The following is a 57,671-nucleotide window of genomic DNA, read 5'->3' on the forward strand; positions in this document are numbered from 1 at the left end:
CAGATGATTGCTTTATATTGTTAAAGAACGTTGCGACGTTGTCGCTAGGGATGCGTATAATACATCCTTAAATTTTCGAGTCAACACTTAATTTTAAACTTTCTTTTTAGACCGTTTTAAACCGAAGTTTTACTTAACTCTCTGTCACTTTGTTCAGCGCTTTTCATTGCTGCCCGCCGTGTCAGTGGATGCGCATTATAGGGATGCGAAGAATTAACGCAAGCACTTTTTGGAGGTTTTTTTGATTATTTTCGAATTAGTACAATAACCATACAAATAAAGGGCTACAGAGGGGTTTTAGCTCAAAAAGCAGTCATTTTTGTGAGGATAAAATGGCATAGAAAAAGCGACATACATTAAATTAGCTATGTCGCTTTTTATTTTTATAAGGCGGATTAGTTAGTAGAAATTTCCCAAACAGCGATTGAACCCGAAATTTCATTACCAACAACTAGCAATGCTTCATTCGTTGCACTTTGTTCTGCAGGTATAAATGTCATACCTTCAGGAGCAAGATCACCTGTTATATCTGCATCAGCTTCTAGGCCACGATTAAAAAAGTAATCTTGGAATGTCACATTGTATGGATTAGTAATATCAAACACCATAATGCCACCCATACGCTCTAACCCGATAAATGCAAATGTACGTTCGCCAATCGTACCCAGTGCTAACGCTTCTGGTTCTGCACCTTTGTCATCAGAGCGACTATCACCGTCATTTTCATCTTCGTTATTATTGAATGCTGCTCCGTGAACTGATGCAGTAATACGTGAGATTTGATCGCCCGAGTCAAAAACCACCATGCCGTTACTATCCCAAATAGTAAAAGAGCGGGCTCCATATGCATAGAGTGATTCATATTCGCCATTATTATCTTCATCACCTTTAACAGTGGTCACTTTTAAACGGCCAATATCACTGTTGTCATTGTTCAGGTAATCAAAATTGCTTGCCAGTGTTAAGTCTTTAGCTCTGGTTTCATCTATATATGATAAACAACCATCATCTTCATCATAATCTAGACCACCCTTTGCTAAACAATCAGCTTCGTCGGTTGTATCAAAGAAGTATTCTCGTGCATCACCTTCGTTCGCTGTGACAATAAAGTTAGCACCTTTCCAGGTGAAGCTTGAAATCGTATCTGGTTGATACATGCCATAGAGACCAGGGTACGATTTAAAGTTAACACCACCGTCTTTATCTGATGCATCAAAAAGTAAATTAGACCAATCTTTAAATCCTAAGCCTTTGAGCTCTAGGCTATTATCTTCAAGATTGACGATAGCAAGGGCGTTATTTTCTTGTAGTGACACGTAGGCAAACTTATTGTCTTTTGAAATGCTAATGTATTCAGGTTCTAAATCCATTGCTACGGTCGTATTAATCAAGTTACCGTTGATTGTTCGACCTGTTGGGTTAGCAAATACAATCCCAAGTTCTTCAAGCTCTGCTTGTTTGTCGTTATAAGCCGAAAAAGTAATGCTAATAGCAGTATCTGCAATTACACCATCATTAATATTAATAATGCTGATAGAGCCTTCAGGGTCAATACTGTAGTCACCATTAGGTTCGCCTTCATTTGCAACCAATACTTTATTGCCATCATGGCTAAAAGTAACCATGTCGGGCAGGGCGCCTACAGTGACATTTTTAATAAACTGAGGCTCGTCGCCACTAATATCATAAAATGCGATTAAACCTGCATCACCGGTATTACTAGCTGCCATTGCAACGGCTAAAAGTTCATTATTAGCATCAATCGCGATACTGTTCGCATCACCCACACTGTGCTCATTAAGTGCAAGGGTAATCTCTGAGGTTAAATTAGTGCCGTTTATAACCCCTTCGTTATCTTTAACTAAAGCTGCACGGTCAAAGCTATCGGCTTTCATGATATTAACGACCGCAGAATCACCGGAACTATTGATAGCAAATATTCGTTGTTTAGATGCTTGGTAAGCAACAATTTCCGCAGCACCTTCAGGGCTTTCTGCGTTCAGCACTGCACGGCCGATAAGATTTATAGTTAAAGCAGCGTTTGCATCTGTACCATTTGCTCCGTCATTTCCGTTTGTACCATCGGTGCCATTTACTCCATCAGTTCCATTTTGACCTGCAGGACCTTGCTCACCTTGTAGGCCGTCTTTGCCGTCGTCACCGTCTAATGAGCAGCCAGAAAGAATGGTTAAAAGTGATAGCGCAATAATTGATCTTTTTAACATTATTATTTTTCCTTGGAATTGTATTAGGGCAATTACAACACGCAGGCATTACAACTATATGGCACTTTTATGAGAACAAAATTTAGCCATAAAAAAAGCGAGTATAAACTCGCTTTTTATTTATAAATTAGTAGGGTAGCTCATTACTTTTTAGTTGGGCGCTTCCAACCAGTAAGGTTACGTTGTTTACCACGAGCAACTGCAAGCTGTTCGTCTTCAACTGTATTAGTAATAACCGAACCTGCGCCAACTGTTGCCATTGCACCAATATTCACAGGGGCTACCAGTGATGAGTTAGAACCGATAAAGGCGTTATCACCAATAATGGTTTTTGATTTATTTACGCCATCATAGTTACAAGTAATAGTCCCTGCGCCAATATTAACTTTTTCGCCAACTTCAGTGTCGCCTAAGTAGGTTAGGTGGTTTGCTTTTGAGCCTTTGCCTAAGCGAGTCTTTTTCATCTCAACGAAGTTACCAATGTGCGAGTCTTCTTCCATAATCGCACCAGGGCGAAGGCGGGCATATGGGCCTAAAGTGCATTTAGCAGCAACACTGGCTTCTTCAACAAGTGAGTTAGCTTTAATAACAACGTTATCGCCGATAGTACAATCTTTAAGTACGCAATTTGGGCCAATTTGTACGTTATTACCAAGCGTTACTTTACCTTCGAAAATAACATTAACGTCGATCAGTACGTCTTCGCCAGTCGTTACTTCACCACGTACATCAATACGAGCAGGATCAGCAAGTGTTGCGCCGTTTAGCATTAGCTCTTCTGCTTGCCATGCTTGGTATGCACGTTCAAGTGCTGAAAGTTGTACGCGATTATTAGCACCTTCAACTTCCATCGGATGCTCAGGCTGTGCAGAAGTAATTTCAACCCCTTCACTGTGTGCCATAGCTACAATATCAGTTAAGTAATATTCACCTTGGGCGTTGTTGTTAGATAGGTTACCTAACCAACGTTTAAGTAGCGCACCATTCGCAGCCATAATACCGGTATTGATTTCTTTAATTGCAAGTTGCTCTGGTGAAGCATCTTTTTGTTCGATAATACCTACTAGCTTGCCATTTTCACGGATCATTCGGCCATAACCTGATGGGTCATCTAAGGTAACCGTTAACACCGCTAAACCTTTTTCTGGAGTTGCAGCAAGTAGCTTTTCTAAGGTCGCGCGTTTTGTTAGTGGCACATCACCATAGAGAATTAATACGGTGTCATCATCGGCAATGTGTTCTTTAGCAACAGCGACAGCATGACCCGTACCGAGTTGTTCTTCTTGTAATACCCAGTTTACTTGGTTGTGCGATAGGGCTTCTTGAAGCTGCTCACGGCCATGACCGTAAACAAGATTTGTTTCACGAGCACCAAGGGCAGTGGCATTATCGATAACGTGCTGAACCATAGGTTTGCCAGCAACTTTGTGTAATACCTTAGGTAGAGCAGAGCGCATGCGGGTGCCTTTACCCGCAGCAAGAATAACGGTAGTCAGAGACATTAAAACAATATCCTTCTTTCTTTGTTTTAGGTGTGCAATATTTTGTGAGTTCTGGGAAACATACAAAGTTGTGTAAGTCACATCATGTGTAAATACGCAATCCTAATGTGTTGGACTGAACCTTGAATGAAACAGCTATTCACTATTAATTTACACTATTGTAGCGAGCTTTGATGAAGGATATAAGTATAAATATAAAGTAGGGTGCTAAACGGTGAATTTTAGGCACAAAAAAGCCCACGTTGAGTGGGCTTTTCGAAAACCGAGTAGGCTTACTTTTTACGTAATTGTTGAATTACGCGAAGTTGAGCGATTGCTTCAGCAAGTTGCACTGCAGCTTGTTGATAATCTAACTCAGCAGTTGACGTATTCGCCATTTGCTCTTCAGCATCACGTTTAGCTTTTTCAGCCGCTTGCTCGTCTAGGTCTTCACCACGTACTGCAGTATCTGCAAGAATCGTGATGCGATCCGGTTGAACTTCTAGCGTGCCGCCAGCAATATACATCACGTCTTCGTGACCAAATTGCTTAACTAAACGTACCATACCAGGTTTTAGGGCAGTTAATAATGGAGCGTGACCATAGTTAACACCAAGGTCACCTTCACTACCACTCACTTGAATCGATTCAACCAGACCAGAGAACAAGCTCTCTTCTGCGCTTACTACGTCAAGATGTACAGTCATAGCCGCCATACTACCCTCCTAATTACATGCTTTTGGCTTTTTCTTGAGCTTCTTCAATAGAGCCAACCATGTAGAACGCTTGCTCTGGCATATCATCAAACTCACCGTTTAAGATACCTTTGAAGCCAGCAATTGTGTCTTTAAGTGACACGTATTTACCAGGCGCGCCTGTGAATACCTCAGCAACGAAGAACGGCTGAGATAGGAAACGCTGGATTTTACGTGCACGAGATACAACTTGCTTATCTTCGTCAGAAAGCTCGTCCATACCTAGGATTGCGATGATGTCTTTAAGTTCTTTATAACGTTGAAGAACTGTTTGAACGCCACGCGCTGTATCGTAGTGCTCTTGACCGATTACTAGTGGGTCAAGTTGACGTGAAGATGAATCAAGTGGGTCTACCGCAGGGTAGATACCAAGTGAAGCGATATCACGAGAAAGTACTACTGTTGCATCTAAGTGAGCAAACGTTGTTGCTGGAGATGGGTCAGTTAAGTCATCCGCAGGTACGTATACCGCTTGGATTGAAGTGATTGAACCCGTCTTAGTAGATGCGATACGCTCTTGAAGTACACCCATTTCTTCAGCAAGAGTTGGTTGGTAACCTACTGCTGAAGGCATACGACCTAGAAGTGCTGATACCTCTGTACCCGCTAGAGTATAACGGTAGATGTTATCAACGAAGAAAAGTACGTCACGACCTTCGTCACGGAACTTCTCTGCCATAGTAAGACCTGTTAACGCTACGCGTAAACGGTTACCCGGTGGCTCATTCATTTGACCGTATACTAGAGATACTTTATCTAGTACGTTTGAGTCGTTCATCTCATGGTAGAAGTCATTACCCTCACGAGTACGCTCACCAACACCTGCGAATACTGAGTAACCGCTGTGCTCGATTGCGATGTTACGGATAAGTTCCATCATGTTTACGGTTTTACCAACACCGGCACCACCGAATAGACCAACTTTACCACCTTTAGCGAATGGACATACAAGGTCGATTACCTTGATACCAGTCTCTAAAAGTTCTACTGAACTTGATTGTTCTTCATAAGAAGGTGCTGCACGGTGAATAGACATACGCTCTTCTTCACCAATTGGACCAGCTTCATCAATAGGGTTACCTAATACGTCCATGATACGACCTAGTGTCTTCGTACCTACTGGAACGTGGATTGGCTGACCTGTACCTTCTACTGCAGTACCACGACGTAAACCGTCAGTAGTACCAAGTGCGATACCACGTACCACACCGCCACCTAGCTGTTGTTGAACTTCTAAAGTTAAACCAGCTAAGTCGCCATCTGTTACTTTTAGTGCGTCATATACGGCTGGCACGTTGTCTTGTGGAAATTCGATATCCACAACGGCGCCGATAATTTGGACGACCTTACCTAAACTCATGTCTATTCCTCTCATTAAACTTTGCCGAAGCGTTAAACTGCTGCCGAACCGCCAACAATCTCACTAATTTCTTGTGTGATTGCAGCTTGACGAGCCTTGTTATAAACAAGCTGTAACTCATCCATAAGGTCGCCTGCGTTATCAGTTGCAGCTTTCATTGCAACCATACGGGCAGCCTGTTCAGAGGCAGCGTTCTCAACTACACCTTGGTATACTTGAGACTCAATAAAGCGTACTAACAGAGCTTCTAAAATCGCTTCTGGGTTTGGCTCATATAAGTAATCCCAAGAATGTTGAGATACTTCTTCTTCAGCTTTTGGCAAAGGGAGTAACTGATCGATTGTTGGCTCTTGCTTCATAGTATTAACGAACTTGTTAAATACTACGTATAAGCGGTCAATTTTACCTTCAGAGTATGCATCTAGCATTGTCTTTACAGGACCAATAACGTCTTGTAGTGAAGGTGTATCTCCTAAGTTCGCTTTTTTAGCGACTAACTTACCGCCAAAACGTTGGAAAAAGCCAGCTGCTTTGCTACCTAAAGTAGTAAATTCAGCTTCAACGCCTTTTTCTTTCCACGCTTTAACATCTAGGGCAACTTTTTTGAACTCGTTTGAGTTCAAGCCACCACATAGACCACGGTCAGTAGAGATAACAATATAACCAACTCGTTTTACTTCACGCTCTTCTAAGAAAGGGTGAGTAAAATCAAGATTTGCTTGAGCAACACGACCAATCACTTGGCGTAAGTTTTCAGCGTATGGACGGCTTGACGCCACACGTTCCTGCGCTTTTTTCATTTTAGACGCAGCAACCATTTCCATTGCGCTGGTGATCTTTTGAGTATTCTTGATACTCCCGATCTTGCTTTTAATCTCTTTTCCGCTGGCCATGACTCTCTCTCCGAATCAGGTGGGCTTTAGTTGCCTAAAGCTCACCATTCATAACTAAATTACCAAGTTTGCGTCGACTTGAACTTCTCTAGAAGTTCTTTAAGTTGAGCTTCAATCTCAGCGTTGTAGTTACCAGTTTCATTGATTTGAGCCATTAGCTCTGCGTATGTGCTGTTTGCGTAAGAAATTAGGCCAGCTTCGAAATCCATGATTTTCGCGATTTCGATGTCTTTTAGGTAGCCTTTTTCAGCAGCAAATAGCGACAGAGACATTTCAGCAACAGACATTGGTGCGTACTGTTTCTGCTTCATTAGCTCTGTTACGCGCTCACCATGCTCTAATTGAGCACGTGTTGCATCGTCAAGGTCAGACGCGAACTGCGAGAACGCAGCTAATTCACGGTACTGAGCTAACGCTAGACGGATACCACCACCTAGTTTCTTAACGATTTTAGTTTGCGCTGCACCACCAACACGAGATACCGAGATACCAGCGTTAACAGCTGGACGGATACCTGAGTTGAATAAGTCAGTTTCTAAGAAGATCTGACCATCGGTGATAGAGATAACGTTTGTCGGTACGAACGCAGAAACGTCGCCGCCTTGAGTTTCAATGATTGGCAATGCCGTCAATGAACCTGTTTTACCTTTCACTTCACCATTAGTGAACTTCTCAACGTAATCAGCGTTTACACGTGATGCACGCTCTAGAAGACGTGAGTGAAGGTAGAATACGTCACCTGGGTATGCTTCACGGCCTGGTGGACGCTTAAGTAGTAATGAGATTTGACGGTAAGCAACAGCTTGCTTAGATAAATCATCATATACGATTAGCGCGTCTTCACCACGGTCACGGAAGTATTCACCCATAGTACAACCAGAGAATGGTGCTAGGTACTGAAGTGCCGCAGATTCAGAAGCAGATGCAACAACAACAATCGTGTTTTCTAATGCACCGTGCTCTTCTAACTTACGTACTACGTTAGCGATAGTAGATGCTTTTTGACCAACTGCAACGTACACACACTTAACGCCTGTACCTTTTTGGTTGATGATAGCATCGATTGCTAATGCAGTTTTACCAGTTTGGCGGTCACCGATCACAAGCTCACGTTGACCACGACCTACTGGGATCATCGCATCGATAGATTTATAACCAGTTTGTACTGGCTCATCTACTGATTGACGTTCGATAACGCCTGGTGCGATTTTCTCAACAGGTTCAAAACCGTCGTTATCTAAAGCGCCTTTACCGTCGATAGGTGCACCTAGTGTGTTAACAACACGACCAAGTAGACCACGACCAACAGGAACCTCTAGGATACGACCAGTTGATTTAACTTTTACGCCTTCTTTAAGGTCAGCGTAAGGACCCATTACTACAGCACCTACTGAGTCACGCTCAAGGTTTAGTGCGATAGCATAACGGTTGCCAGGAAGCTCGATCATCTCACCTTGCATACAGTCAGCAAGACCGTGGATGCGGATGATACCGTCAGTAACAGATACGATAGTACCTTCGTTACGAGCTTCACTTACAACTTCGAACTGCTCAATACGTTGTTTGATCAGATCTGAAATTTCAGTGGAATTAAGTTGCATGCTCTTTTTCCCAATTACGATTGTAGTGATGTAGCTAAGCGGGCTAATTTGCCACGTACTGAGCCGTCGATTACAGTGTCACCCGCCTTAATGATAAGACCGCCAACAACTGTAGTATCTTCACTACAATTCAGCTTAACTTTGCGTGCGAAACGTTTTTCAAGTGCCGCTACCAATGTTGCTTGCTGCTCAGCAGCAAGCGGTGTTGCAGAAATCACGTCAACGTCGATTTCTTTGTCGTAGTCCGCTTTAAATTCAGCGAATAACTCAGCAACAGCAGGCAGTGCAACTAAACGTCCATTTTCAGCCATCACCTTGATTAGGTTCTGACCTTGTTCGTTGAGCTGCTCTGCACAGATCTTGATAAACAGATCTGCTTGTTCAGTAGCAGTAGGCAATCCAGCTAGCGCGGCAGCGGCTTGCTCGTTGCTGGCAACGTGGCCAGCAAAGAACAGCATGTCGTTCCAACTTTCAACAGTGCCTTTTTCAACGGCAAGTTCAAAAGCCGCTTTAGCGTATGGGCGAGCGATAGTAGCCAATTCAGACATGCTCATACCCTCCTAATTACAGCTCAGCGACAAGTTTTTCAACGATGTCACTGTGTGCGGCTTGATTGATTTCGCGCTCTAAAATCTTCTCAGCACCAACCACTGCCAGCGTCGCTACTTGTTTACGTAGTTCTTCTGTTACACGGTTACGCTCTGCTTCGATTTCAGAGTGCCCTTGAGCAATAATTTTTTCACGCTCTTGTTGACCACGAACAGTTTCTTCGTCAACGATTAGCGTGGCACGCTTTTTAGCTTGTTCAATGATATCAGCCGCTTGAGCTTTTGCCTCTTTAAGCTGCTCAGCAGCTTTCTTTTGCGCAAGTTCTAAGTCTTTTTCGGCTCTATCAGAGGCAGCTAAACCATCTTCGATTTTCTTCTGGCGAGCTTCAATTGCACCATTTAGTGGTGGCCATACGTATTTCATACAGAAAAGTACGAAAACCGTAAATGCAATTAATTCACCGATAAGAGTGGCTGTTAAGTTCACGACCGCTCCTCCTTAAAATAGTAAGCTGTTCAAAAAATAATATTAAAGTACGAACAACAATACCATTGCGATACCAACACCGATCATAGCTACGGCATCGATTAGACCAGCAAGGATGAACATCTTAACTTGTAATGAAGGTGCAAGTTCAGGTTGACGAGCACAAGCTTCTAGGAATTTACCACCCATGTTACCGAAGCCGATAGCAGTACCGATTGCACCGAAGCCGATAAGTAGAGCGACAGCGATGTACTTAAGACCAATCATTAGTTCCATTTTTTTCTCCAAAGTTTCAATTGTAAATTAAAGTTAAAATTTAAAAGTGTAAAAAATTAGTGATTATCTGAGCTTGCCATGCTTAGGTATACGATTGTAAGCATCATGAATACGAATGCTTGCAGTACGATTACTAAGATGTGGAATACAGCCCAAATAAAGTGCAACGGTAGTTGCATTAAACCAACTGCGCCGATCAAGATGAAAATCAACTCACCAGCATATAAGTTACCGAATAAACGCAGTGCTAACGAGAACGGCTTAGCAACTAAAGCGATTGTTTCTAGTAATAAGTTACATGGGATTAAGAACACCATCGCTAGCTTGTTATTAGAGCTAAACGGGTGAAGCGTTAATTCAGCTAAGAATCCGCCAATCCCTTTGATTTTGATTGCGTAACCGATCATCAGAATGAATACACCAATAGCAAGTGCAGCAGTCATGTTGATGTCTGTGGTAGGTACAATCTTCATGTAAACGTCGTGAGAATCCATACCAAATGCTTGCTCGCCAACGAAGCCAGCGAATGCAGGTAGGAAATCAACCGGAATCAAGTCCATTAAGTTCATTAAGAACACCCAAACGAAAATCGTTAGAGCTAATGGAGCGATTAATGCGCTTTTACCGTGGTATGTATCACGTACGTTGTCGCCAACGAACTCAACGATCATTTCAATGAAACACTGAAATTTACCAGGTACACCGGTATTTGCTTTCTTAGCGGCACTACGGAAGATCCATAAAAATACAAGACCTAGACCGATTGACCATGCGAGGGTATCTATATTCCATGTCCAGAAACCACTGTCTGCACACGCTTTGTTGAAGGCAAGACCAGCGTCGGTCGAGCACATCTTAGCGTTAGTTAAGTGGTGCTGAATATGGCTTGATAGAGTTACTTCTTCTGCAGCCATGTTATATCCCAAAAGTTAATGATTAAAAAAAACGGGCGCAAACAATCCGCTAAATAACACCAATACATAAACACAGAAAAACGGTAATAAAACGACCGTGTAAGACTTCAGTATCAGTGCAAACAAAACGATTGTTAGCATAAATTTTAATCCGTTGCCGCGCTTTAGCGAGGCATACACTTGATTTACTCGACTTGCACCCATATAACGGAATGCATAGACAGCAAATACAAAATTAGGGAGTAGTGCAACAGCTCCGCCAGCAAGCGCTGACTGGCCGGCATTGACTCCCCAACCTATAAAAACAATTACTGCAGCGATTAATGCTACGATACCCTGAAGACAAATTAATTTAAATGCGGCAAGCCTATACGGCCTTGCTAACCTATTAGTCACGTTTTGTTAACCTTTAGAACGTTAAATTGTCAGGGTATGAAAACTGGCGAAATTATACTGATTCCTACCAGTTTTGCAACTTGAGTCGACCCTTTGTAGTGCAAAAACACCACAAATGTCTCTTTTTGGACATGTTATTAATTAATGACGGGAATAGTCTTAATTTATACGGCTTAAAATGCCATCCAACTCATCAAGAGTTGTATAAGAGATAACCAGTTTGCCTTTGCCTTTTTTATTGTAGTTTATTTCTACTTTGGCGCCTAAATTTTCAGCAAGTTTTTGTTCTAACTGTTTGACATCCGGATCTTTTTCTTGCGCTTCTTTTTTCGGAGCTGGTTCTAAGATAGAGCGAACTAATTTCTCAGTTTCACGAACAGTCAACGCTTTAGCAACCGCTAATCTAGCAGCATCTGACTGCGCTTCGCCTTCAAGTGCCAATAAACAACGTGCATGACCCATTTCGATGTCGCCATGCTCTAACAAGATTTTAACATCTTCGTTAAGGTTATTTAGACGTAGTAAATTAGTCACAGTCGTACGCGATTTACCAACTGCTTCGGCGACTTGTTGATGAGTGAGTTCAAATTCGTTAAGTAAACGATTTAATGCTATCGCTTCTTCCATCGCGTTTAGGTCTTCACGTTGGATATTTTCAATCAATGCGATAGCAACGGCTGCTTCATCTGGTACATCTTTGATGATACATGGAACAGCATCTAATTTTGCAAGTTGAGCAGCACGCCAACGACGCTCACCAGCAATAATTTCATATTTGTCTGCACCAATTTGGCGCACAACAATTGGCTGAATGATACCTTGAGCACGAATTGAGCTGGCTAACTCTTCTAGCGCTTCTTCAGACATGTCTTTACGCGGTTGATATTTACCCGATTGTAAAAACTCAATCGCTAATTTTTGCAGCTCACCTTTGCTTTGCTCTGCAACTACTTCAGAGACTTGCTCTGGTGTTGCTGTCGCTTGTTGCTGATTATTTGCACTTGGGGCAGGTTTTGATGAACTTAATAAAGCGTCGAGTCCTCGGCCTAAACCGCGTTTTTTAGCAGACATGTTATTTTTTTACCTCGAAGTTAGGCTACTGCTGAAGATGTTTTCTCTTTTCTACGTAACATTTCGCCGGCTAGGGCTAAGTAAGCTTTAGCACCACTTGATGCACGGTCATAATACATGGCAGGGGCACCAAAACTCGGCGCTTCTGCTAAACGGACATTACGTGGGATAACGGTACGATATACTTTATCGCCAAAATGTTGTTTTAATTGTTCTGATACATCATTTGCAAGGCGATTGCGCGGATCATACATGGTGCGCAAAATCCCTTCAATTGTTAACGCTGGATTTACTAGCTTAGATAGCTGCGTAATGGTATCCATTAATGCCGTTAAACCTTCAAGGGCATAATACTCACATTGCATCGGAACTAAAATCGAATCTGCGGCAGCCATGGCATTAACAGTAAGCATGTTAAGTGAAGGCGGGCAGTCGATAAAAATGAAATCGTATTGATCTTGAATTTGTTCAAGCGCATTACGTAAACGCACTTCACGAGCAAACAATTCCATTAGTTTAACTTCAGCGGCAGTCACATCGCCATTAGCAGCAATTAAGTGATACTCACCTGAGGTTTCTTTATTGATCACTTCATCGATTGGTGTTTCTTCAATCAATAAATCGTAAATAGTCGCAACATCACCGTATTTATCGACACCACTACCCATGGTAGCGTTTCCTTGCGGATCAAGATCGATTAATAACACTTTACGCTTCGTCGCGGCCATCGATGCCGCGAGATTCACAGCGGTGGTTGTTTTACCAACACCACCTTTTTGGTTTGCTAATGCGATGACTTTTGCCACAGTGCTCTGATCCCTAGTCTTTAGATAGAATGATTAGATGTCTTTGCGCATCTAACTCAGGTACTTCCAAGCTGATTTTTTCATCAAACTTAATACCTTTCGGTAATGAGTCTAGTTCTTCGCTCGGAAATACGCCTTTTAAGGCGATAAATTTACCTGAATGATCAATCAAGTGCGCACACCAGTCAACCATATCTTGTAAAGAGGCGAATGCACGACTTAATACACCATCTAATTTAACACTTGGTTGATATTCTTCAACTCTAGACTGCACTGGGGTTACATTTTCAAGGCCAAGTGCATGTTTTACCTGCATCAAAAAGCGCACGCGTTTACCTAAACTATCTAACAATACAAATTGTGTATCAGGTAAAGCGATGGCTAATACGATACCCGGTAAACCAGGACCGGTACCTACATCAATGTAATGTTTGCCTTTAAGGTGTGGTGCAACAACTAAGCTATCCATAATATGCTTAACCATCATTTCTTCAGGTAAACGAACAGAGGTTAAGTTATACGCTTTGTTCCACTTGTCTAATAATTCAACATATTGCACAAGTTGTTGTTGCTGTTTTTCTGTTAGCGCAATATCAGTTTGCGCTAACAGCGAAGTTAATTGTTGTTGTAACACTGTATTCCTCACCAACTACGCAGTCTTGCGCAGTAAGCCTTGCTTTTTCAGATAGACTAATAATAGCGAAATAGCAGCAGGGGTGATACCTGAAATACGTGACGCTTGGCCAATTGTATCTGGACGACTATCTGTAAGCTTTGCGATAACCTCATTTGATAAGCCAGAAACAGTTGAATAATCAAAGTCTTTTGGTAATACAGTTTGTTCATGACGTAGCTGCTTATTGATCTCATCTTGCTGACGAGCAATATAGCCTGCGTACTTAGTATGGATCTCAACTTGCTCAAGTGCAGCTTGGTTATCAAACTCAGAACCTAAACCATCGATTGCCATTAAGTCGTTATAACGAATTTCAGGGCGGCGGATCAGATCTTCAAGGCTCGCTTCACGAGTCAGTGGTGTTTTTAATAACGCATTTACTTGATCAACAGCAACGTGATCTTTGTGGATCCATGTTTCTTTTAAACGTTGCGTTTCTTTTTCGATGATTTCCATTTTTTCGTTAAATGCAGCCCAACGAGCATCGTCAACTAAGCCAAGTTCACGGCCTTTTTCAGTTAAACGAATGTCGGCATTATCTTCACGAAGTAATAAACGGTATTCAGCACGGCTAGTAAACATACGGTATGGTTCTTTAGTACCTAATGTTGCTAAGTCGTCAATGAGTACACCTGTGTATGCTTCATCACGGCGAGGTGTCCATGACTCTTTACCTTGTACTTGTAATGCCGCATTCATACCCGCAATTAAACCTTGCGCGCCAGCTTCTTCGTAACCGGTTGTACCATTAATTTGGCCTGCGAAGAATAAACCATTAATAAACTTAGTTTCTAATGATTGCTTTAAGTCGCGCGGATCAAAGAAGTCATACTCAATTGCATAACCAGGACGACAAATATGTGCATTTTCAAAACCAGTGATTGATTGCACAATTTCAAGCTGTACATCAAACGGTAAGCTCGTTGAAATACCATTTGGATATAATTCGTATGATGTTAAACCTTCTGGCTCAACAAAGATTTGATGTTTGTCTTTATCAGCAAAACGTACGATCTTATCTTCGATTGAAGGGCAGTAACGCGGACCAATACCTTCAATTACACCTGAATACATAGGTGAGCGATGTAAGTTATTGCGGATCACATCATGTGTTTTTTCATTTGTATAAGTGATGTAACACGGGATCTGCTGTGGGTGATCCGATTGTTTACCCATAAATGAGAATACAGGCGTTGGGGTATCACCTGGCTGTTCTTGCATCTTGCTAAAATCAACAGTTCGCGCATCAATACGAGGAGGTGTGCCTGTTTTTAAGCGATCAACACGGAAAGGTAATTCACGTAATCGCTCAGCAAGTGCAATTGAAGGTGGATCACCGGCACGACCGCCTTTGAAGTTCTCTAAACCAATATGGATCTGACCACCTAAGAAAGTACCTACGGTAAGAACCACAGAAGGCGCGCTAAAACGAAGACCCATTTGCGTTACAACACCGATTACTCGATCACCTTCAACGATTAGATCGTCACATGATTGTTGGAAGATCTTTAAGTTTTCTTGATGTTGTAAAGTATGTTGAATAGCTGCTTTATACAAAGCACGGTCAGCTTGTGCACGTGTAGCACGTACTGCAGGGCCTTTAGATGAGTTTAAAGTACGAAATTGAATACCACCTTTATCAATAGCCTGAGCCATTGCACCACCAAGAGCATCGATCTCTTTAACTAAATGGCCTTTACCAATACCGCCAATTGCCGGATTACAAGACATTTGACCAAGGGTATCCATATTATGAGTTAGCAATAGGGTATTCATGCCCATGCGAGCAGATGCTAATGCAGCTTCAGTACCTGCATGTCCACCACCTACAACAATAACATCAAAACGTTCGTGAAAAATCATTTATGGGATCCTACTTAATCGACCAGCAAAACTTTGTAAAGGGAGCGTATTCTACCTAGAAATTTAGAGAAGATAAATGATTAAACAGTGCTCAAGATCTAAGTGGGTGATCTCTAATAATATAAAGGATCTTTTAAAGAGATCTTTTATTACTCTTACTACTAGTAACGGCTAGATCTGTTGATAATGTTCGCTTTACTATTAAAAACATGATCTTAACGCAGATCTAAAGGTGTTAATATGATCGGATCTTCCCGCGTAAAAGCTTTGATCAAAAGGGCTATTTATACACAGGACAATATCGATTGGATCTTATCCAAGGGATAAACTAGGTTAAAATCGCAGTTAGATCAGTGTTTATCCACAATCTGATCTAAATTATCAGTAAATTGTGGGTAACTTTTATAACAACGATCAACACCGATCGGCTTAATTGAGCCCTGCTGATTCGATCCAGCTTGGTAACCAGGCTAATGCCGTGTCTTCTGGCAATGCTTCATCAAGAATATTTAGCTCTAAGCGTTCTGCCACGCGGTTTGCGCCTTTATTAGCTAATAACTCATCTAGATTACGGCCTGCATAGTTATAGGTGTCGTAACTAGTGTCACCTAATCCGATCACACTGTAGTTTAATCCTTTAAGATCAGCCTGTTGGTTAATAGACTCAACAAATGGCAGTAGGTTCTCTGGGTAGTCTCCCGCGCCGTATGTAGAAGTACATAACAACCAAATAGTATCTTGCTGATCAATATCATCAAATATAGGCTGTTCATGAAGCTGCACTTGGATCCCTTGTTGTTCAAGGGCTTCTGCTAGTTGCTCTGCCACGTATTCTGCAGATCCCATTTGGCTGCCAACGATGATATTTACTGATTGCATGTGATTGATCATGTATAGAAATAAGTGGCCACATGATAACTAAGTTAGGGTGTGAGTAAAGCGTTGAATTACGATCTGAATAAGTTTTTCTGCTTAAAATGACAGCTTTAATTCAATGTTTTTTATAATCTACTGTTTTTAATAGTTTTTTATATTTATTCATAAATTAAACCCTTTGATCAAGCTGTTAATAAATTTGGGGAAAGTTCTGATCAAGCTAAATATTGGAAACTGTATAACTTTGCTAAGTTGTTGATCTTTAATTATGTGTAAGCGCTTAAATTTTCAGATCTGATAAAAATAGTGAGTATGATCGTTTTGTGGATAGATCACTTGTTGATAACGATCGGTTTGCAATTTGCGATCAATAAAATAGATCGAAAAAATCTTAAATAAGCGCTAATAAAGGCTGTTTTTAAGAAAATTAGTTATCAAAAAGGGCTGTTGTATGAAAATAAATTCAAATTTTCGCGTTTTTTTATGATCAAATCAGCCTTTAGATCTAAAAAAGCCCCAAATGTGGATAACATTTTTAGCTAAATTCGATCTTAAAAGCTGTTTTGATCTGATTTTTTAGCTCGCTAAGTTAGTTTTCGATCTGTGTTAAACTGGTTTTTATCGTATTACCGACTAGATCATAGAGCGAATTACCCAATGAAAACCGTTTTGCACCACCAGCGAAAGCGGCTTTTGCTGAGTTAAAATTGCTCATTGCCATCACATTTAATGGCATATCTATTGTGTTAGCTAAGCCGGTTATGTGCTCTATGTTAGTTAAGCCGGGCACAAACAGACCGTCTGCACCTGCATCTTGATACGCTTTTGCTCGCTTTAATGTTGCTTGAAAAGGAGAGTCACTAACAAAGTAGGTATCGGTTCTGGCGTTTATAAATAAACCACCGAAGCCATTTTCGTTAAGTACTTTCTTTATTTCACTAATAATAGTGCATTGCTGCTCGGTAGATCTCAGTGCGTTAGTGTCTTTATTTGAGTCCTCTATGTTGATGCCTACAACTCCTAATCTTGCTAACGCTAAAACGTTTTCGCTAATTTGCAGCGGATCGTTACTGTAGCCTGACTCTATATCGACAGAGAGTGGAATATGAAGGTGTTCGGTTAAGCTTTTAACCAGCGCTAACTGAGTTTGAAAAGAGATGTTTTCACCATCAGCTAACCCTAAACTTGCCGCAATTCCCCAGCTGGTTGTTGCTACGGCTTTAGCTCCCGCAGCTTGGATGAATTGTGCTGAACTAAGATCCCATGCATTAGCGAGTACAAAGCCCCCATGCTGGTGGTGTAATTGGTGAAAGAGTTGATATTTGTCCATGATGTCCTCCGTTTAATGACATCGCTAGACTAATTGATATGAGGTTTATTACTGGCTGGTTTCGGGCCTGAACCGATAATTGATTACTGGACTAAAAACAAAAAAAGAGTCTTGCGACTCTTTTTATAATATTGATGACCGGAATTTATTTACCGATACAGAACGAACTAAAGATTTTCCCTAGCAAGTCATCAGAGGTAAATTCACCCGTTATCTCATTTAAGAACTGTTGAGTTAGGCGTAATTCTTCAGCCAAGATCTCACCAGCAATATGCATCTCTAATTGCTCTTTGCCTGTGTTTAAATGATAGGCAGCATGATCAAGTGCATCTAAGTGACGACGGCGTGCCATAAATCCACCTTCTGTGGCGCCTTGGAAACCTATACATGCCTTTAAGTGAGTACGAACTAACTCTATACCCTCTGCATTTTTAGCACTCAAACGGATCACCGGATATTGATCATGTTCATCCATACCGACATTTTCACCGGAAATATCGGCTTTATTTCGGATCACAGTAACACCCATACCCTCTGGTAACTTGGCCATAAACTCTGGCCAAATATCATGAGGGTCTGTGGCTGATGTATCAGTGCCGTCTAACATAAATAGTACGCGATCGGCTTGGTTAATTTCATCCCATGCGCGCTCGATACCAATTTGCTCTACTTTATCTGGGCTTTCACGCAGGCCTGCGGTATCAATAATATGTAGTGGCATACCATCAATGTGGATATGTTCGCGTAATACGTCACGTGTTGTACCTGCTATTTCGGTAACGATGGCTGCATCACGGCCAGCTAACGCATTAAGTAGGCTTGATTTACCTGCGTTAGGGCGACCCGCAATAACAACACGCATACCTTCACGCATGATGCTACCTTGTTTAGCTTGCTGAGTTACATTCTCTAACTGATCAATAATGGCATTGAGATCTGTTGATACTTTACCGTCTGATAAAAAGTCGATTTCTTCATCAGGAAAATCAATTGCAGCTTCAACATACATACGTAGGTGAATGACTTTCTCCACCAGCGTTTCAATATGTTTTGAGAATTCACCTTGCAGTGATTGGAGGGCGCTTTTTGCTGCCTGTTCACTGGTTGCATTAATTAAATCGGCAATTGCCTCTGCTTGAGTTAAATCAAGCTTATCATTCATAAATGCGCGCTCAGAGAACTCACCTGGTTTTGCTAAACGTACACCGTCAATTTGGCTAATTTCTTTTAATAGCATATCTAATACAACAGGGCCGCCGTGACCTTGTAGTTCTAGTACGTCTTCGCCGGTAAATGAATTTGGCCCTTGGAAGTAAATAGCAATACCTTGGTCAAGCTGTTCACCGCTCAAGCTTTTAAATGGTACATAGTCTGCGTAACGTGTTTTAGGACAACGGCCAATAATCTGTTCTGCCACTGTTTTAGCTAAGCTGCCAGAGACGCGAATAATACCAACCCCACCACGTCCTGGTGCGGTCGCTTGTGCTGCAATTGTGTCTTGATTAATCATGCGATGAAATAATGCCAATAAAAGAATGAATGCTGGCTCTATTGTAACCTATGGCTTAATTTCATGCGAATAGCTGTTTGAGTAATGAAGTAGCAAAAGTCTGATGTAAGTAATACTTTATTTAGCTTTAATTAATAATAAACACTCATTGAAAATGATAATTATATTCATTAACATGTTGCGCATTCTAAATCTTATTGTTTTTTATTATGCGTCTTTCTGCTGTTTTTATTGCACTTGCTGCTGGTTTTTCGGGCGTTGCCCATGCTCAAACTGAAGTGACTACTCCGGATCAAAGTGATTCTAAAGAACTCGAAAAAATAGAAGTTGTTGGCCGTGCGTTCTCTTTATATCGCCCAACCGAGTCTAGCTTTGCTACTCGTACCAATACACCTTTAGAGAAAATTCCTCAGTCAATTCAAATTTTGCCGCAGGAGCTGATCAGTGATCAGGCTGCTCGCCAAATTACCGACCTTTATAGCAATATAGCTGGTGTAAATGCCTTTAGTTATTCAGGCGTGACATTCCGTGGTTTCCGCCAAGATGAGATTTTATATGATGGCGTAAAGGGCGATCCTTTCAATGGCTTTGCTGTGCCGCAATTATTTAATATTGAACAAGTTGCAGTGTTAAAAGGGCCTGCTGGCGCTATATACGGTAGCGGTAATCCGGGTGGTATTATTAACTATGTAACTAAGAAGCCTAAATTCACCAGTGAACACAGTATTGAAGTTGAAGTAGGTAATGATGACTTCTTCAGTGGTGCATTAGAAAGCACAGGAACCTTGAGTGAATCACTTGATAATCATGCTTACCGTGTTGGTCTTTACCGTGATACTGAAAAGCCATTCCGTGCTAATACTAGCAGCGATAATACCATTGTTGATCTTGGTTATACGTGGCTTATCAACAGTGCAACCGAATTAACCACTCAGTATACCTATATAGAGCAAGAGTTGGGTGGGGCACGTTTACGTGGTGTACCTGCTGATGATAATGGCAATTTTTTAACTGATATTAGCTGGAATCATAACGAGGCGACAGACTTTCAAAATGTTGAAGCCCATGTCTATCAGGCAACTTTAAAACATGAGTTTAATGATGTTTGGCGCACAGATGTCACAGCACGTTATTTTGATAACAAAGAAGTGCAAAACTACCATGAACCAAGAGGCCTCGTTGATACAGATGACGACGGTATTGTTGATTGGAGCCATCGTGAGTTTCGTGATCAAGTACGTGAGAACGAAGGCTTTAGCTTAACAGCTAATGCGATTGCGGAGTTTGCATTTGCTAATATGCAGCATCAAGTGCTGTTTGGTAGTGATTGGTATGAACATGATTTTGAAAGCGTCTACCGTACAGCTACGCAACAAAGTAAAGGTGGCCCAGTACCAGGACTTGATCTTAACAACCCTGAGTATGGTTTAACCTCTGCTGATGATTATGATCTTGATAGTATTACCCCACGGCTTGGCAAAACGAATAGCACCCGCTTTGGTGCCTACTTGCAAGATCAACTAGATATCACCGCTAATTGGAGTGTGACAGCTGGATTAAGGTATGATCGTTTTGAAGACAAAGATCTGTTAAATCAAACCGAGTTTTCTGATAGCGACTTAACCTACCGTATTGGTACCAGCTATAACATTAACGATATGTTCTTCCCTTATGCGCTGCATGGCACAGGCTTTGTGCCGCAAAGTGCGAGTAATCAAGAAACAGCAAAGGGCGGTCCGTTCTCGCCGGAGACTAGCCGTATTAACGAGTTAGGTTTAAGAACCAAGCTATTAGCAGACACACTTGCTGTTAATATGGCTGTGTACGATATTGTCCGTGAAAACATCCTACAACCTAGCTTATTAGGTGATGTTGCAGGTGACGGCGTTGATGATTTAGTTGCCGTTGGTGAAGTACAAAGTAAAGGTTTTGAACTCGAGGTGGTTGGCGATATTACTGATAGCTGGGTAGTGACTGCAAGCTACGCTTATAATGATACCCGTATTACTGAAGCAAACGACAGTATTACCAATCAAATTCCTGATAGCGATAAATTTGCTAACGCGCCGCAAAATACTCTAGGTATATGGACACGCTATGAACTACCTAGCTTATCGTCATCTATTTCTGCTGGCTTAGATTATGTTGATGAACAGCTTAGTTTAGGCGGTCAACGTGTTAAACCTTACACTGTTTACAACATGGCGTGGCAAACAACCGTTGATAACTGGCAATGGCAGCTATCAGTTAAGAACCTATTTGATAAAGAATACGCAAGCAGTGGCTTTATCGAACGAACAGGGCACTTTCCTGGTGAACCACGTCGTGTTTATTTAAGTGCTAAATACAGCTTTTAATGGTGGCGTGTGAACGCTAAAAGTTGGTTTAACTTACATTCTTGGGCAGGACTCTTTGTTGGAGTCCTGCTTTTTGTTACCTGCGTATCGGGAACACTCGCTACGTTAAGTCATGAACTCGAGTACTTAACTGACGCTAAGTACCGTGCATTAACTTCTTCTGCCTCTACTAACTACCTAGCTATCGAAAACACCCTTAATAAGCATTATCCGCAAGCTCAGTTACTTTTTATCCAACGTCATAAGCAAGATTACCTTGCCACTGAAGCGGCTCTTAAAGTCGGTGATTCATTTCGCTTTGTATATTTAGATGCTGCAACGGGTCGCTTACTCGGTGAAGGAGAGTGGGCGCGGATATCGCGGTTTTTACGTAACTGGCATATGAACTTATCGATGGGCTGGACGGGTAAATTAATCGTCACCAGTTTGAGTATTTTACTCGTTATTTTATTGGTTTCGAGTTTTTATGTGTATCGGCGCTGGTGGCAAGGCTTTATGAAAAAGCCTGCTGCGCTTAGTCTTGATAAACGTAGTAGTTGGTCTGATTGGCATAAGCTTTTAGGGCTTTGGAGTTTATGGTTTATTGCTGTGATGGCCATCACAGGGGGTTGGTATCTGGTAGAACATGGGCTGCAAACTGCGAAGGTACCTCACTATGTCTCTAGTCCACAAGCTGTGAGTGAGTTTAAAAAACAAAGCCCTCGTAAAGGTCTATCGCCAATTAGTTTAGCTACAGCTTATACAGCCGCTCAACAGGCGTTTCCTAGCCTTGATATTCGCTATATTCGTTATCCTAATAAAGCGGATCAGCCTATAGAAGTGCGTGGTTATAACGATGATATTTTATTGCGCCTGCGTGCTAACCGGGTTTATTTAAAACCAAGTTCCGGTGAAGTTCTAGGCATACAAAAAGGGGAAGAACTAAACCTGCTTCCACGAATTAAAGACACCGCTGATCCTCTGCACTTTGGTAACTTTGCAGGCATTGGTACCAAGCTTATTTGGGGGTTATTTGGTGCATTTATGAGCTTTGTAAGCGCTGCTGGCATCTATATGAGTTGGCTTAGGGTTAAGCGTAAAACAACGGCAGGAAAGTGGCTTGGTTTATCTGGGGTGGTTGCTATCGGTTTGGTGGTTGCTTCGTTACTAACAACAAGTTTGAGCTTTACTGAACGCAGTGTGCCCAATCAAGTTTATTCTCCTATTCTCGGTTAGCTATTTTCAGGCATTAAAAAAGGCGCAGTTAGCGCCTTTTTTATTGGGTTAAGAGTTTAGCCTCTTACCTTAATACCTTTTTTCTCCATACCGCGGTAGATGATTAGCATCTGAGCGATTGAGATAAGGTTCGATACTAACCAGTAAAGTACTAGGCCAGATGGGAACCACAAGAAGAAAATAGAGAATACTACAGGCATAAAGGTCATCATTTTTTGCTGCATAGGGTCAGTAACCGTCATAGGTTGCAGCTTTTGAGTGATGAACATACTTAAACCAAATAAAACCGGTAATACGTAGTATGGGTCCATTGCTGATAAGTCATTTAACCATAAAACGAATTCAGCATGACGTAGCTCAGTTGATTCTAAGAATACGTAGAATAATGCTAAGAAGATTGGCATTTGTAGTAACAGCGGGAAACAGCCACCCATAGGGTTCACTTTTTCTTTGCGGTACATTTCCATCATAGCTTGACCGAATTTTTGACGGTCATCACCATACTTCTCTTTTAGTGCAGCCATTTTAGGTTGTAAGGCACGCATCTTCGCCATTGACGTGTATTGTGCTTTAGTAAGCGGGTACATTGCCGTTTTAACGATAACCGTGATTGCAATGATAGCTAGACCCCAGTTACCTAGGATGCTGTGTAACCACTTAAGTAGTACGAATAATGGTTGTGAAATAAACCATAACCAACCGTAGTCTACAGTTAGGTCTAAGTCTGGGTGAATTGCTTCTAGTACGTCAGACTCTTTCGGGCCCATGTAATAAGTTGAGCTAAGTGTTGCTTGCGTACCAGCTTGTACGTTAACTGCTTCACCTTTAGTACCAATAATTGCCGCATTACCAGCAACTAATTTGCTGTAAAGGGTATTTTGTTGGTCTTGCTTTGGTACCCACGCACTTACAAAGTAGTGTTGAATAAATGCAATGTAGCCGCCAGCTGTAGTGATGTTAAGGTTTTTATCAGCCATGTCTGAGAAGCTGTACTTTTCGTATGGCTCTTCTTCAGTACCAAATGCTGCACCTAAGTAGTTTTGATCTACTAAGCTACCTTTTTCTTGTACTGTGCGTTTTACTTGCGTGTATAACTGAACTTGAATTGGATCAGCTGTTACGTTGTTTACTGTGTACTCTAAATCTACAGCGTAGTCGCCTTTTTTGAAGATATAAGTTTTAGTAAAGGTCACACCTTTACTGTCAGTAAACTCAAGTGGTACACGTAGCTCATCACCCGTTAAAGTGAATGCTTTTTGTGTGGTTTTATAAACAGGACGGCCTTTCAGGGTTGTCTCTGGGCCATTTAAACCAATTAAGCCACTTTGCGAGAAGTATTGGTTACCGTCAAACTCACCAAGTAGCATGAAAGGTGTTTCACCGCCTTTTACCTCTTCGTACTGAAGTAGGTCTGCTTCAATAATGTCACCACCTTGGGTGTCAATTTTAACAGTGAATACGTCAGTTGTTACATCGATAACTGAGCGCTTTGCTGTCGTTACAGCTGGAACTTCACCGTCAGATGATGCAGGAATAAAGTCATCAGATTCTGGTGTTGTTGCGCCTAGTGTTTGTGTTGTGGCACTTGGATCAGCCTTTGGTGCGTTGTAGTCGTTATTCCATTCTTGAAATAATAAAAACGACACAAGCATCAAGCCGATTAATAAAAACGTGCGTTGCGATTCCATAACAGCTCTTATTTCTCGTGTTGGTGGTTAATATGATTTTTTGCCGGTACGGGATCATCCCCACCAGCATGTAAAGGGTGGCATTTTAATATGCGTTTAACAGCTAACCAACTGCCTTTTACACTTCCATGCAAATTAATTGCTTGAATAGCGTAACTAGAGCAGGTTGGATTAAAACGACAATGCGGGCCTAATAGTGGGCTTACCCATTTTTGATAGCCGCGTATTAGCATGACTAAACAGCGCTTTGGAATAGCAACAAGTGGTTTAAGTAACCTCATGATGTGTCTGCCCCTGCGTTAATTTAGTCAATGGATACCATGAATTTAAATTCCCATCGTAGAATTTTAAATGCATGATTAAAAGGTGAGCTAAAGATACCTTAATTAAGCCTGTAATTCTATTGCTATCAGGCTTGTTTATTAGATTTAGCTGATTTATTCGGGCGTTTTTTAAATGGTGGTGGTTTAGGTGCACCAGGCTTGCAGCGTTCGTTAATTTTTCGCCACAATTTATTTAGTTGCTTTGTCAGCTCTTCGTTTGACTGTTCATCAATACCACTTTTAACCATAAGCACAATATCAATGTTATCGAGTTTATGTTGATTTAAACGGAAACTTTCGCGAGCAAGTCGTTTAATTCGATTACGTTGACAGGCTTTTTTAACGCGTTTTTTTGCGACCGTAAGACCTAATCGAGGATTAGTTTGGTCATTGCGTTTAGCTAATAGGGTAAAGAAAGGAGTCGCAGCGCGTGCTGGTTCATTAAAGATTCGAGAGTAATGCGAGGGAGTTAACAGACGTAACTCCCTGCTGAAGCTAAAGTCTTCCACTTATATATTAAGCAGAAAGAACTTTACGGCCTTTAGCACGACGACGAGCTAATACTTTACGGCCATTTGCTGTTGCCATACGAGCACGGAAACCGTGTGTACGTTTGCGTTTTAAAACGCTAGGTTGAAAAGTTCTTTTCATAACAATTCCATCCGATCGGTTAAGGTTAAAACATCCTATGCAGGTCGCGATCCTGGCACAGGTGCCATTGCGAGCGCGAGATATTATAGATGAAGACAACAAAAGTCAATCATTAAAACGCTGCAGAGGCCGTAATTATAAAGGATCCTTTTACCTGATCATATAGGATCATCATAAATAAGAAGTTTTCCACAGCCTCTGTATAAAAAGTGAATAAAAGCTTGGGAAAAGCCAATTCGATCGTAGAATTTGATCGCGATCTGGCTGCAAATTTGTTATGATCACTGTTCGAGCTTAAAAAATAATTTTCTTAAAAATCAGTGTTTTATTCTTTTATGTTGCTGAGATCATATTTTTCATAAAAATCAATCTTGTACTTGTGGATAAAGTACCTTCATAATAGTCGGTCTGGGCCAAGAAAGTTGGTTAAAGATTAGCAATAAATGTTTGATTTTCCATCATTAAAGATGAACGGGAATAAAAATTAAATCTCTGGGAGTTTAACTGTGTATCTGTCGGTTTGGCAAAGTTGTTTATATGTATTGCAAGATGAATTGCCTTCACAGCAATTCAGTATGTGGGTAAGGCCACTTCAAGCAGAAAGTACCGAAGATACGTTGACTATATATGCACCTAACCGTTTTGTTTTGGATTGGGTGAGAGAAAAGTATTTAAACCGTATTAATGAACTACTCGTTGAAATTTGTGGTGATGAAGCGCCTGAATTACGTTTTGATGTTGGTAGTAAACCTATTTTAAATGCCCAAGTGGCATCAGCACCGGCTGCAGCAGAAGCTAGCGCGCCTGTTACCCAACAGACTGCCGAAAAACAACAGCCAAAACCTGAAAAAGCAGCGGTCGAACCTGCACCAAAATCAGGCTATAAATCAAACATTAAAGAAAATTACACCTTTGATAGCTTTGTTGAAGGTAAATCAAACCAATTAGCAAAAGCTGCAGCGACTCAAGTTGCAGATAACCCAGGTTCAGCATTTAACCCTGTATTTATATATGGTGGTACTGGCTTAGGTAAAACTCACTTATTACACGCTGTTGGTAACGGTATTATGGCTAATAAGCCAGACGCGAAAATTGTTTATATGCACTCAGAGCGATTTGTGCAAGACATGGTTAAAGCGCTTCAAAATAATGCCATCGAAGAATTTAAACGTTATTATCGAAGTGTTGATGCATTGATGATCGATGACATTCAATTTTTCGCTAATAAAGAACGCTCACAAGAAGAGTTCTTTCATACCTTCAACGCTTTACTTGAAGGAAATCAACAGATTATCTTAACTTCAGACCGCTATCCAAAAGAGATAGAAGGGGTTGAAGATCGCCTTAAATCACGTTTTGGTTGGGGCTTAACCATTGCTATTGAGCCGCCAGAGCTTGAAACGCGCGTTGCTATTTTGATGAAAAAAGCGCAGCAAAGTAAAATTAATTTACCTCACGAAGTTGCCTTTTTTATCGCGAAAAAATTACGCTCAAATGTGCGTGAATTAGAAGGGGCGTTAAACCGCGTTATTGCTAATGCAAACTTTACTGGTCGTCCTATTTCGATCGACTTTGTAAAAGAAGCGCTACGTGACTTACTTGCGCTGCAAGATAAACTGGTAACGATAGATAATATTCAACGCACTGTTGCTGAGTATTACCGTATTCGTGTGTCAGATTTACTCTCTAAACGTCGTAGCCGTTCAGTAGCAAGACCACGTCAAGTGGCCATGGCATTATCAAAAGAACTTACAAATCACAGTTTACCTGAGATTGGTGACGCCTTTGGCGGCCGTGATCACACAACTGTATTACACGCTTGTCGTAAAGTTAAATCACTCCGTGACGAAAGCCATGAAGTGAAAGAAGATTATCAAAACTTAATAAGAACCTTGTCATCTTAAGGCCGACTTTATTATGCAAATAACAATATCAAGAGAGCAATTTTTAAAACCTTTAGTTCAAGTGTCTGGTGCGATTGAGCGTAAGCATACTTTACCGATTTTATCGAACGTACTGTTAGTTGTTGAAAACGGACAACTTTCGATGACGGGTACTGATCTTGAAATTGAGTTAGTGGCGAGTGTGTATGTCGGTGAAGATACCACAGATACGCAACTTACTTTACCAGCTAAAAAGTTACTCGATATTTGTAAAAGTTTACCTGATGGCTCAGACCTTACGTTAAGTAGCCAAGATCATCAGTTACTACTAACAAGTGGTAAAAGCCGTTTTTCTTTAACTACGCTGGCCGCTGAAGATTTTCCGAATCTTGAGCAATGGGATGGTGAAGTTGAATTTCAACTAACGCGTTTAGAATTGCGTAAACTTTTAGAAAGCACGCACTTTTCTATGGCGAATCAAGACGTACGTTATTACTTAAACGGTATGTCATTTGAAGTTGATAACGCAGATATTAAAACAGTGGCTACAGATGGTCACCGTTTGGCGATTGCACAAAAGCAATTACCACAGTCTTTAAATACACAACGTCAGTTAATTATTCCACGTAAAGGTGTACAAGAAATTATGCGCCTAATGGTGGCTGATGATGAGCTAGTAACCATTCAATTTGGTGCTAACCATATTCGTATTATTGATACTGAGTTTACGTTTACCAGCAAGCTGGTGGATGGTCGTTTCCCTGACTATCGTCGTGTATTGCCACGTGGTGGTGATAAAGTGATTACTGCTAACCGTGAATGGCTTCGTAGTGCTTTCCAACGTGTGTCTATTTTATCGAATGAAAAATTCCGTGGTGTACGATTAAACCTATCTGAAGGTTTATTAAAAATTACTGCTAACAACCCTGAGCAAGAACAAGCTGAAGAGGTTGTTGAGGTAATGTACCAGGGCGGCGAACTTGAAATTGGCTTTAACGTTTCTTATGTGCTTGATGTACTTAATACATTAAAAACAGAAGATGTAACCTTTACGCTTGCAGACTCTAATAGCAGTGCGCTAATTGAAGGTGCAGGTGACGAAGAAGCTATGTACGTTGTAATGCCGATGCGCCTATAAGCTTATATGAGTTTAAGTCATTTAAGCCTCAATAATTTTCGGAATATTGAGGCGCTGACAATTGAGCCGGTTAATGGCATAAACATTATCTATGGCGAAAATGGCAGCGGAAAAACCAGCCTCCTTGAGGCGATATATTTCCTTTCTCACGGTAAATCATTTCGTACCGCCAAACATAAAAATATCATTCAGCATCAACAAGACAAATTTGTGATTCATGGGCGCAAAGCGCTGCATGATTTGTCTATTCCGATTGGTATAAGCAAAAACCAAGCGGGTGAAACGTCTTTAAAGATTCAGGGAAAAACGAGCCGTAAAATCTCTGAATTAGCTCAACTAGTGCCGGTGCAAGTTATTACTCCAGAAAGCTATTCGTTGTTTTTTGGTGGCCCAAAAGAGCGTAGAAAATTTCTCGATTTAGGATTGTTCCACGTGGAACATGACTTTTTTTACTTGTGGCAATCTTTTAATAAAGTACTAAAGCAACGTAATGCTTTATTAAAAAGTAAACCTCGAGATTATTTCGAACAGATCAAGTTTTGGGATAAAGAATTTGTTAGACTAGCTGAACAAATAAATAATCTAAGAATCGCGTATATAAGTAGGTTTAAGCAGCAGTTTTTTGATAAAATGTGTGCAGAATTAACGCTTGTAAGCGATTTAGAAATTAACTTTCATGCGGGCTGGAAAGAGAGTGAAACGCTCTCAGAGGCGCTTGAGCAAAGCTTTGAACGTGATGCTAAACAAGGTTTCACAAGTAAAGGTCCGCATAAAGCTGATTTTAGTTTTAGTGTTTCTGGTAACAGTGTAGAAAATACGTTTTCTCGCGGTCAATTGAAGCTCTTGCTTTATGCGTTAAAAGTAACGCAAAATAGCTTAATTGAGTCAGAAACTGATAAGCAATCTATATTGCTAATAGATGACTTACCTTCAGAACTGGGTGAAGATACAAAAGAAAAAGTGGGTCAACTTTTGACTCATTGTGATTCGCAACTTTTTATCTCATCAATTTTATCTGAAAGTATTTCTGCTGTGGTGGAACCCATGCAACGAGAACTAAAAATGTTCCACGTGAAACATGGCAACCTAATAACAAGATAAGTGGGATTAACCATGTCTGAGAATTACGATTCGTCGAGTATTAAAGTACTTAAAGGATTAGACGCAGTAAGAAAGCGTCCAGGAATGTATATAGGGGACACCGATGACGGTACAGGCCTACACCACATGGTGTTTGAGGTTGTTGATAACTCTATCGATGAAGCCTTAGCTGGTCATTGTGATGATATTTTTGTAACGATTCACTTAGACGGTTCAGTCTCTGTAAGAGATAACGGTCGTGGTATTCCTACATCTATTCACGAAGAAGAAGGTGTTTCTGCGGCTGAAGTTATCATGACGGTACTTCATGCTGGTGGTAAGTTCGATGATAACTCATATAAAGTATCAGGTGGCTTACACGGTGTAGGTGTTTCAGTAGTAAATGCACTATCTGAAAAGCTACAACTGACTATTCGTCGTGAAGGCAAAATTCACCAACAAACATATACTATGGGTGTACCAGATGCGCCATTAGCTATAATTGGTGACGCAACAGACACGGGTACTGAATTACGTTTCTGGCCAAGTGGTGAAACATTCAGTGACCTTAACTTCCACTACGATATCTTAGCAAAACGTTTGCGTGAGCTTTCGTTCTTAAACTCTGGTGTAAGTATCATTCTTACTGATGAGCGTGAAGAATCTAAAAATGACCACTTCAAATATGACGGTGGTATCCAAGCATTCGTAGAATATCTAAACCGTAACAAAACACCTGTACATAAAAGTGTTTTCCACTTTACCCATGAGCGTGAAGAAGACGGTATTAGTGTAGAAGTTTCAATGCAGTGGAACGATGGTTTCCAAGAAAGCATTTACTGTTTCACAAACAACATTCCACAACGTGATGGTGGTACGCACTTAGCTGGCTTTAGAGCTGCATTAACACGTACGCTAAATAACTACATGGAAAAAGAAGGCTTTAATAAAAAAGCGAAAACAACAAGCAATGCGACGGGTGATGATGCTCGTGAAGGCTTAACTGCGGTTGTAAGTGTTAAAGTACCTGATCCTAAGTTCTCATCACAAACGAAAGACAAACTAGTATCAAGTGAAGTTAAGTCTGCTGTAGAACAAGCAATGGCAGAAAAACTAACAGAGTTCTTATTAGAAAACCCTGTTGATGCTAAAACAGTTGTTGGCAAAATTATTGATGCAGCACGAGCTCGTGAAGCAGCACGTAAAGCACGTGAAATGACACGCCGTAAAGGTGCAATGGATTTAGCTGGTTTGCCAGGTAAATTGGCAGACTGCCAAGAAAAAGATCCAGCACTTTCTGAACTATACATAGTGGAGGGTGACTCTGCAGGTGGTTCAGCTAAGCAGGGTCGTAACCGTAAAAACCAAGCAATTTTGCCACTTAAAGGTAAGATTCTTAACGTTGAAAAAGCGCGCTTTGATAAGATGCTTTCTTCTCAAGAAGTAGCAACTCTAATCACTGCATTAGGCTGTGGTATTGGTCGTGATGAATATGACCCAGAAAAGCTACGTTATCATCGTATCATTATCATGACCGATGCGGACGTGGATGGTTCTCACATTCGTACCTTACTACTGACTTTCTTCTACCGTCAAATGCCAGAGATTGTAGAAAAAGGCTTTATCTATATTGCGCAACCACCACTTTATAAAGTGAAAAAAGGTAAGCAAGAACGCTACATTAAAGATGACCCAGCGCTTGTTGATTATTTAACATCATTAGCATTAAACAATGCTGCACTTTATACAAGCGAAGGTGCATCTGCACTTGAAGGTGAAGAACTAGAAAGAATCGTTCACGACTATCAAAATACAGTTAAAGTGATTGAACGCTTAAAACGTAAATATCCAAACTCGGTTATGGAACGTTTAATCTATCAAAGCGAAATTACCGAAGCTGATTTAGCAGATGAAGCAAAAGTTAAAGAGTGGACTAACACGCTAGTTGACGACTTAATTGCACGTGATGAAGATGCAACTATCTTCCATGCGGGCACTGAGCACGATACTGAGCGCAACATGTATTATCCTGTTGTGAATATTCGTCAACATGGTGTGGATAAAGCTCATGTACTAAACCATGACTTCATCACATCGCGTGACTATAAACGCATTGCAGCGACAGGCGTAAACATTGCTAACTTACTTGAAGAAGGGGCATATGTTCAACGCGGTGAGAAAACTCTTGCTGTTGATAACTTTGTGGATGCATTAGAGTGGTTAATCAATGAATCGAAACGCGGCCTTTATATCCAACGCTATAAAGGACTCGGTGAGATGAACCCTGATCAGCTTTGGGAAACCACTATGGACCCAGATGCTCGTCGTATGTTGAAAGTAACAATTGAAGATGCAGTAGCGGCAGACCAATTGTTTGCGACTCTAATGGGTGACCAAGTTGAGCCGCGTCGTGACTTCATCGAAACGAATGCACTACGCGTAGTTAACTTAGACGTATAACGCTAAATTAAGAATTAAAAAGGAGCCAACAGGCTCCTTTTTTTATTGCTGAAAAAGCACAAACTGCTTAAAACCTTACTGCACACAAGGTATACTGAGAGCAATTTTCAGACTAAACGCACCAGATACTATAAGCCAAATATGCAAAAATATGACGTTAAAACCTTTCAAGGTTTGATCCTGGCTTTACAGGACTATTGGGCACAGCAAGGCTGTGTGATTGCTCAACCACTCGATATGGAAGTGGGAGCAGGGACATTTCATCCGTTAACTTTCTTAAAGTCAATTGGCCCAGAGCCAATGTCGAGCGCGTATGTTCAACCATGCCGCCGTCCAACTGATGGTCGTTATGGTGAAAACCCGAACCGTTTACAGCATTACTACCAATTCCAAGTAGTATTAAAGCCATCACCAGAAAACATCCAGGAACTTTATTTAGGCTCTTTAGCAGCTGTTGGTATTGATACACTAACTGATGAAGTTCGCTTCGTAGAAGACAACTGGGAGTCGCCTACATTAGGTGCATGGGGTCTAGGTTGGGAAATCTGGTTAAACGGCATGGAAGTAACTCAATTTACCTACTTCCAGCAAGTAGGTGGCTTAGAGTGCTCACCAGTAACCGGTGAGATCACTTATGGTCTTGAGCGTTTAGCAATGTATATTCAGGGCGTAGATAGTATCTATGACCTAGTATGGGCAGACGGTCCTATGGGTCGTGTGACATACGGTGATGTATTCCATCAAAATGAAGTAGAGCAGTCAGCTTATAACTTCGAACAAGCGGATGTTGAGTTCTTATTTGCACAGTTCGATCACTGTGAAAAAGAAAGCGAAAAGCTAATTGAAGCAGGCTTACCATTACCAGCTTATGAGCAAGTAATGAAAGCATCACATGCGTTTAACTTATTAGACGCTCGTCACGCTATCTCAGTAACAGAACGTCAACGTTATATCTTACGTGTTCGTGCATTATCTAAAGCATGTGCGCAAAGTTACTATGATGCCCGTGAAGCTCTTGGTTTCCCGCTTTGTAAGGATTAAGAATTAGCATGTCAGCAGAAAATTTATTAGTAGAAATTGGCACTGAAGAGTTGCCACCGAAAGCACTTCGTAAACTTGCTGAGTCGTTTGCTGAGAACTTAGCAGCTGAGCTTGCAAGCTTAGAATTAAATCATCAAGGCGTTAACTGGTACGCATCACCACGTCGTTTAGGCTTACGTGTTACTGCACTTGAAGCAAAACAAAGTGACAAAGTTGTAGAAAAGCGTGGTCCTGCAGTTGCAGCCGCTTTTGATGCCGATGGTAATCCAACTAAAGCAGCAATGGGCTGGGCGCGTGGTTGTGGTATCGATGTAAGCGATGCACAAACACTAGAAACAGATAAAGGTGCTTGGCTATTACATAAAGCACAGGTTGAAGGTCAAGCAACTACATCGCTTATGAGTGATGCAGTAAACAAAGCACTTGCTAAATTACCTATCCCTAAACCAATGCGTTGGGGGGCAAATAAAACACAATTTATTCGCCCAGTGCACACAGCGACTATTTTATTTGGTAGCACGCTGATCGAAGGCGAAATACTTGGTAAGCAAGTTGGCAACCAATTACAAGGCCACCGTTTCCATCATCCAGAAAAAGTAACAATCAACCACGCTGATGATGTGTTTGATGTGCTGAAATCTGCTTACGTTGTCGCTGACTTTGAAGCGCGTAAAGCACAAATTCGCGAACAAATTGAAGCAGCAGCTAGCGCGGTAAATGCAAAAGTAGCGATGGATGAAGACTTACTTGAAGAAGTAACATCCTTGGTTGAATGGCCAGTAACGTTGACAGCAACATTCGAAGAAGCATTCTTAGATGTTCCTTCAGAAGCGCTTATCTATACCATGAAGGACGACCAAAAGTACTTCCCGTTATTAGACCAAGATGGCAACTTACTTAATAAGTTCCTATTTGTTTCTAATATTGAAAGTAAAGATCCAAGCGTGGTCATTGCCGGTAACGAAAAAGTTGTTCGTCCTCGTTTAGCTGATGCACAGTTCTTCTACGAAACCGATAAGAAGAAAACGCTAGAGAGCCGTTTAGAATCGCTAGATACCGTTTTATTCCAAAAGCAACTTGGTACGCTGAAAGATAAATCTGAGCGTATTAGTGAACTTGCCGGTTACATTGCTGAGCAATTAGGTGCCGATGCCGAGCTGGCTAAGCGAGCAGGTTTATTAAGTAAAACAGACTTAATGACCGAAATGGTTATGGAGTTTACCGACGTACAAGGTGTAATGGGTATGCATTACGCTCGTCACGACGGTGAAGCTGAAGAAGTTGCACTAGCGCAAAATGAACAATATATGCCTCGCTTCGCGGGCGATAACTTACCAACAAATGTGATCAGCTGTGCGGTCGCAATTGCTGATAAGTTTGATACGCTGGTGGGTATTTTTGGTATTGGTCAAGCGCCAAAAGGCGACAAAGACCCATTTGCACTTCGCCGTGCAGCAATTGGTGCATTACGCATCATGGTTGAAAAATCATTACCGCTAGATATCTTAGACCTTGTTGCTAAGTCACAAACGTTATTCGGTGAAAAGCTAACAAACCTAAATGTATCAACAGATGTGTTTGAGTTTATGTTAGGTCGTTTCCGCGCATGGTATCAAGATGAAGGTATCGAAGTTGATGTCATTCAAGCTGTGCTAGCTCGTCGTCCAACTAAACCAGTTGATTTCGACCGCCGTGTTAAAGCGGTAAGTCACTTCCGTACATTAGACGCAGCAGAAGCGCTTGCAGCAGCAAATAAACGTGTAAGCAATATCTTGGCTAAAAATGACATCACAACACAAGGTGATGTGAATGAGAGCCTATTAAGCGATGATGCAGAGAAAGTATTAGCATCACACGTTGCTAAGTTTGCAACTGAGCTTGCACCTTTATATGCAAATGGCGATTACCAAGAAGCATTGTCACAACTTGCGGGTATCCGTGAGAGTGTTGATAACTTCTTCGATAACGTTATGGTAATGGCAGATGACGAAGCGGTTAAACAAAACCGTTTAGCATTGTTAAGCCAACTAAGTCGTCTGTTTTTAGATATTGCTGATATTTCTGTACTTCAGAAGTAAGCAGTAGCCAATTAATAAAAGCCAGCTCAGTGCTGGCTTTTTTGTAGCATAAGGAACAGTAATGAAACGTGTAATTACTTTAGCATTAGCAGGCTTATTAACAGCCTGTTCTAGCCAAATGCAAATGCCAAGCATTGACGATATTCTGCCAAGTAAAGAGCTTGACCGTACTATGTATTTACGTGGTGATTTTACCTTGTGGGATGCGGAGCCTCAGTATCAATTAGAGCAAGTTGCACCGGGCATATTCCAAACCGACGTTAAGTTTTCAACACCAGGTAAGGTTTATGAATTCAAAGTAGCGGATGCTGATTTTAGCGAAGGCTATAATTGTGGTTACAGTGATATGGACCCAGCAGGGCAATCATTGGTTCTAGGCCAAGCCGCCAATGCAGATTGTAATACCATCTACAATTATTTCAGCTTTAAACCCGCTGCAAAAGGCGTGTATGTAGTGAGCTTTGATTACCGCAATAGTAATCAACCAAAAGTGACAGTAACGAAGAAATAGCTTTAAGCTTTCAGCTGTCAGTTTTAAGCCGATCGAGTGAGCGTTTAATATTGATAAATGCTCACTTTTAATTTTAATTGATTAACTCGAAACTCGAAACTCGAAACTCGAAACTCGAAACTCGTTGTTACAACCCTTTCTTCACCAAGTATCGGTACGGTGCTTGTTCTACATCTTTAGCCACAAGTGTGTGATCCATAAAAGTACAAAAGCTGGGGATATCGCGGGTGGTTGATGGGTCGTCGGCGATGATAAGTAAGGTTTCGCCATCTTTCATTTTTCGTACTGCACCACGCACCATCATCACGGGTTCTGGACAACGAAGGCCAAGTGCATCTAATTGGTGATCGGGATTATCAAAACTCATGGCTGACCTTTTAGGTGAAAGAGACGATTAATAAGCGGCTATTTTAACTTTCTATTGCCGCCAGTTTCAATAAGTGAAAGCAAAGCAAATAAAAAAGGCGCACTGAGCAAGTCAGTGCGCCTTTTTATCACCAAGATGTTTGTTGTGAGCTCGTTATTCTACGCGCTCAAATACAGTTGCAATACCTTGGCCTAAACCAATACACATAGTTGCTAGGCCGTATTTAGCGTTCTTGTCTTCCATTAGGTGAACAAGCGTTGTGCTAATACGTGAACCAGAACAACCAAGTGGGTGACCAAGTGCAATTGCACCACCATTTAGGTTAACTTTTTCATCTACCACATCCATCAGACCTAGGTCTTTTAATACTGGTAGAGATTGTGCTGCGAAGGCTTCGTTAAGCTCTGCAACATCGATATCGTCAATAGTGATACCTGCTTGTTGAAGTGCTTTTTGCGATGCAGGAACAGGGCCGTAACCCATGATTGATGGATCGCAACCTGCAACAGCCATTGATTTAATACGCGCACGAATTGGTAAACCAAGTTCTTTTGCTTTCTCTTCGCTCATTACAAGCATTGCTGATGCGCCGTCAGAAAGTGCAGAAGAAGTACCTGCGGTTACGCTACCTGATGCTGGATTGAATACAGGGCGAAGTTGCGATAAACCTTCAACAGTTGTCTCAGGACGGATTACTTCATCGTCTTCAACTAAGATTAAAGAACCATCTGCATCGTGACCTTCCATTGGCAGGATTTCACGACGGAAACGACCTTCAACAGTTGCCGCGTGTGCACGTTGGTGTGAACGGTAAGCAAATTCGTCTTGTTGCTCGCGGCTAATGCCGTGTAGCGTAGCAAGGTATTCTGCAGTTAAACCCATTACGCCAGCAGCTTGTGCTACAGACGTTGATAAACCTGGGTGAAAATCATTACCGTGAGTCATAGGTACGTGACCCATGTGCTCAACACCACCAATGATGTAGGTATCACCAGCGCCAGTCATAATAGCGCGTGCTGCATCGTGTAATGCTTGCATTGATGAACCACATAAACGGTTAACTGTGACAGCTGGTACTGAGTGAGGGATACCGGCTAGTAGTGCTGCGTTACGAGCAATGTTAAAACCTTGCTCTAAAGTTTGTTGTACACAGCCCCAGTAAATATCATCAATTGATGCTGGATCAACGGCTGGGTTACGGTCTAACAAACCTTTCATTAAGTGAGCACTTAAATCTTCCGCACGCTTGTTTTTGAATACGCCGTTCTTTGAACGACCCATTGGTGTGCGGATACAATCTACGATTACTGGATTATTCATGTTTCTTATCCTTCCACCTTATAGAATACACGGCCTTCTTCGGCCCACTTGCGAGTTTCATCTGATACTTGGTAAATCGCACCTAAGTGAGCGTATTTGTCTGCTGTTGCAACAAAGTTCGCTAAACCAGTTTGATCTAAGTAACGGAATGCACCGCCTCTAAATGGAGGGAAACCAATGCCGTAAATTAGCGCCATGTCAGCTTCTTGTGGTGACGCTACGATACCTTCTTGTAAACAAAGTAGTACTTCGTTGATCATCGGGATCATACAACGGTCAATGATTTCTTGTTTATCGAAATCTTTAGGTGCATCAGTAATAGCACTCAGTAACTCAGTTGCTGTAGCATCTTTTGCTTTTTTCAGGCGACCACGACGGTCTGGCGCGTATTGGTAGAAACCAGCACCATTTTTCTGACCAAAGCGTTTTTCGTTTGCAAATACAGTAACAGGGTCTTTATCTTGGCGAGCCATACGCTCAGGGAAACCGTCAGCCATTACACCAGTACAGTGGTAAGCTGTATCGATACCTACAACATCAAGAAGATAGGCAGGACCCATTGGCCAACCAAATACATTTTCCATCACTTTATCAACTTTAGTGAAGTCAGCACCTTCAACAACAAGTTTGCTGAAACCTGCAAAGTAAGGGAATAGTACGCGGTTTACAAAGAAACCAGGGCAGTCGTTTACAACGATTGGTGATTTACCAAGTTTTAATGCGTAATCAACAACGGCATTAATTGTTGCTTCTGATGTTTTTTCACCACGAATGATTTCTACTAATGGCATTTTTGGCACTGGGTTAAAGAAGTGCATACCACAGAAGTTTTCTGGTTTTTCAAGTGCCGATGCTAACTCGTCAATACGAATTGTTGAGGTATTTGAAGTTAGGATAGTGCCCGCTGGTAAGTCTTTTTCAAGGCCCGCAAGAACAGCTTGCTTCACTTTAGGGTTTTCAACCACAGCTTCAACAACGATGTCTGCGCTTTGTAAGTCTGCATCGTTTAGCGTTGGCTTGATCTTGCCTAAGGTAGCAACCATCTTATCCATCGCCATATGGCCACGTTGTACTTTTTTGCCAAGTAGCTTAGATGCTTCACCCATACCTAAATCAAGTGCATCTTGGTTGATGTCTTTCATGATAATAGGTGTGCCTTTATAAGCAGACTGGTATGCAATACCACCGCCCATAATACCAGCACCTAATACAGCAGCTTGTTTGATCTCAAGCTCACTGTGTTTAGCTTGCTTCTTCGCTTTACCTTTAATGTATTGGTCAGCTAAGAAAATACCTGTTTGCGCAGCAGCTTCGCTTGTTGCTGCTAATTTAGCAAAGTTAGCGTTTTCAATCGCCATTGCTTCAGCGCGTTCACAGTTTGCCGCAGCTTTGATTGTTTTTACAGCCATAACAGGTGCTGGGTAGTGACCTTTTGTCTGACCCATTACCATGCCTTCCGCCATCGCAAAGCTCATACCTTGCTCAACACGGTTCATTTTCAGTGGCTGTAATTTTACTTGTCGTTTTGCTTGCCAATCTAGCTTGCCAGCAATTGCTTGCTCAAGTGTTGCAATACTTGACTCTAAAAGTTTGTCAGCACTAACTACTGCGTCAAATGCACCTACCTTTAGGGCATCAGCGGCGCGGTTTTCTTTACCTGTAGTGATCCATGTCATCGCATTATCAGCGCCAATAAGGCGTGGAAGGCGAACTGTACCACCAAAACCAGGCATAATACCTAGTTTAACTTCAGGTAGGCCAATTTTAGCGTTAGAGCTAGCAACGCGGTAATCGGTAGCAAGTGCCCACTCACATCCACCACCAAGCGCCATGCCGTTTACAGCACTTAGCGTTGGGAAAGGTAAATCTTCAATTGCATCAAAAACGTCAGTTGCATTTTTGATCCATGCAACAAGTTCTTCTTGAGGTTTAGTGAAGGTAGGTAAAAATTCGAAAATGTCGGCACCGATAATGAAATGATCTTTATCGCTGGTGAACACCATGCCTTTGATATCTGAGTTTGTTGCCAATTCTTTTAATGCTAAAGCGCAATCTTGCAAGGTTTGCTGCGAAAGTTTATTTACTGAGCCGTCTGCACAGAACTTAAACTCGGCGATGTTGTCCTTGATGAAAGCAACTTCAAATGAATCGCTTTTATATAACATTATTATTCTCCCTAGTTTATTAACTAAGACTGGTACGATGAGTTTGCATTTCAATCAGTGTGCTTGCTTTAAAATGAAAATGCAACGAAAAATTTACTACGCTTTATCGCGATTGGTTAAAATATAGCTGGTTTGGTGCTAAGGTGTAGCAGAAGTTTTTTGTTATTAATTCTTTAATTTTTGTTAAAGGTCATCATGAAAAAACAACTCCTTGGTTGGACAGCTGCCGCATTACTTTTTCCTTTTTTTGCAGCTGAAGCCAACGATAAACATGACGCTTTTTTAAAAGCAGAAAAAAAGGCGCGTTACGGTGATTATCAAGACATGAAAGAGGCGGCAAATAGGCTTGATCACCCATTGAAACCTTATGTCGAAAAGGCTTATTGGCAACGGAATCCAAGCCTTAAACACCAGACCGAAATCGAGGACTACCTCAATGTTTACCAAAACACGCCATTAGAGTGGCCTGTGCGTAAGGCATGGCTTAATTATTTAAAAAAGTATAATAAAAAAGCGGCTTATATTCGTAACTACCGCGAAACAAGCAATAACGAATTAACTTGTCCTTATTTAAGTTTTCAATTGGACTTAGGTGCCCCTGAAAAAGCCATCATGAACCAAGTAACAGATTTATGGGTGGTAGGAAAATCTCAGCCAAAAGAATGTGATAAGTTGTTCTCACTTTGGAAGAAAAAAGGCTACCAAACCGAAGAGCGAGTTTGGCAGCGTATTAGCTTAGCTGCCGAAGGAGGCTCATCGAGTTTAATTCCATATTTAAAAACATTATTGCCTCGTGCTGATCAATATTTAGCTGATTTATATTTAAAGGTACGCAAAGACCCAAGTGCTTCGGCGGGTCTTTATCGTTATAAGAAAAAGTCTGCTAAAGAAGGGCAAATCGCGATTTATGGTGTGAAGCGCTTAGTATGGCGAGATAAAGACCTTGCATTACGTGCATGGGAAAAACTCGAAACCATGTTTAATTACACTGACGAGCAAAAAGCAGACGTTTACTACAGCTTTGCGTTATCGCTTGCCTCAAGCGGTCATCAACAAGCACGCTTTTGGTTAAATAAGGTGCCTAAAGAACGCCAAACTCAAAAGTTAATGCAATGGCAACTTGGTAATATGCTAGAGAGGCAAGATTGGTCTGGCATAGTGGCGTTTTTCACAGGTAAAGAAAACTTGAGCCTTGGTCAGCAATATTGGCTGGCGTATAGCTTAAATCAACGTGGTGAAGTCGAACGTGCTCGTGAGATTTGGCAAACAGTGGCTAAAGAGCGTGACTATTACGGCTTTTTAGCGTCTGCACGCTTAGGTGTTCCGGTTAGCTTAAATAATAAAGAAATTAATATAAGTAACAAGTTAAAGCTTGAGGTGGCCAATGCCCCTGGCTTTAAGCGCGCTCGCGCTTTGTATGAGCTTGAGCGTTTTACTTCTGCGCGTCGTGAATGGAATTATTTAACGGATACATCAACCAAAGAAGAAAAGCTCGCTGCGTCTTTGCTTGCTGCTGAACTTGATTGGTATGACAGTACCATCTACACCTTAGCGCAAATAAAAGAGTGGGACTATGTCGACTTACGTTTCCCATTTGCATTTAAGAATGTGTTTGCCACTTATAGTAGTCGTAGCCATATTGATGTCGCTTGGAGCATTGCAATTTCACGCCGTGAAAGCTCTTTTGCACCGGATGCGCGTTCTCATGCAAATGCCCATGGTTTAATGCAGTTGTTGCCAAGCACTGCTAAATATATGAATAAGAGCTCGGTATCACGAAAACAGTTATACCAGCCTCGTACTAATATTCGTCTTGGTAGTGAGTATTTGCAGTATTTGAAAAAGAAAAATCATGGCAACGAAATCCTAGCAACGGCTTCTTATAATGCGGGCTACCATCGTATTAAACGTTGGATCCCAGAGCAAGCTATGCCAGCAGAGCTGTGGATTGAGTTAATTCCTTACACAGAAACACGAAACTACGTTAAGAACGTGTTTGCTTACAGGCAGGTTTATCACACTCGATTAGGACGCGATGGCAATGTTCTAGCGCCAATCCTTGATATGTCGATGGGTGGTTAAACTCGATTTGCCACACTATTCTCCCTCAGTTGGGGGATAGTGCTGGCTATGATAGACTTCTAACAAGTTAAATTTACTAAAGATGGGTTTACTATGGATAAATTAGCGGTGCTATACGCCGAACATATTGCAACCTTGCAACAACGCACTCGTACAATTACAGAGCGTGAAGGTTTAGAAGGGTTAGTAATTCACTCAGGTCAGGCTAAACGTCAGTTTTTAGATGACATGTATTATCCGTTTAAGGTGAATCCGCAATTTAAAGCTTGGTTACCAGTGATCGACAACCCACATTGCTGGATTGTGGTTGATGGTGCATCTAAGCCGAAACTGATTTTTTATCGTCCTGTCGACTTTTGGCATAAAGTGCCTGACGAACCACGTGATTTTTGGGCTGAGTATTTTGATATTGAATTATTAGTACAGCCAGATCAGGTAGAAAAATTGCTTCCTTATGATAAAGCTAAATATGCTTATATCGGTGAATATTTAGAAGTAGCGCAAGCACTGGGCTTTAGCATTATGAATCCAGAGCCAGTGATGAACTACTTGCATTTTCATCGTGCTTATAAAACACAATACGAGCTTGAGTGTTTACGACAAGCTAACCGTATCGCGGTAGATGGCCATAAAGCAGCACGTGATACGTTTTTTGCTGGTGGTTCAGAGTTTGATATTCAGCAAGCTTATCTCATGGCTACCCGCCAGAGTGAAAACGAAATGCCTTACGGTAATATCGTTGCACTAAATGAGAACTGTGCAATTTTACATTACACGCATTTTGAACCTAAATCGCCGCAAACGCATCATTCTTTCCTTATTGACGCTGGTGCAAACTTTAATGGTTATGCTGCTGATATCACACGTACTTATGACTTTAAAAAGTCAGGTGAATTTAGCGACTTAATTAAAGTAATGACTGAGCATCAAATCGCTTTAGGTAAAGCATTAAAGCCAGGTCTGTTATACGGTGAATTGCATTTAGATTGTCACCAGCGTGTAGCGCAAGTACTAAGCGACTTTAATATTGTGAAATTACCAGCCGCTGAAATTGTGGAACGTGGTATTACGTCGACGTTCTTCCCGCATGGTCTTGGTCACCACCTTGGTTTACAAGTTCACGATATGGGTGGCTTTATGGCTGATGATACAGGTGCGCACCAAGCACCACCGGAAGGTCATCCTTTCCTACGTTGCACTCGCTTAATCGAAAAGAACCAAGTATTTACTATTGAACCTGGTTTATACTTTATCGACTCGTTATTAGGTGACCTTGCGCAAACTGACAACAAACAGTTTATTAACTGGGAAAAAGTTGAAGCGCTTAAGCCATTTGGCGGTATCCGTATTGAAGATAATATTATCGTTCATGAAGATAGCCTAGAAAACATGACGCGTGATCTACACTTAGATTAACGATAAAGGTTCGTGAATATCGGGGCCAATAGGCCCCATTTTTTTAGATAAGCAATTATGTCTGAATACCAATATCCGGCTGAGCCGGTTTTTTACCAAGAAGAAATCAAAAAAAGCACCTTTATTGTGCATATTGCCCACACTCCTGATCTTGCGTCAGCAAAAGCCTTTATTAAAGAAATTCAAGATAAATACAGCGATGCTCGTCATAATTGCTGGGCACATGTTGCGGGTAACCCCGGTGGCAGTCATGTGTATGGTTTTTCTGATGATGGCGAGCCTAATGGCACGGCTGGTAAGCCAATGCTTAATGTATTAACAGGTTCTGGTATTGGTGAAATTACAGCGGTGGTAACCCGTTATTTCGGGGGCATCAAGCTTGGTACAGGTGGGCTAGTTCGCGCTTACGGCGGTAGTTTAAATAACGCCATGCGTGAGCTTAAAACCATTACCAAGGTACCGAGTGTTGAGCTGATAGGTCAAAGTGATTACAGCGTACAAGGTGCAATCGAGCAGTTATTAAAAAATCAGTATCAGGTGCTTAATATCGAAAAACAATTTGCAGAGAACATCACTTGGCAAATTGAAATCGATAGCCGTCAGGCGCAGCAAGCGATTGCTGATATCCATGAATTGACTCATGGCGAAGTTAGCCTAAAAGTCAGAAAAGTTTGAAATGTAAAAATAATACATTCCGTTTACTTACAATTAAGCCTGTAAGACAATAAACTGTATTAGCTAAACATTTAATAAGAAAGCGATACGCCTAGATGCAATTTCGTACCATAATAAAAATTCTCGGCCAGCTGGTGGCGTTATTTAGTATCACTATGGTGCCACCGGCACTGGTGTCTTTGATCTACAAAGACGGTGGTGGTGTGCCATTCGTTCTCGCTTTTATCTTTAGTGTTGTAATTGGTTTAGCGGCTTATTATCCAAACCGTCATGAACATGGTGATCTTAAAGCCCGTGAAGGCTTCTTGATTGTGGTCTTGTTCTGGTTAGTACTAGGTACCTTCGCTGCGGTGCCTTTAGTGTTCTTACAAGAACCTAACCTCTCCCTAGCTGACTCCGTATTTGAGGCCTTTTCTGGGCTGACAACGACAGGGGCTACCGTACTTACGGGCATAGAATACCTACCTAAATCAGTGCTCTTTTATCGCCAGCAACTGCAATGGCTAGGTGGTATGGGGATCATCGTACTAGCGGTCGCGGTACTGCCTATGCTAGGTGTCGGTGGTATGCAGCTATACCGTGCAGAAACACCTGGTCCGGTTAAAGACTCAAAAATGACACCGCGTATTGCCGATACTGCAAAGCACCTTTGGTATATCTATGTATCGCTGACGATTGCCTGTACGCTTGCATACTGGGCTGCAGGGATGGATTGGTTTGATGCAATATGTCATGCATTCTCTACGATTGCGATTGGCGGCTTCTCTACCTACGACGCATCAATGGGGCAGTTTGATAGCCCATTAATTAACTTTATCTGTGTCGTGTTTTTGCTGATCGCAGCCATTAACTTCTCGCTGCACTATGCAGCTGTATCGTCACGCAATATTCGTGTTTATTTACGCGACCCTGAATTCAAAGTGTTTTTATTGATTCAATTAGCCTTAGTTATTGTCTGCTTTACTGTGCTGTCATCAAATAATATTTATGCCGATGGTGATGAGACTCTCGACCAAGCCATGTTCCAAGCGGTTTCAATGAGTACAACCGCGGGCTTTGCGACTGATAACTTCTCAGCATGGCCGCTGTTCCTACCTATTTTACTTATCTTTTCAAGTTTTATTGGCGGCTGTGCCGGATCTACCGGTGGTGGTATGAAGGTCGTGCGGGTGTTCTTACTTTACCTACAAGGTATTCGTGAACTTAATCGTCTAGTGCACCCGAGGGCTATTTATTCAATTAAATTAGGCCGAAAAGCACTCCCAGATAAAGTTGTTGAAGCGGTTTGGGGCTTTTTCTCAGCCTATGCGTTAGTGTTCGTCATTATTATGTTGGCGCTGATGGGCACCGGTATGGATAACATCAGTGCATTCTCAGCAACCGCTGCTTGCTTAAATAACTTAGGCCCTGGTTTAGGTGAAGTCGCTGCTCATTACGGCGCGATTTCTGATACGGCAAAATGGCTACTTACTATTGCGATGGTATTTGGTCGTTTAGAAATATTTACTTTATTAGTGTTATTTACCCCAACGTTTTGGCGAGGGTAAACGGCGGATAACTCTCTAGGAATGGAGATCAAAAAAGTGCCAAAAACCCAAAAGCAATTAAATTTAGAAAAGTTAACCTGTATTCCTGCTGGTAGCTTAGTTGATGTGGAAATTATCACACCAACAAATAGTAAGCGTGTGAAAACAGAGTTTATTGGCTTGATGAATGAGCAATACATCATCTTAAATTACCCTTCCTCAAAGCGATTGGCGAACGGCAGTGATTTCATCAAAGACGGTGTGATGGTGATTATACGGGCTGTGCTCGAAGCGGGCGGTGGTCAAGTAATTGCTTTTCGCCAGCAAATAAGCGCTTTATCATCGCACCCTTATCGCTTAATCTTTCTTGACTTCCCTCAGCAAGTGCAGCTTTATAGTTTGCGTAGTGAAGCGCGTATTCCTACGTTATTCCCTGCAAACTTAGTCATTGCAGAGCAAAAACTGGCAGGGCTTATTAAAGATATTTCTGTGACAGGTGTGCAGTTTGATATTAATAGCAAGGAGGACTTAAGCGCTTTTAAAGGACAAAGCTGCCAAATCACCCTAAGTAAACGTGAGTTTAGTGGCAAGGTATGCAGCGTACGCAAGCGAGCGGGTGGCTTTATGTTCGGTGTACAGCTTGATACCAGTGAAGATGAAATGAAAGCGTTTATGAAAGAGCACTTAATTGACCTTTCAGTGTTGGATAGTTAATGCCAATTCGCCATTTTGCAACAAAATGGCTATTTTCCTCAATTTAACCCTACAGATATTAAAATTATTTTATAAATAAATTTAAATAACCAATTAAATCAATGTGTTACTAATTAAATTAATTTCGATTTTTTTCTTTAAGTTTTGTTGTTCAGATAGAGTTTATTTTCCAATCCCTAACTTTTCTGTTTTCTAATCCGAATTAATCGCTATTGTCTCCATTTTAACCTTTGTAACTTATTGATTTTAAAGGTGACAAAAAACCAACCACCGAGCTTGTTGCAAAACAGCAACAAATAAATCGCGTTATTTCCCCCTAATTCTCGGTATTTTAATTTAATGCACTGATTTTATTGTTCTTTTTAACTTTGGCATCGAAGTTGAAATAGTCTTAGCGAACACAGAGAAAAACTGATTCAGGAACATATCCTTTATCACAGTTGAGACAACATTGAAGGAATAGTGATTATGAAAACGTTACACAAAACTTTAGCACTTGTAGCTCTTGCAACTTCATCTGCAGCATTTGCCGCTGACTTTGACACATTAGATGTTAATGGTGATGGCGCAATCAGCAAAAGCGAAGCATCTGTAAGCGAAGCATTAATGAGCCAATTTAAAGAGCTTGATACAGACGGCAACGGTGAGCTGTCAAAACAAGAGTACTCAAAAGCTTAATTTCATTGTAAGGACGCACTGAAAAGGATTTCTAACTCAAGACAACACATTTTGAAGGAATGACATTATGAACACAGTAAATAAAACACTAGCACTTATGGCACTTGTATCTTCATCTGCAGCATTTGCGATGAGTGACTTCGATACCTTAGATGTTGATGGCAATGGTGTTATCAGCCAAAGCGAAGCATCGGTAGATGCAGAGCTTATGAGCAAATTCAGTGAACTAGACACTGACGGTAACGGTGAGTTATCGAAACAAGAATTTTCAAAAGCTTAATGTGATTAAGCAAAACCAGTTTATTTAGCTGATTAGTTCTGAGCTGCCAAAGACAGCCTAAATGGATAAGGGAATCCATGACAAAGGACAACACTGGAAGTGTGATCAGCTAATACTCTTAATATTGAAGGAATATGATTATGAAAACAGTAAACAAAACATTAGCTTTAATCGCACTTGCATCATCATCAGCAGCTTTTGCTGCATCTGACTTTGACACTCTAGACGTTGACGGTAATGGCGTGGTTAGCAAAAGTGAAGCAGCCGTTGACGCAAAAATTATGTCGCAGTTTAAAACACTAGATGTGAATGGCGACGGCGTTCTTACTGAAGCTGAGTTCTCTGAAGCCGAATAACTGAATTAGTACGTAGTTATACCAGTTTCCACTTAACAAGGATCTCAGAAACGGATTTCACTCTTTAAAATTTAAGGTAGTTATTATGAAACAGTTAAGCACAACAATCGCAATTTTAGCACTAGCAACATCATCAGCAGCCTTTGCACAAGGCGTAAGCTTTGCAACGTTCGATACCGACGGTGATGGTGTGATCAGCAAAGAAGAAGCGTCTGCAAATATGCAGCTTGAAAAGTTATTTCCAGAGTTAGATAGCGATGGTAATGGCGAACTTTCAAAAGAAGAGTTTGCTCAAATTCAGTAGAATCTTTTAGAAAAGTTAGGTACTTTCACTTCAAGAGTCGTAAAGCAGCTGTCATGGCTGCTTTTTTCGTTTATAAGCGTTCGTTTACAAGAAGATAGCACTTACTTGGAATAGCTTTTCAACAACCGTAATGTGCTTTTTATCAATCAAGAACATGATAACGTGGTCGCCAGACTGAATAACGGTATCGTCATGGGCAATCAGTACATCATCGTTACGCACAATTGCACCAATGGTTGTTCCAGCTGGTAGCTTAATATCAGCAATTGCTCGGCCAACAACTTTAGAAGTATGCTCATCACCATGAGCAACAGCTTCAATGGCTTCCGCAGCACCCTTACGTAACGAATAAACGTTAACAATGTCACCACGACGTACGTGTGTTAACAGCGCCGAGATAGTGGCTTGCTGAGGTGAAATAGCAATATCAATTTCACCGCCTTGTACTAGGTCAACATATGCGCCACGCTGAATAAGCACCATGGTTTTTTGTGCGCCCATACGCTTTGCCAGCATCGCAGACATAATGTTTGCTTCATCGTCGTTAGTCACTGCGATGAATACATCCACTTGTTCAATGTGTTCTTCAGATAACAGTTCTTGATCAGAGGCATCGCCACAAAATACGACGGTGTTATCAAGCATTTCAGAAAGCTGTGCTGCACGCTCTTTATTGCGCTCAAGCAGCTTAACGCTGTGGTTTTTCTCGAGTGAACGCGCAAGACCTGCACCGATATTACCACCACCGGCGATCATGATCTTTTTGTATGAACGTTCGAGCTTTTGAAGTTCATTCATGACTGCGCGAATATGCTTTGTTGCAGCGATAAAGAACACTTCATCGTCCGCTTCGATAACGGTTGTGCCAAGTGGTTTAATCGCTTTACCTTGACGATAAATAGCCGCTACCCGGGTTTCGACATTCGGGATGTGCTCTTTCAAGGCTGAAAGGGCATAACCCACCAGCAAACCACCGTAATAGGCTTTCACCGCAACCAGCGATAACATGCCATCGGCAAATTGTAATACCTGTAAAGCACCCGGATAGTCGATTAAGCGACGAATATACTTAGTTACCAGCGCTTCAGGAGCAATGTAGTGATCAACAGGTAAGTCGTCATTATGAAATAGCTTTTCACGGTACTTTAAGTATTGCTCTGAGCGAATACGGGCAATTTTGGTTGGTGTATTAAAAATACTATAAGCTACTTGGCAAGCAACCATGTTCACTTCATCTGAACTGGTTACGGCAATAATCATATCGGCGTCTTCTGCGCCTGCGCGACGCAATACATCGGGATGCGCACTGTGACCGGTAACACCTTGTAAGTCGTACTTATCTTGTAGCTCTCGCAAACGGTTACCGTCGATATCGACAACGGTGATCTCATTTTGCTCACCTACGAGGTTTTCTGCCAATGTGCCACCAACTTGTCCGGCACCGAGTATGATTATTTTCATAGCTTGTTCTTATTAGTGTTTTTTAACTAGCTTTGCGTAATAGAAACCGTCACTTTCACCAGGCAGTAATTGCAGACCAGGTAAAGTAGGGGTGTCGTTTTCATGCAAAGGTATGTGTTCAGCACTTTGATTATTGGCAAGGAACTTAGCAACTTGTTGTTGGTTCTCTTGCGGTAATACAGAGCAGGTCGCATAAACTAACGTACCACCAGGCTTAAGTAGAGGCCAAATGCTATTTAGGATATCGCCTTGTAAGTTAGCTAGATCTTCAATATCAGATGCACGACGTAACCACTTAATATCAGGGTGACGACGGATCACGCCAGTTGCTGAACAAGGCACATCAAGCAAAATACGGTCGAATTGCTGTTCATCCCACCAGATATGGGGTTGTGAAGCATCGGCACATTGTAGATCGGCAGCCAAGCCAATACGCACTAAGTTTTGTTTAACACGTTCTAGACGCTCGCTGTCGCTATCTAGTGCTAATACGTCAGCGTCGGCAAGTTCTAGGATATGGCACGTTTTACCACCTGGCGCTGCACACGCATCTAAAATGACATCATCATTTTGTGGATCTAAAAAGCGTGCTGCTAATTGTGCCGCTGCATCTTGAACTGAGCAGGCACCGGTATCAAACTCTGGTAATGCGTATACATCACACGGTTTAGCTAGTTTAATACCATCAGGAAAATCAGCATTAAGGATATGCTCAATATCATTTGCTTTAAGCATCTCGCTGTATTCTTGGGTGCTGTACTGCGCTTGGTTTACACGTAACCACATAGGTGCTTGCAACTGATTCGCTTCAAGAATTTCTTGCCAGTTATCAGGATAAGCTGCAGTAACTTGTTTGATAAACCAACCTGGGTGGTTAAATTTGCAAACAGGAATTTGCTTTGCTTTTTCTTCAAGCTCAGCTTGCTCACGTTGGAAACTGCGTAAAATCGCGTTAATCAGACCTTTTAAACCCAGTGCGCGCATTTGCTGAAGCGCATTAACCGTTTCGCTGATTGCTGCATGAGGTGGTACACGCATATGTTGAAGTTGGTAAATACCCACATACAACAAGAACTGGAAAATACGGCGCTTACCTTTTAGTGGTTGATCTAAAAGTTGCTGGCAATAATTTTCTAGGCTAGGTAAATAGCGCAGCACACCGTAGCAAATTTGTTGTAGTAAAGCTTTATCTTTCGGCGATAAACCCTGGCTTGCAAAAGGTAGCTCTTGATTAAGCGACGCGCCTTTATCGACTACGTTGTAAAGGGTTTCAGCAGCAAGTGCTCTTACATTACTCATTGCTTTGACCTAATACTGAGCCAGGCTCGACCCAATCACTGCGACCATTTAAAAAGTCAGTAACAGCCATTGGTTTTTTACCTTGCGGTTGAAGAAGGGTGATTTTAAGTGCATCTTGCCCACAGCCAACAGTAATACCTTGCTTATCAGCAGCAATGATTTTACCGGCTTGTGCAGTTTGCGATACAACTTCGGCTTGCCAAATTTTTACTGTTTGTCCTGCCATTTCGGTAAAACAAACAGGCCATGGATTAAAAGCGCGGATATTACGCTCAATTTGCGCAGCATCCATTGACCAATCAATATTGGCTTCGTCTTTTGATAACTTTTTAGCGTAATTAGCTTGTGCGTCATCTTGCTTTTCTGGAGTGATTTCACCTGCAGCAAGACGGTTGATTGTACTGATCAGTGCATCAGGACCCAATGCAGCTAATTTATCGTATAAAGAGCTACTGGTTTCTGTGCTATCAATTGGGCAACGGCTGATATGCAGCATATCGCCTGTATCTAAGCCTTCATCCATTTGCATTATTGTTACACCAGTTTCATTGTCACCAGCCCAAATAGCACGTTGGATCGGTGCAGCACCACGCCAGCGCGGTAAAATAGAGCCATGCACGTTTAAGCAGCCTAAGCGCGGTGCATCTAAAATCGCTTTTGGTAACAGTAAGCCGTACGCCACTACAATCATAATATCGGCGTTCAGGCTGGTAAGCTCTGCAAGTGCTTCATCTGATTTGAGTGATTGCGGTTGAAATACAGGTAAATCATGAGCAAGCGCCAGCTCTTTAACTTCACTGGCTTTTAGCTTTTTACCTCGGCCCGCTGGGCGATCTGGTTGGCTATATACACCAACAATGTCGTGCTCTGAGTCAATCAGTGCTTGTAAATGGCGCGCAGCAAAATCCGGCGTACCAGCAAAAATAATGCGTAATGGTTGTGTCACAGATATTCCTATTGATTAACTTATGATTTAGCTGCCAGCTTAGCTTCTTTCTCAAGCTTTTTACGGATTCGTTGGCGCTTTAAAGGTGATAGATAATCAATAAATAGAGTGCCTTTAAGGTGATCAAGCTCATGCTGAATACAAATCGCTAATAGCTCGTCAGCGTCTAGGCTGAATTCTTCACCATTTTCATTAAGCGCTTTAACAGTGACTGTTTCTGCGCGGTCAACTTTTGCATATGAATAAGGAACTGATAAACAGCCTTCTTCACTCACCGTTGAACCATCTTTTTTGGTGATTTCTGGGTTGATTAACACTAACGGTTGGTCGCGCTCTTCAGATACATCGATCACCACAATGCGCTGGTGGATATCTACTTGCGTTGCTGCTAAGCCGATACCGTTTTCGTCATACATAGTTTCAAGCATGTCTTTGACGATTTGACGAACTTCATCGTTTACTTCTGGCACTTCTTTCGCGATTGTACGTAAACGCTCATCCGGAAATCTTAAAACTTCTAACCTAGCCATAGTTACCTTTTACACTTGTGATTCATTTAGGGTATTGTATGCTCTTATTTTAGCCATTCGTGTTCACCTTTAACAGGTTTTGGTTGATAATAATCGAAAAACAACACAAGGAAGCCAAATGAGATACCCACTAGTTGCGGCTTTGCTAGCCTTTAGCAGTGCTTTTCCTGCAATTGCTGATGTGTTAACAATAAAAAAAGATGCGCCAAAACAATACGTTGTGAAAAAGGGCGACACACTTTGGGATATTTCTGGTGTGTATTTAGATGAGCCTTGGCAATGGCCTGACTTATGGCAAATGAATCCACAAATTGCGAATCCACATTTAATATACCCGGGTGATGCGCTCACTTTAATTTACGATAAAGACGGAAATCCTCGTTTAGTTAAAAATGCGCGTTATAAAAAACTCTCTCCAGAAGGGCGAATCACTCCAAAAGGCAAAAATGCAGTGCCTACCTTACCATTGGAATTATTACGCCCATATTTAAGCTATGAGCAAGCGATTAGCGCCGAAATTATTGCTGATAAACCCTATATTTTAGGCGCTAGTGTTAATACTAAAATGAACACCTTGGGGCATACACTCTATGTTAAAGGTGACCTGCATTTAAATGAAGCGTATGGGGTTTATCGAAAAGGAAATGACCTTGTTGATCCAAAGACCAATGAAGTATTGGCGAATAAAGCTGAGCTTGTGGCGATTGTTCGCTCATTTAGAAGCGGTGATGTAGCAAATGGCGTTCCTGCCTCAGTTAAGGTTGAGCTAGTAAAACAAGAAATTAAGCCGCATGACTTTTTAATGCCAGCAATGGAAGGGCAGATGTTGCCTGCCTATTTCACAATGAAACGTCCAGAAACGGCTTTAGATGGCACGATAATCGCGTCAGCTAATGAAATGCGTGAATTTAGTACCATGGATATTGTTGTACTAAACTTAGGCTCGGACCAAGTGAAACCGGGTTTCGTCCTCGATATTCAACGTCAATCACCAGAAGTGTATGACGGCCGCAATGGTCCTCGCTACCGCGAAGACTCTAACAGCCTTGAGAAATTCATGACTGACGCAAATGAGCTGTTCGGTATCGAAAGTGACGAAGACAGTAGTGTATGGCATATGCCAAAGGAAAAAGTCGGTGAACTAATGGTGTTTAAGGTATATGACAACGTTAGCTACGCATTGATTGTGAAAAATCAGCACCCGATCCGAGTTGGAGATTATGCAGTTATAAACTAACTCACAATTTGGGCGCTCTAAGGAGGGAGCATGGCACAGGTTTCAGGCAAGCTATCCCATTGGCTTGCCTTTTATTTATGTAAAGGGCTTGGGATAAAAAGCCTTATTGCATTAAGTCAAAAGCAGCCACTGGATGAGCTATTTAAGTTATCTAGTTTAGAGCTTCAGCAGCTGGGCTTATCACAAAGCCAAGCCGATAACTTAGTTAATACCGATTGGCAATTAGTCGCCCACTATCAAGAGCAGATATCAACGCTTAAAATCAAAGTGATCAGTTATTTTGATAGCAACTATCCGCCCTTACTCAAACAAATAGCCAGTGCACCTATCTTATTATTTTGTTTAGGTAACACTGAGCTATTACGGTCACCACAAATAGCAATTGTCGGTAGCCGTAATGCCACACCAACAGGGCTTGAAATAGCCGCTGAATTTGCTCATCAATTATCTTCTGTTGGCATGACGGTGACATCTGGTATGGCTTTGGGCATTGATGGCGCAGCCCATAAAGGTGCATTAGCAGGAACAGGAAACACCATTGCTGTACTTGGTACGGGTATCGATATTGCCTATCCCAAACGCCATAGTTTGCTCATTAAACAAGTTGCAGAGCGGGGCTTATTGGTTTCTGAGTTCTTACCAGGCACTGCTGCTAATGCCGCTAATTTTCCGCGCCGAAACCGTATTATCTCTGGATTATCATTAGGTGTGTTGATTGTAGAAGCGCAGATAAAAAGTGGCTCTTTGGTTACTGTACGCTATGCACTTGAGCAGAATAAAGAAGTGTTTGCAGTGCCGGGTTCTATAAAAAGCCCACTTTCAGAGGCGAGTCATTTTTTAATTAAGCAAGGCGCTAAATTAACAGAAAATATTAGTGATATTCTTGATGAAGTGAGCTTTTTCTGTGAAAACAGTCTATATAGTATAGAACAGCCCATAGCAGATGAACCCGACTGCCCAGTGTTCAAAAGTATAGGGTATGAGGTAACAAGTGTTGACCAAATAACACAGCGCAGCCAATTACCTGTAGACGAAGTACAAGCTCGGTTACTCGACCTAGAGCTCGCAGATAAAATCGAACGAGTACTAGATGGTTATATAAGACTGGGAGGACATAAACATGTTTGACATCCTCATGTATCTTTTTGAAAACTATATCCATAGTGAAGCTGAAATCTTTACTGAAGAGAACGAACTTACCGATGAGTTAGTTCGTGCTGGCTTCAACAAACCTGAAATCTACAAAGCCCTTGATTGGCTAGAGCAACTTGCAGACTTACAACAAAGCGATATCTACCCGTACCTTAATGCCCAACCACAACATGCTATGCGTATTTACACAGATAGTGAATGCCAAATGTTAAGTGTTGAGTGTCGCGGCTTTTTAATGTTTATTGAGCAAATTGGTGTGATTAACACCGTAACTCGCGAAATGGTGATAGATAGGCTTTGTGCTCTAGATAAACCATTTATTTCTTTGGAAGATCTAAAGTGGGTGGTGCTTATGGTGTTATTTAATGTACCAGGGTCAGAGCAAGCTTACGCACAAATGGAAGACTTAATATTTGACGAGCCAGCTGATGTATTACATTAATTCGACTTTGCTTGTATCTTTGTTGAGTTTGGGTATATTAGGCGAAAATTAGCCAACCCTACAGGAATCTTATGAGTAAAATCGACCATTCTCTTTTTTCTGCAGATAAGCATGCACTCGAAAAAGAGTATGAGGTTTGCCCTAAATGCGGTTCTGAATTGGTTATGCGCAACTCAAAGTCAGGGCCGTTCTTAGGCTGTGCCAGTTACCCAAAGTGTGACTTTATCCGCCCATTAGCTCATCACGATAGCCAACAAATAAAAGTACTCGAAGACAGTGCCTGCCCAGAGTGTGGTAAGCCATTAGTCATAAAAAATGGCCGCTACGGTATGTTTATTGGGTGTACCGGCTATCCTGAGTGTCACTATATTGCTCATGATGAAGAACCTGACGATGCCCCTCAATTACCTGCTTGCCCGAAATGCAAAAGAGGCCAGCTGGTTGCGCGTAGTAACAAGTTTGGCAAAACCTTTTATTCTTGTGATGGCTATCCGCGTTGTAAATATACGCTTACTCACAAGCCTGTGGCGACCGAGTGTCCTGCCTGTCAGTGGCCAATTATGACCGAAAAGAAAACTGCCTCAGGTGTTGTGTTACAATGCCCGCAGAAGTCGTGTATGCATAAGTTAGTCGAATCTTAATGCACTTGTAATTTGTTTATTTAGGAGAGTTTCTTTGTCTGATCCTGTTGCACAACCAGCCAATGCAATTGACGCTTTGCAGCAAGGCGGTGTGATTGTTTACCCAACCGAAGCTGTTTTTGGTCTTGGTTGCGATCCTGATAACCAATCTGCGGTTGAAAAGCTTTTAGCCATCAAACAACGCCCTGTAGAAAAAGGCTTAATTTTAATTGCTGACAATTATGGCCAGTTATTAAAGTATGTAGATGATGCCAAAATCCCCATGGATAAACGTGCTGATATCTTTTCACAATGGCCAGGTGCTATCACTTGGGTGATGCCGGCAGCAAAAGAAACGCCAAAGTGGTTAACGGGTCAATTTGATACTATTGCTGTGCGTGTAACTGATCACCCAACAGTAAAAGCCCTGTGTCAGCAATTTGGTAAGCCGTTAGTTTCAACAAGTGCAAACTTAACCGGTCAAGAAACGGTAATGACTATCGCACAAGCGAAAAGCGAATTTGCTGACATGGTAGATTTTTATGTTGATGAGCCGTTAGGTGGCAACAGCCAACCAAGTGTGATTAAAGACGCTGCGACCGGCAAAGTATTTAGAGGATAAACATGCAAAGCGAGCTACTCGAACAAGTTAAAACCTATTTAATGGCCTTACAAGATACAATTTGTCAGGGTCTTGAGAGTGCCGATGGCAAAGCAAAATTTGTTGAAGATAATTGGCAACGTGCAGAAGGCGGCGGTGGTCGTACTCGTGTTATCCAAGGTGGTAATGTCATCGAACAGGGTGGGGTTAACTACTCGCATGTATTTGGCGCGTCAATGCCAGCATCTGCAACAGCGCATCGTCCAGAGCTCGCAGGTCGTAGTTTTCATGCATGTGGTGTGTCATTAGTGATCCATCCTAATAATCCACATATTCCAACGAGTCACGCCAATGTGCGTTTCTTCATTGCCGAAAAAGAAGGTGAAGATCCAATTTGGTGGTTTGGCGGTGGTTTTGATTTAACACCTTATTACCCTGTATTTGAAGATGTACAACATTGGCATCAGGTGGCAAGCGATTTATGTCAGCCATTCGGTGCATCGGTATACGACAAATATAAAAACTGGTGTGATGATTACTTTTATCTAAAACACCGCAGCGAAACACGTGGTGTTGGTGGCTTATTCTTTGATGATTTAAATGAGCTCGGCTTTGAACAAAGCTTTGCTTTTATGCAGGCGGTAGGAAATGGCTATTTAGATGCTTACCTTCCTATAATTGAGCGCCGCAAAGACACGCCAACAACCGATCAGCAACGCGATTTCCAACTCTATCGTCGTGGTCGTTATGTTGAATTTAATCTTGTTTGGGACCGCGGCACATTATTTGGCTTACAAACAGGTGGACGTACTGAATCAATTTTGATGTCGATGCCACCATTAGCTCGTTGGGAATATAATTATGTACCTGCTGCAGATAGCCCAGAAGCTAAGCTATATCAGTACTATTTACGCCCGCAAGATTGGTTAAATAGCAAAGAATCTGATTTAGTTGCACGTCAGTGGCAGCTTTAATCAAGTATTGAAACCACTCGAACCAACATTGCGTTGTCACCCTCAACGAGGGTGGCGACACTGTCACTGTTAGGCAGCTCTGCCAAGACACTAAATAGCACTTCTACTTTTAATATCTCTAACTTATCAGATGGTGTATCAATGGGGGCACTAACCTGTGTTAAGCATTGACTAATATCACAGGCATAGAAATCAAGTTTCACCTCAAAATATTCAGGGTGCTGAATAAGCTTATCAAAACCATCAACAATGCTTTGTTCATGTTTATCGCTCTGTGAGGTTTTATCTTGGCTGATAAGAGATTGAGCAATCTGTTGAATATCATCCTGATAAATATATTGATCAATCGTGCTTAGTTGATCAGCAGTATCATTCACGCTGTGCTGATAGGTAAATAATAGCGCTGCAATAATCCCAATGCAGACTAAAAGAGTTGTTATAAATTTCATTTAAACATCCTTATTTACTATGAAATGTATATAGCAACTCTAGCAGTTGCACGAAAAGTGCGCAATTTAGCTTAATTTGAAGCGTCTTACTTGTTCATCCAGTGACCGTGCTAACGACAACAGCTCTTCACTGACTTTTTGGTTTTCATGGGCATCAACCAATGAGTGCTCGGCATTGTCACTAATTGCTATAACGCTTTGGTTAATTTCTTCAGCTGCTAGATTTTGCTGTTCAGTGGCATCAGCGATTTGCACGTTAAGTTGATTTATTTCGCTCATCTGCGAAGAAATATCACGTAGAGCTTTTGCAACTTGCTTAACTTGAACTGCTCTTTCGTCTGCTTCTTCGCAAGAGTTATTCATGGTATTAACAGTTTGTGCTGCTTCAGCTTGTAGTTTATCGATAGTGCGGCGAATTTCGTCGGTTGAGTCATGGGTACGGGTTGCTAAAGTACGTACTTCATCGGCTACCACAGCAAAGCCTCGGCCAGCTTCACCAGCACGAGCGGCCTCAATGGCAGCATTAAGTGCAAGTAAGTTAGTTTGCTCGGCAATGCTACTGATCACCTCGAGTACTTTACCAA

Annotated in this window: 55 protein-coding genes (1 of these 55 running past the window's edge); 24 read left to right on the top strand and 31 right to left on the bottom strand. The window is 41.6% G+C overall.

The window, feature by feature from the left end:
- Positions 1–395 precede the first annotated feature (395 nt).
- From JIG37_RS11160 to mnmE, 18 genes are all read right to left on the bottom strand, one after another.
- Positions 396–2,225, bottom strand: coding sequence for a choice-of-anchor I family protein (locus JIG37_RS11160; protein WP_199529377.1), 1,830 nt, complete (start codon positions 2,223–2,225; stop codon positions 396–398).
- Between the two features lie 143 nt (positions 2,226–2,368).
- Complete coding sequence (gene glmU / locus JIG37_RS11165; protein ID WP_199529378.1) at positions 2,369–3,727, bottom strand: bifunctional UDP-N-acetylglucosamine diphosphorylase/glucosamine-1-phosphate N-acetyltransferase GlmU; 1,359 nt, start codon at positions 3,725–3,727, stop codon at positions 2,369–2,371.
- 272 nt (positions 3,728–3,999) lie between these two features.
- On the bottom strand, positions 4,000–4,422 hold the full coding sequence (locus JIG37_RS11170) for a F0F1 ATP synthase subunit epsilon (protein WP_054554812.1): 423 nt from the start codon (positions 4,420–4,422) through the stop codon (positions 4,000–4,002).
- Positions 4,423–4,435: 13 nt separating this feature from the next.
- A complete protein-coding gene (gene atpD, locus JIG37_RS11175) occupies positions 4,436–5,821 on the bottom strand; it encodes a F0F1 ATP synthase subunit beta (RefSeq protein ID WP_054554811.1) in 1,386 nt (461 codons plus the stop codon).
- A gap of 32 nt (positions 5,822–5,853) precedes the next feature.
- The gene (atpG, locus tag JIG37_RS11180) at positions 5,854–6,714 is read right to left on the bottom strand and encodes a F0F1 ATP synthase subunit gamma (RefSeq protein ID WP_054554810.1); all 861 of its coding nucleotides are present in this window, start codon (positions 6,712–6,714) and stop codon (positions 5,854–5,856) included.
- Between the two features lie 59 nt (positions 6,715–6,773).
- Positions 6,774–8,315 (bottom strand): F0F1 ATP synthase subunit alpha, encoded by a 1,542-nt coding sequence (gene atpA / locus JIG37_RS11185; RefSeq protein WP_054554809.1) that lies wholly within the window; start codon positions 8,313–8,315, stop codon positions 6,774–6,776.
- Between the two features lie 14 nt (positions 8,316–8,329).
- Positions 8,330–8,863 (bottom strand): F0F1 ATP synthase subunit delta, encoded by a 534-nt coding sequence (gene atpH / locus JIG37_RS11190; RefSeq protein WP_054554808.1) that lies wholly within the window; start codon positions 8,861–8,863, stop codon positions 8,330–8,332.
- A 16-nt stretch (positions 8,864–8,879) separates the two neighbouring features.
- Complete coding sequence (atpF, locus tag JIG37_RS11195; protein WP_054554807.1) at positions 8,880–9,350, bottom strand: F0F1 ATP synthase subunit B; 471 nt, start codon at positions 9,348–9,350, stop codon at positions 8,880–8,882.
- Between the two features lie 42 nt (positions 9,351–9,392).
- Positions 9,393–9,626 carry a F0F1 ATP synthase subunit C gene (atpE, locus tag JIG37_RS11200; protein WP_010561330.1) on the bottom strand — a complete coding sequence of 78 codons (234 nt, stop codon included), beginning with the start codon at positions 9,624–9,626 and terminating at the stop codon, positions 9,393–9,395.
- 56 nt (positions 9,627–9,682) lie between these two features.
- Entirely contained in the window at positions 9,683–10,540 is an 858-nt protein-coding gene (atpB, locus tag JIG37_RS11205) for a F0F1 ATP synthase subunit A (protein ID WP_054554806.1), read from the bottom strand.
- A gap of 15 nt (positions 10,541–10,555) precedes the next feature.
- Positions 10,556–10,936: an ATP synthase subunit I gene (locus JIG37_RS11210; protein WP_054554805.1), complete on the bottom strand. Its 381-nt coding sequence runs from the start codon at positions 10,934–10,936 to the stop codon at positions 10,556–10,558.
- Between the two features lie 159 nt (positions 10,937–11,095).
- Positions 11,096–12,007 (bottom strand): ParB/RepB/Spo0J family partition protein, encoded by a 912-nt coding sequence (locus JIG37_RS11215; protein WP_199529379.1) that lies wholly within the window; start codon positions 12,005–12,007, stop codon positions 11,096–11,098.
- 20 nt (positions 12,008–12,027) lie between these two features.
- Positions 12,028–12,813: a ParA family protein gene (locus tag JIG37_RS11220; protein WP_054554803.1), complete on the bottom strand. Its 786-nt coding sequence runs from the start codon at positions 12,811–12,813 to the stop codon at positions 12,028–12,030.
- 13 nt (positions 12,814–12,826) lie between these two features.
- Entirely contained in the window at positions 12,827–13,447 is a 621-nt protein-coding gene (gene rsmG / locus JIG37_RS11225) for a 16S rRNA (guanine(527)-N(7))-methyltransferase RsmG (RefSeq protein ID WP_054554802.1), read from the bottom strand.
- 15 nt (positions 13,448–13,462) lie between these two features.
- Positions 13,463–15,352, bottom strand: a complete 1,890-nt coding sequence (gene mnmG, locus JIG37_RS11230; protein ID WP_054554801.1) for a tRNA uridine-5-carboxymethylaminomethyl(34) synthesis enzyme MnmG — start codon at positions 15,350–15,352, stop codon at positions 13,463–13,465.
- A gap of 429 nt (positions 15,353–15,781) precedes the next feature.
- The gene (gene mioC / locus JIG37_RS11235; RefSeq protein WP_199529380.1) at positions 15,782–16,231 is read right to left on the bottom strand and encodes an FMN-binding protein MioC; all 450 of its coding nucleotides are present in this window, start codon (positions 16,229–16,231) and stop codon (positions 15,782–15,784) included.
- Positions 16,232–16,817: 586 nt separating this feature from the next.
- A complete protein-coding gene (locus JIG37_RS11240; protein ID WP_199529381.1) occupies positions 16,818–17,558 on the bottom strand; it encodes an isocitrate lyase/phosphoenolpyruvate mutase family protein in 741 nt (246 codons plus the stop codon).
- A 145-nt stretch (positions 17,559–17,703) separates the two neighbouring features.
- Complete coding sequence (mnmE, locus tag JIG37_RS11245) at positions 17,704–19,068, bottom strand: tRNA uridine-5-carboxymethylaminomethyl(34) synthesis GTPase MnmE (RefSeq protein WP_130166143.1); 1,365 nt, start codon at positions 19,066–19,068, stop codon at positions 17,704–17,706.
- A gap of 209 nt (positions 19,069–19,277) precedes the next feature.
- Between mnmE and JIG37_RS11250 the strand changes: the two genes are divergently transcribed.
- Entirely contained in the window at positions 19,278–21,425 is a 2,148-nt protein-coding gene (locus tag JIG37_RS11250; protein WP_199529382.1) for a TonB-dependent siderophore receptor, read from the top strand.
- Positions 21,426–21,434: 9 nt separating this feature from the next.
- Entirely contained in the window at positions 21,435–22,640 is a 1,206-nt protein-coding gene (locus JIG37_RS11255) for a PepSY-associated TM helix domain-containing protein (RefSeq protein WP_199529383.1), read from the top strand.
- Between the two features lie 56 nt (positions 22,641–22,696).
- Here the strand turns inward: JIG37_RS11255 and yidC are convergent, their stop codons facing one another.
- From yidC to rpmH, 4 genes are all read right to left on the bottom strand, one after another.
- A complete protein-coding gene (gene yidC / locus JIG37_RS11260; protein ID WP_166339769.1) occupies positions 22,697–24,328 on the bottom strand; it encodes a membrane protein insertase YidC in 1,632 nt (543 codons plus the stop codon).
- Positions 24,329–24,336: 8 nt separating this feature from the next.
- Positions 24,337–24,609, bottom strand: coding sequence for a membrane protein insertion efficiency factor YidD (gene yidD / locus JIG37_RS11265; protein WP_054554794.1), 273 nt, complete (start codon positions 24,607–24,609; stop codon positions 24,337–24,339).
- 128 nt (positions 24,610–24,737) lie between these two features.
- A complete protein-coding gene (gene rnpA / locus JIG37_RS11270; protein WP_058583673.1) occupies positions 24,738–25,160 on the bottom strand; it encodes a ribonuclease P protein component in 423 nt (140 codons plus the stop codon).
- A gap of 7 nt (positions 25,161–25,167) precedes the next feature.
- Positions 25,168–25,302, bottom strand: a complete 135-nt coding sequence (gene rpmH / locus JIG37_RS11275; RefSeq protein ID WP_008488847.1) for a 50S ribosomal protein L34 — start codon at positions 25,300–25,302, stop codon at positions 25,168–25,170.
- A 506-nt stretch (positions 25,303–25,808) separates the two neighbouring features.
- Here rpmH and dnaA point away from each other — a divergent pair.
- The 7 genes from dnaA (at position 25,809) to JIG37_RS11310 (ending at position 35,493) form a co-directional block, all read left to right on the top strand.
- On the top strand, positions 25,809–27,206 hold the full coding sequence (gene dnaA, locus JIG37_RS11280) for a chromosomal replication initiator protein DnaA (RefSeq protein ID WP_138602144.1): 1,398 nt from the start codon (positions 25,809–25,811) through the stop codon (positions 27,204–27,206).
- Positions 27,207–27,219: 13 nt separating this feature from the next.
- Entirely contained in the window at positions 27,220–28,323 is a 1,104-nt protein-coding gene (gene dnaN / locus JIG37_RS11285) for a DNA polymerase III subunit beta (protein WP_166339770.1), read from the top strand.
- A 6-nt stretch (positions 28,324–28,329) separates the two neighbouring features.
- Positions 28,330–29,424 carry a DNA replication/repair protein RecF gene (gene recF / locus JIG37_RS11290; RefSeq protein WP_138602147.1) on the top strand — a complete coding sequence of 365 codons (1,095 nt, stop codon included), beginning with the start codon at positions 28,330–28,332 and terminating at the stop codon, positions 29,422–29,424.
- A 12-nt stretch (positions 29,425–29,436) separates the two neighbouring features.
- Positions 29,437–31,863, top strand: a complete 2,427-nt coding sequence (gyrB, locus tag JIG37_RS11295; protein ID WP_054554790.1) for a DNA topoisomerase (ATP-hydrolyzing) subunit B — start codon at positions 29,437–29,439, stop codon at positions 31,861–31,863.
- A gap of 141 nt (positions 31,864–32,004) precedes the next feature.
- Positions 32,005–32,904 carry a glycine--tRNA ligase subunit alpha gene (glyQ, locus tag JIG37_RS11300; protein WP_054554789.1) on the top strand — a complete coding sequence of 300 codons (900 nt, stop codon included), beginning with the start codon at positions 32,005–32,007 and terminating at the stop codon, positions 32,902–32,904.
- Between the two features lie 8 nt (positions 32,905–32,912).
- Positions 32,913–34,982 carry a glycine--tRNA ligase subunit beta gene (gene glyS / locus JIG37_RS11305; RefSeq protein WP_138618662.1) on the top strand — a complete coding sequence of 690 codons (2,070 nt, stop codon included), beginning with the start codon at positions 32,913–32,915 and terminating at the stop codon, positions 34,980–34,982.
- Between the two features lie 61 nt (positions 34,983–35,043).
- Positions 35,044–35,493 carry a hypothetical protein gene (locus tag JIG37_RS11310; RefSeq protein WP_054563764.1) on the top strand — a complete coding sequence of 150 codons (450 nt, stop codon included), beginning with the start codon at positions 35,044–35,046 and terminating at the stop codon, positions 35,491–35,493.
- Between the two features lie 127 nt (positions 35,494–35,620).
- Here the strand turns inward: JIG37_RS11310 and tusA are convergent, their stop codons facing one another.
- From tusA to fadB, 3 genes are all read right to left on the bottom strand, one after another.
- Positions 35,621–35,860: a sulfurtransferase TusA gene (gene tusA / locus JIG37_RS11315; protein WP_054554785.1), complete on the bottom strand. Its 240-nt coding sequence runs from the start codon at positions 35,858–35,860 to the stop codon at positions 35,621–35,623.
- Positions 35,861–36,013: 153 nt separating this feature from the next.
- Positions 36,014–37,180, bottom strand: a complete 1,167-nt coding sequence (gene fadA, locus JIG37_RS11320) for an acetyl-CoA C-acyltransferase FadA (RefSeq protein ID WP_054554784.1) — start codon at positions 37,178–37,180, stop codon at positions 36,014–36,016.
- Between the two features lie 5 nt (positions 37,181–37,185).
- Positions 37,186–39,345, bottom strand: coding sequence for a fatty acid oxidation complex subunit alpha FadB (fadB, locus tag JIG37_RS11325; RefSeq protein WP_054554783.1), 2,160 nt, complete (start codon positions 39,343–39,345; stop codon positions 37,186–37,188).
- 195 nt (positions 39,346–39,540) lie between these two features.
- Here fadB and JIG37_RS11330 point away from each other — a divergent pair, with 195 nt between their 5' ends.
- From JIG37_RS11330 to JIG37_RS11370, 9 genes are all read left to right on the top strand, one after another.
- Positions 39,541–41,427: a transglycosylase SLT domain-containing protein gene (locus JIG37_RS11330; RefSeq protein WP_199529384.1), complete on the top strand. Its 1,887-nt coding sequence runs from the start codon at positions 39,541–39,543 to the stop codon at positions 41,425–41,427.
- A gap of 93 nt (positions 41,428–41,520) precedes the next feature.
- Positions 41,521–42,843 (top strand): Xaa-Pro dipeptidase, encoded by a 1,323-nt coding sequence (pepQ, locus tag JIG37_RS11335; protein WP_199529385.1) that lies wholly within the window; start codon positions 41,521–41,523, stop codon positions 42,841–42,843.
- Positions 42,844–42,900: 57 nt separating this feature from the next.
- The gene (locus JIG37_RS11340) at positions 42,901–43,518 is read left to right on the top strand and encodes a YigZ family protein (protein WP_199529386.1); all 618 of its coding nucleotides are present in this window, start codon (positions 42,901–42,903) and stop codon (positions 43,516–43,518) included.
- Positions 43,519–43,613: 95 nt separating this feature from the next.
- Entirely contained in the window at positions 43,614–45,065 is a 1,452-nt protein-coding gene (locus JIG37_RS11345) for a TrkH family potassium uptake protein (RefSeq protein ID WP_054554779.1), read from the top strand.
- Between the two features lie 36 nt (positions 45,066–45,101).
- Positions 45,102–45,758, top strand: coding sequence for a flagellar brake protein (locus tag JIG37_RS11350; protein ID WP_300357340.1), 657 nt, complete (start codon positions 45,102–45,104; stop codon positions 45,756–45,758).
- 468 nt (positions 45,759–46,226) lie between these two features.
- Positions 46,227–46,436 carry a calmodulin gene (locus JIG37_RS11355; protein WP_054554777.1) on the top strand — a complete coding sequence of 70 codons (210 nt, stop codon included), beginning with the start codon at positions 46,227–46,229 and terminating at the stop codon, positions 46,434–46,436.
- Between the two features lie 67 nt (positions 46,437–46,503).
- Positions 46,504–46,716, top strand: coding sequence for a calmodulin (locus tag JIG37_RS11360; protein WP_054554776.1), 213 nt, complete (start codon positions 46,504–46,506; stop codon positions 46,714–46,716).
- Between the two features lie 140 nt (positions 46,717–46,856).
- On the top strand, positions 46,857–47,072 hold the full coding sequence (locus tag JIG37_RS11365) for a calmodulin (RefSeq protein ID WP_054554775.1): 216 nt from the start codon (positions 46,857–46,859) through the stop codon (positions 47,070–47,072).
- 85 nt (positions 47,073–47,157) lie between these two features.
- The gene (locus JIG37_RS11370; protein WP_054554774.1) at positions 47,158–47,376 is read left to right on the top strand and encodes an EF-hand domain-containing protein; all 219 of its coding nucleotides are present in this window, start codon (positions 47,158–47,160) and stop codon (positions 47,374–47,376) included.
- An 84-nt stretch (positions 47,377–47,460) separates the two neighbouring features.
- On the opposite strand, the gene trkA is transcribed toward JIG37_RS11370, so the two are convergent.
- The 4 genes from trkA to def are packed head-to-tail and all read right to left on the bottom strand — an operon-like array spanning position 47,461 to position 51,612.
- Positions 47,461–48,837 (bottom strand): Trk system potassium transporter TrkA, encoded by a 1,377-nt coding sequence (trkA, locus tag JIG37_RS11375; RefSeq protein ID WP_054563775.1) that lies wholly within the window; start codon positions 48,835–48,837, stop codon positions 47,461–47,463.
- 12 nt (positions 48,838–48,849) lie between these two features.
- On the bottom strand, positions 48,850–50,136 hold the full coding sequence (gene rsmB, locus JIG37_RS11380; protein WP_138602071.1) for a 16S rRNA (cytosine(967)-C(5))-methyltransferase RsmB: 1,287 nt from the start codon (positions 50,134–50,136) through the stop codon (positions 48,850–48,852).
- Entirely contained in the window at positions 50,129–51,082 is a 954-nt protein-coding gene (fmt, locus tag JIG37_RS11385) for a methionyl-tRNA formyltransferase (RefSeq protein WP_054554771.1), read from the bottom strand. The genes rsmB and fmt overlap by 8 nt, the downstream gene beginning before the upstream one ends.
- A 20-nt stretch (positions 51,083–51,102) precedes the next feature.
- Positions 51,103–51,612 carry a peptide deformylase gene (gene def / locus JIG37_RS11390; RefSeq protein ID WP_054554770.1) on the bottom strand — a complete coding sequence of 170 codons (510 nt, stop codon included), beginning with the start codon at positions 51,610–51,612 and terminating at the stop codon, positions 51,103–51,105.
- Between the two features lie 118 nt (positions 51,613–51,730).
- Here def and JIG37_RS11395 point away from each other — a divergent pair, with 118 nt between their 5' ends.
- The 6 genes from JIG37_RS11395 to hemF all read left to right on the top strand — a co-directional run bounded on the left by JIG37_RS11395 (position 51,731) and on the right by hemF (position 56,638).
- Positions 51,731–52,849, top strand: a complete 1,119-nt coding sequence (locus JIG37_RS11395) for a LysM domain-containing protein (RefSeq protein WP_199529387.1) — start codon at positions 51,731–51,733, stop codon at positions 52,847–52,849.
- A gap of 30 nt (positions 52,850–52,879) precedes the next feature.
- A complete protein-coding gene (dprA, locus tag JIG37_RS11400) occupies positions 52,880–53,977 on the top strand; it encodes a DNA-processing protein DprA (protein WP_054554768.1) in 1,098 nt (365 codons plus the stop codon).
- The gene (locus JIG37_RS11405) at positions 53,970–54,443 is read left to right on the top strand and encodes a DUF494 family protein (protein WP_054563780.1); all 474 of its coding nucleotides are present in this window, start codon (positions 53,970–53,972) and stop codon (positions 54,441–54,443) included. The genes dprA and JIG37_RS11405 overlap by 8 nt, the downstream gene beginning before the upstream one ends.
- Positions 54,444–54,514: 71 nt before the next feature.
- Positions 54,515–55,084 (top strand): type I DNA topoisomerase, encoded by a 570-nt coding sequence (locus JIG37_RS11410; RefSeq protein WP_199529388.1) that lies wholly within the window; start codon positions 54,515–54,517, stop codon positions 55,082–55,084.
- A gap of 34 nt (positions 55,085–55,118) precedes the next feature.
- A complete protein-coding gene (locus tag JIG37_RS11415; protein WP_054554765.1) occupies positions 55,119–55,685 on the top strand; it encodes an L-threonylcarbamoyladenylate synthase in 567 nt (188 codons plus the stop codon).
- 2 nt (positions 55,686–55,687) lie between these two features.
- Positions 55,688–56,638, top strand: coding sequence for an oxygen-dependent coproporphyrinogen oxidase (gene hemF, locus JIG37_RS11420; protein ID WP_199529389.1), 951 nt, complete (start codon positions 55,688–55,690; stop codon positions 56,636–56,638).
- On the opposite strand, the gene JIG37_RS11425 is transcribed toward hemF, so the two are convergent.
- Together JIG37_RS11425 and JIG37_RS11430 are read right to left on the bottom strand one after the other, a co-directional pair.
- Complete coding sequence (locus tag JIG37_RS11425) at positions 56,635–57,087, bottom strand: hypothetical protein (protein WP_199529390.1); 453 nt, start codon at positions 57,085–57,087, stop codon at positions 56,635–56,637. The genes hemF and JIG37_RS11425 overlap by 4 nt on opposite strands.
- Positions 57,088–57,153: 66 nt before the next feature.
- A protein-coding gene (locus tag JIG37_RS11430; protein ID WP_199529391.1) for a methyl-accepting chemotaxis protein crosses the window boundary here: on the bottom strand, positions 57,154–57,671 show its end. 1,078 nt of this gene lie beyond the right edge of the window; 518 of the gene's 1,596 nt are visible here — the last part of the coding sequence; the start codon falls outside the window, past its right edge — the gene reads right to left on this strand; the stop codon is at positions 57,154–57,156.

The sequence above is a fragment of the Pseudoalteromonas sp. bablab_jr010 genome, from assembly GCF_016464105.1.
GTDB lineage: Bacteria > Pseudomonadota > Gammaproteobacteria > Enterobacterales > Alteromonadaceae > Pseudoalteromonas > Pseudoalteromonas simplex.

Excerpts from the sequence above, each read along its gene's own strand:
- dnaN (WP_166339770.1), top strand. The coding sequence starts at position 27,220 with ATGCAAATAACAATATCAAGAGAGCAATTTTTAAAACCTTTAGTTCAA.
- mioC (WP_199529380.1), bottom strand. The coding sequence starts at position 16,231 with ATGCAATCAGTAAATATCATCGTTGGCAGCCAAATGGGATCTGCAGAA.
- JIG37_RS11405 (WP_054563780.1), top strand. The coding sequence starts at position 53,970 with ATGTTTGACATCCTCATGTATCTTTTTGAAAACTATATCCATAGTGAA.
- dprA (WP_054554768.1), top strand. The coding sequence starts at position 52,880 with ATGGCACAGGTTTCAGGCAAGCTATCCCATTGGCTTGCCTTTTATTTA.
- gyrB (WP_054554790.1), top strand. The coding sequence starts at position 29,437 with ATGTCTGAGAATTACGATTCGTCGAGTATTAAAGTACTTAAAGGATTA.
- JIG37_RS11360 (WP_054554776.1), top strand. The coding sequence starts at position 46,504 with ATGAACACAGTAAATAAAACACTAGCACTTATGGCACTTGTATCTTCA.
- fadB (WP_054554783.1), bottom strand. The coding sequence starts at position 39,345 with ATGTTATATAAAAGCGATTCATTTGAAGTTGCTTTCATCAAGGACAAC.
- JIG37_RS11330 (WP_199529384.1), top strand. The coding sequence starts at position 39,541 with ATGAAAAAACAACTCCTTGGTTGGACAGCTGCCGCATTACTTTTTCCT.
- pepQ (WP_199529385.1), top strand. The coding sequence starts at position 41,521 with ATGGATAAATTAGCGGTGCTATACGCCGAACATATTGCAACCTTGCAA.
- atpB (WP_054554806.1), bottom strand. The coding sequence starts at position 10,540 with ATGGCTGCAGAAGAAGTAACTCTATCAAGCCATATTCAGCACCACTTA.
- glyS (WP_138618662.1), top strand. The coding sequence starts at position 32,913 with ATGTCAGCAGAAAATTTATTAGTAGAAATTGGCACTGAAGAGTTGCCA.
- atpE (WP_010561330.1), bottom strand. The coding sequence starts at position 9,626 with ATGGAACTAATGATTGGTCTTAAGTACATCGCTGTCGCTCTACTTATC.
- yidC (WP_166339769.1), bottom strand. The coding sequence starts at position 24,328 with ATGGAATCGCAACGCACGTTTTTATTAATCGGCTTGATGCTTGTGTCG.
- mnmE (WP_130166143.1), bottom strand. The coding sequence starts at position 19,068 with ATGATTAATCAAGACACAATTGCAGCACAAGCGACCGCACCAGGACGT.
- JIG37_RS11355 (WP_054554777.1), top strand. The coding sequence starts at position 46,227 with ATGAAAACGTTACACAAAACTTTAGCACTTGTAGCTCTTGCAACTTCA.
- JIG37_RS11370 (WP_054554774.1), top strand. The coding sequence starts at position 47,158 with ATGAAACAGTTAAGCACAACAATCGCAATTTTAGCACTAGCAACATCA.
- trkA (WP_054563775.1), bottom strand. The coding sequence starts at position 48,837 with ATGAAAATAATCATACTCGGTGCCGGACAAGTTGGTGGCACATTGGCA.
- hemF (WP_199529389.1), top strand. The coding sequence starts at position 55,688 with ATGCAAAGCGAGCTACTCGAACAAGTTAAAACCTATTTAATGGCCTTA.
- JIG37_RS11240 (WP_199529381.1), bottom strand. The coding sequence starts at position 17,558 with ATGGACAAATATCAACTCTTTCACCAATTACACCACCAGCATGGGGGC.
- rsmB (WP_138602071.1), bottom strand. The coding sequence starts at position 50,136 with ATGAGTAATGTAAGAGCACTTGCTGCTGAAACCCTTTACAACGTAGTC.
- def (WP_054554770.1), bottom strand. The coding sequence starts at position 51,612 with ATGGCTAGGTTAGAAGTTTTAAGATTTCCGGATGAGCGTTTACGTACA.
- JIG37_RS11345 (WP_054554779.1), top strand. The coding sequence starts at position 43,614 with ATGCAATTTCGTACCATAATAAAAATTCTCGGCCAGCTGGTGGCGTTA.
- JIG37_RS11160 (WP_199529377.1), bottom strand. The coding sequence starts at position 2,225 with ATGTTAAAAAGATCAATTATTGCGCTATCACTTTTAACCATTCTTTCT.
- atpH (WP_054554808.1), bottom strand. The coding sequence starts at position 8,863 with ATGTCTGAATTGGCTACTATCGCTCGCCCATACGCTAAAGCGGCTTTT.
- glyQ (WP_054554789.1), top strand. The coding sequence starts at position 32,005 with ATGCAAAAATATGACGTTAAAACCTTTCAAGGTTTGATCCTGGCTTTA.
- atpD (WP_054554811.1), bottom strand. The coding sequence starts at position 5,821 with ATGAGTTTAGGTAAGGTCGTCCAAATTATCGGCGCCGTTGTGGATATC.
- JIG37_RS11340 (WP_199529386.1), top strand. The coding sequence starts at position 42,901 with ATGTCTGAATACCAATATCCGGCTGAGCCGGTTTTTTACCAAGAAGAA.
- JIG37_RS11170 (WP_054554812.1), bottom strand. The coding sequence starts at position 4,422 with ATGGCGGCTATGACTGTACATCTTGACGTAGTAAGCGCAGAAGAGAGC.
- mnmG (WP_054554801.1), bottom strand. The coding sequence starts at position 15,352 with ATGATTTTTCACGAACGTTTTGATGTTATTGTTGTAGGTGGTGGACAT.
- atpA (WP_054554809.1), bottom strand. The coding sequence starts at position 8,315 with ATGCAACTTAATTCCACTGAAATTTCAGATCTGATCAAACAACGTATT.
- yidD (WP_054554794.1), bottom strand. The coding sequence starts at position 24,609 with ATGAGGTTACTTAAACCACTTGTTGCTATTCCAAAGCGCTGTTTAGTC.
- JIG37_RS11215 (WP_199529379.1), bottom strand. The coding sequence starts at position 12,007 with ATGTCTGCTAAAAAACGCGGTTTAGGCCGAGGACTCGACGCTTTATTA.
- rpmH (WP_008488847.1), bottom strand. The coding sequence starts at position 25,302 with ATGAAAAGAACTTTTCAACCTAGCGTTTTAAAACGCAAACGTACACAC.
- JIG37_RS11310 (WP_054563764.1), top strand. The coding sequence starts at position 35,044 with ATGAAACGTGTAATTACTTTAGCATTAGCAGGCTTATTAACAGCCTGT.
- tusA (WP_054554785.1), bottom strand. The coding sequence starts at position 35,860 with ATGAGTTTTGATAATCCCGATCACCAATTAGATGCACTTGGCCTTCGT.
- JIG37_RS11365 (WP_054554775.1), top strand. The coding sequence starts at position 46,857 with ATGAAAACAGTAAACAAAACATTAGCTTTAATCGCACTTGCATCATCA.
- JIG37_RS11395 (WP_199529387.1), top strand. The coding sequence starts at position 51,731 with ATGAGATACCCACTAGTTGCGGCTTTGCTAGCCTTTAGCAGTGCTTTT.
- JIG37_RS11250 (WP_199529382.1), top strand. The coding sequence starts at position 19,278 with ATGCGTCTTTCTGCTGTTTTTATTGCACTTGCTGCTGGTTTTTCGGGC.
- atpG (WP_054554810.1), bottom strand. The coding sequence starts at position 6,714 with ATGGCCAGCGGAAAAGAGATTAAAAGCAAGATCGGGAGTATCAAGAAT.
- recF (WP_138602147.1), top strand. The coding sequence starts at position 28,330 with ATGAGTTTAAGTCATTTAAGCCTCAATAATTTTCGGAATATTGAGGCG.
- JIG37_RS11425 (WP_199529390.1), bottom strand. The coding sequence starts at position 57,087 with ATGAAATTTATAACAACTCTTTTAGTCTGCATTGGGATTATTGCAGCG.
- glmU (WP_199529378.1), bottom strand. The coding sequence starts at position 3,727 with ATGTCTCTGACTACCGTTATTCTTGCTGCGGGTAAAGGCACCCGCATG.
- JIG37_RS11410 (WP_199529388.1), top strand. The coding sequence starts at position 54,515 with ATGAGTAAAATCGACCATTCTCTTTTTTCTGCAGATAAGCATGCACTC.
- fadA (WP_054554784.1), bottom strand. The coding sequence starts at position 37,180 with ATGAATAATCCAGTAATCGTAGATTGTATCCGCACACCAATGGGTCGT.